The organism is Stenotrophomonas sp. PS02298, assembly GCF_029959445.1.
Lineage (GTDB): Bacteria > Pseudomonadota > Gammaproteobacteria > Xanthomonadales > Xanthomonadaceae > Stenotrophomonas.
The window spans coordinates 1-53,229 of the sequence record NZ_JASCOR010000009.1; the positions used below are offsets into that span (position 1 = coordinate 1).

The 53,229-nt window shown below is 64.2% G+C and carries 48 protein-coding genes, 1 other RNA gene, 1 pseudogene and 1 riboswitch; of the genes and pseudogenes, 40 read left to right on the plus strand and 10 right to left on the minus strand.

What is annotated here, in order from left to right:
- Nucleotides 1-183: 183 nt before the first annotated feature.
- Nucleotides 184-1,356, plus strand: coding sequence for a nicotinate phosphoribosyltransferase (gene pncB / locus QMX78_RS02710; RefSeq protein ID WP_282266291.1), 1,173 nt, complete (start codon nt 184-186; stop codon nt 1,354-1,356).
- A gap of 65 nt (nt 1,357-1,421) precedes the next feature.
- On the opposite strand, the gene QMX78_RS02715 is transcribed toward pncB, so the two are convergent.
- Nucleotides 1,422-1,784 carry a hypothetical protein gene (locus tag QMX78_RS02715; RefSeq protein WP_282266293.1) on the minus strand — a complete coding sequence of 121 codons (363 nt, stop codon included), beginning with the start codon at nt 1,782-1,784 and terminating at the stop codon, nt 1,422-1,424.
- A gap of 423 nt (nt 1,785-2,207) precedes the next feature.
- Between QMX78_RS02715 and QMX78_RS02720 the strand changes: the two genes are divergently transcribed.
- From QMX78_RS02720 to QMX78_RS02740, 5 genes are all read left to right on the plus strand, one after another.
- Nucleotides 2,208-2,747, plus strand: a complete 540-nt coding sequence (locus QMX78_RS02720; RefSeq protein WP_282266295.1) for a fimbrial protein — start codon at nt 2,208-2,210, stop codon at nt 2,745-2,747.
- A gap of 67 nt (nt 2,748-2,814) precedes the next feature.
- Nucleotides 2,815-3,534: a fimbria/pilus periplasmic chaperone gene (locus tag QMX78_RS02725; protein WP_282266297.1), complete on the plus strand. Its 720-nt coding sequence runs from the start codon at nt 2,815-2,817 to the stop codon at nt 3,532-3,534.
- Nucleotides 3,535-3,691: 157 nt separating this feature from the next.
- Nucleotides 3,692-6,220, plus strand: a complete 2,529-nt coding sequence (locus tag QMX78_RS02730; protein ID WP_282266299.1) for a fimbria/pilus outer membrane usher protein — start codon at nt 3,692-3,694, stop codon at nt 6,218-6,220.
- The gene (locus tag QMX78_RS02735) at nt 6,211-7,242 is read left to right on the plus strand and encodes a fimbrial protein (RefSeq protein ID WP_282266301.1); all 1,032 of its coding nucleotides are present in this window, start codon (nt 6,211-6,213) and stop codon (nt 7,240-7,242) included. The genes QMX78_RS02730 and QMX78_RS02735 overlap by 10 nt, the downstream gene beginning before the upstream one ends.
- Before the next feature lie 174 nt (nt 7,243-7,416).
- The gene (locus QMX78_RS02740; RefSeq protein WP_282266303.1) at nt 7,417-8,202 is read left to right on the plus strand and encodes a DUF3667 domain-containing protein; all 786 of its coding nucleotides are present in this window, start codon (nt 7,417-7,419) and stop codon (nt 8,200-8,202) included.
- Between the two features lie 36 nt (nt 8,203-8,238).
- Here QMX78_RS02740 and QMX78_RS02745 read toward each other — a convergent pair whose 3' ends face one another.
- Together QMX78_RS02745 and ettA are read right to left on the minus strand one after the other, a co-directional pair.
- Entirely contained in the window at nt 8,239-9,555 is a 1,317-nt protein-coding gene (locus tag QMX78_RS02745; RefSeq protein ID WP_282266305.1) for an NCS2 family permease, read from the minus strand.
- 352 nt (nt 9,556-9,907) lie between these two features.
- Complete coding sequence (gene ettA, locus QMX78_RS02750; RefSeq protein WP_282266307.1) at nt 9,908-11,572, minus strand: energy-dependent translational throttle protein EttA; 1,665 nt, start codon at nt 11,570-11,572, stop codon at nt 9,908-9,910.
- 219 nt (nt 11,573-11,791) lie between these two features.
- Between ettA and QMX78_RS02755 the strand changes: the two are divergent.
- The 15 genes and pseudogenes from QMX78_RS02755 to QMX78_RS02825 all read left to right on the plus strand — a co-directional run bounded on the left by QMX78_RS02755 (nt 11,792) and on the right by QMX78_RS02825 (nt 24,042).
- A pseudogene (locus QMX78_RS02755) lies at nt 11,792-12,260 on the plus strand (RcnB family protein).
- A 158-nt stretch (nt 12,261-12,418) separates the two neighbouring features.
- Complete coding sequence (glyA, locus tag QMX78_RS02760; RefSeq protein ID WP_282266309.1) at nt 12,419-13,672, plus strand: serine hydroxymethyltransferase; 1,254 nt, start codon at nt 12,419-12,421, stop codon at nt 13,670-13,672.
- A 155-nt stretch (nt 13,673-13,827) separates the two neighbouring features.
- The gene (gene nrdR, locus QMX78_RS02765; protein ID WP_282266315.1) at nt 13,828-14,361 is read left to right on the plus strand and encodes a transcriptional regulator NrdR; all 534 of its coding nucleotides are present in this window, start codon (nt 13,828-13,830) and stop codon (nt 14,359-14,361) included.
- Nucleotides 14,362-14,439: 78 nt separating this feature from the next.
- Entirely contained in the window at nt 14,440-15,321 is an 882-nt protein-coding gene (locus QMX78_RS02770; protein ID WP_282266316.1) for a hypothetical protein, read from the plus strand.
- Between the two features lie 46 nt (nt 15,322-15,367).
- Entirely contained in the window at nt 15,368-15,835 is a 468-nt protein-coding gene (locus QMX78_RS02775) for a GNAT family N-acetyltransferase (protein ID WP_282266317.1), read from the plus strand.
- 99 nt (nt 15,836-15,934) lie between these two features.
- Entirely contained in the window at nt 15,935-17,023 is a 1,089-nt protein-coding gene (gene ribD, locus QMX78_RS02780) for a bifunctional diaminohydroxyphosphoribosylaminopyrimidine deaminase/5-amino-6-(5-phosphoribosylamino)uracil reductase RibD (protein WP_282266319.1), read from the plus strand.
- A 227-nt stretch (nt 17,024-17,250) separates the two neighbouring features.
- A riboswitch (FMN riboswitch) is annotated at nt 17,251-17,436 on the plus strand.
- A gap of 75 nt (nt 17,437-17,511) precedes the next feature.
- On the plus strand, nt 17,512-18,114 hold the full coding sequence (locus QMX78_RS02785) for a riboflavin synthase (protein WP_282266321.1): 603 nt from the start codon (nt 17,512-17,514) through the stop codon (nt 18,112-18,114).
- Nucleotides 18,111-19,211, plus strand: a complete 1,101-nt coding sequence (gene ribB / locus QMX78_RS02790; RefSeq protein WP_282266323.1) for a 3,4-dihydroxy-2-butanone-4-phosphate synthase — start codon at nt 18,111-18,113, stop codon at nt 19,209-19,211. Before QMX78_RS02785 ends, ribB begins: the two co-directional genes overlap by 4 nt.
- Nucleotides 19,212-19,323: 112 nt before the next feature.
- On the plus strand, nt 19,324-19,791 hold the full coding sequence (gene ribH, locus QMX78_RS02795; RefSeq protein WP_282266327.1) for a 6,7-dimethyl-8-ribityllumazine synthase: 468 nt from the start codon (nt 19,324-19,326) through the stop codon (nt 19,789-19,791).
- Nucleotides 19,788-20,267, plus strand: coding sequence for a transcription antitermination factor NusB (gene nusB, locus QMX78_RS02800; RefSeq protein ID WP_282266329.1), 480 nt, complete (start codon nt 19,788-19,790; stop codon nt 20,265-20,267). Before ribH ends, nusB begins: the two co-directional genes overlap by 4 nt.
- A gap of 93 nt (nt 20,268-20,360) precedes the next feature.
- A complete protein-coding gene (thiL, locus tag QMX78_RS02805; protein WP_282266331.1) occupies nt 20,361-21,353 on the plus strand; it encodes a thiamine-phosphate kinase in 993 nt (330 codons plus the stop codon).
- Between the two features lie 179 nt (nt 21,354-21,532).
- Nucleotides 21,533-21,931 (plus strand): roadblock/LC7 domain-containing protein, encoded by a 399-nt coding sequence (locus QMX78_RS02810; protein ID WP_282266335.1) that lies wholly within the window; start codon nt 21,533-21,535, stop codon nt 21,929-21,931.
- Between the two features lie 162 nt (nt 21,932-22,093).
- A complete protein-coding gene (locus QMX78_RS02815; RefSeq protein WP_282266338.1) occupies nt 22,094-22,456 on the plus strand; it encodes a roadblock/LC7 domain-containing protein in 363 nt (120 codons plus the stop codon).
- 78 nt (nt 22,457-22,534) lie between these two features.
- Nucleotides 22,535-23,491, plus strand: coding sequence for a hypothetical protein (locus tag QMX78_RS02820; protein WP_282266340.1), 957 nt, complete (start codon nt 22,535-22,537; stop codon nt 23,489-23,491).
- Entirely contained in the window at nt 23,488-24,042 is a 555-nt protein-coding gene (locus QMX78_RS02825) for a GTPase (RefSeq protein WP_343239158.1), read from the plus strand. The genes QMX78_RS02820 and QMX78_RS02825 overlap by 4 nt, the downstream gene beginning before the upstream one ends.
- Nucleotides 24,043-24,146: 104 nt before the next feature.
- Here QMX78_RS02825 and QMX78_RS02830 read toward each other — a convergent pair whose 3' ends face one another.
- From QMX78_RS02830 to QMX78_RS02850, 5 genes are read right to left on the minus strand one after another with little or no spacing between them, the layout of a single operon-like run.
- Nucleotides 24,147-25,529, minus strand: a complete 1,383-nt coding sequence (locus QMX78_RS02830) for an FAD-linked oxidase C-terminal domain-containing protein (protein WP_282266344.1) — start codon at nt 25,527-25,529, stop codon at nt 24,147-24,149.
- Between the two features lie 19 nt (nt 25,530-25,548).
- Nucleotides 25,549-26,121 (minus strand): TlpA disulfide reductase family protein, encoded by a 573-nt coding sequence (locus QMX78_RS02835; RefSeq protein WP_282266345.1) that lies wholly within the window; start codon nt 26,119-26,121, stop codon nt 25,549-25,551.
- Between the two features lie 16 nt (nt 26,122-26,137).
- On the minus strand, nt 26,138-26,683 hold the full coding sequence (locus QMX78_RS02840) for a metal-dependent hydrolase (protein ID WP_282266346.1): 546 nt from the start codon (nt 26,681-26,683) through the stop codon (nt 26,138-26,140).
- On the minus strand, nt 26,683-27,057 hold the full coding sequence (locus QMX78_RS02845; protein WP_282266347.1) for a YraN family protein: 375 nt from the start codon (nt 27,055-27,057) through the stop codon (nt 26,683-26,685). The genes QMX78_RS02840 and QMX78_RS02845 overlap by 1 nt, the downstream gene beginning before the upstream one ends.
- Complete coding sequence (locus QMX78_RS02850) at nt 27,047-28,771, minus strand: penicillin-binding protein activator (protein WP_282266349.1); 1,725 nt, start codon at nt 28,769-28,771, stop codon at nt 27,047-27,049. Before QMX78_RS02850 ends, QMX78_RS02845 begins: the two co-directional genes overlap by 11 nt.
- A gap of 82 nt (nt 28,772-28,853) precedes the next feature.
- Between QMX78_RS02850 and rsmI the strand changes: the two genes are divergently transcribed.
- The 3 genes from rsmI to rnpB all read left to right on the plus strand — a co-directional run bounded on the left by rsmI (nt 28,854) and on the right by rnpB (nt 30,828).
- Nucleotides 28,854-29,690: a 16S rRNA (cytidine(1402)-2'-O)-methyltransferase gene (rsmI, locus tag QMX78_RS02855; protein WP_282266351.1), complete on the plus strand. Its 837-nt coding sequence runs from the start codon at nt 28,854-28,856 to the stop codon at nt 29,688-29,690.
- Entirely contained in the window at nt 29,668-30,432 is a 765-nt protein-coding gene (locus QMX78_RS02860; RefSeq protein WP_282266353.1) for a hypothetical protein, read from the plus strand. The genes rsmI and QMX78_RS02860 overlap by 23 nt, the downstream gene beginning before the upstream one ends.
- Nucleotides 30,433-30,477: 45 nt before the next feature.
- Nucleotides 30,478-30,828, plus strand: an RNA gene (gene rnpB / locus QMX78_RS02865) — RNase P RNA component class A.
- Nucleotides 30,829-31,385: 557 nt separating this feature from the next.
- On the opposite strand, the gene QMX78_RS02870 is transcribed toward rnpB, so the two are convergent.
- Nucleotides 31,386-32,162, minus strand: a complete 777-nt coding sequence (locus QMX78_RS02870; protein WP_282266354.1) for an NRDE family protein — start codon at nt 32,160-32,162, stop codon at nt 31,386-31,388.
- 328 nt (nt 32,163-32,490) lie between these two features.
- Here QMX78_RS02870 and mraZ point away from each other — a divergent pair, with 328 nt between their 5' ends.
- The 14 genes from mraZ to lpxC all read left to right on the plus strand — a co-directional run bounded on the left by mraZ (nt 32,491) and on the right by lpxC (nt 48,564).
- Entirely contained in the window at nt 32,491-32,937 is a 447-nt protein-coding gene (gene mraZ / locus QMX78_RS02875; protein WP_282266355.1) for a division/cell wall cluster transcriptional repressor MraZ, read from the plus strand.
- A gap of 14 nt (nt 32,938-32,951) precedes the next feature.
- Entirely contained in the window at nt 32,952-33,920 is a 969-nt protein-coding gene (gene rsmH / locus QMX78_RS02880; RefSeq protein ID WP_282266385.1) for a 16S rRNA (cytosine(1402)-N(4))-methyltransferase RsmH, read from the plus strand.
- A complete protein-coding gene (gene ftsL / locus QMX78_RS02885) occupies nt 33,917-34,180 on the plus strand; it encodes a cell division protein FtsL (RefSeq protein ID WP_282266357.1) in 264 nt (87 codons plus the stop codon). Before rsmH ends, ftsL begins: the two co-directional genes overlap by 4 nt.
- The gene (locus QMX78_RS02890) at nt 34,177-36,039 is read left to right on the plus strand and encodes a penicillin-binding protein 2 (RefSeq protein WP_282266359.1); all 1,863 of its coding nucleotides are present in this window, start codon (nt 34,177-34,179) and stop codon (nt 36,037-36,039) included. Before ftsL ends, QMX78_RS02890 begins: the two co-directional genes overlap by 4 nt.
- 8 nt (nt 36,040-36,047) lie before the next feature.
- Nucleotides 36,048-37,523, plus strand: a complete 1,476-nt coding sequence (locus QMX78_RS02895; RefSeq protein ID WP_282266361.1) for a UDP-N-acetylmuramoyl-L-alanyl-D-glutamate--2,6-diaminopimelate ligase — start codon at nt 36,048-36,050, stop codon at nt 37,521-37,523.
- Nucleotides 37,520-38,902 (plus strand): UDP-N-acetylmuramoyl-tripeptide--D-alanyl-D-alanine ligase, encoded by a 1,383-nt coding sequence (murF, locus tag QMX78_RS02900; RefSeq protein ID WP_282266362.1) that lies wholly within the window; start codon nt 37,520-37,522, stop codon nt 38,900-38,902. Before QMX78_RS02895 ends, murF begins: the two co-directional genes overlap by 4 nt.
- Nucleotides 38,892-39,977 carry a phospho-N-acetylmuramoyl-pentapeptide-transferase gene (gene mraY / locus QMX78_RS02905; protein WP_282266363.1) on the plus strand — a complete coding sequence of 362 codons (1,086 nt, stop codon included), beginning with the start codon at nt 38,892-38,894 and terminating at the stop codon, nt 39,975-39,977. Before murF ends, mraY begins: the two co-directional genes overlap by 11 nt.
- Entirely contained in the window at nt 39,977-41,296 is a 1,320-nt protein-coding gene (ftsW, locus tag QMX78_RS02910; protein WP_282266364.1) for a putative lipid II flippase FtsW, read from the plus strand. The genes mraY and ftsW overlap by 1 nt, the downstream gene beginning before the upstream one ends.
- Nucleotides 41,296-42,393, plus strand: coding sequence for an undecaprenyldiphospho-muramoylpentapeptide beta-N-acetylglucosaminyltransferase (gene murG, locus QMX78_RS02915; RefSeq protein WP_282266366.1), 1,098 nt, complete (start codon nt 41,296-41,298; stop codon nt 42,391-42,393). Before ftsW ends, murG begins: the two co-directional genes overlap by 1 nt.
- A gap of 43 nt (nt 42,394-42,436) precedes the next feature.
- Nucleotides 42,437-43,873 (plus strand): UDP-N-acetylmuramate--L-alanine ligase, encoded by a 1,437-nt coding sequence (gene murC / locus QMX78_RS02920; RefSeq protein WP_282266368.1) that lies wholly within the window; start codon nt 42,437-42,439, stop codon nt 43,871-43,873.
- Nucleotides 43,874-43,964: 91 nt separating this feature from the next.
- Nucleotides 43,965-44,693 carry a cell division protein FtsQ/DivIB gene (locus QMX78_RS02925; RefSeq protein WP_282266370.1) on the plus strand — a complete coding sequence of 243 codons (729 nt, stop codon included), beginning with the start codon at nt 43,965-43,967 and terminating at the stop codon, nt 44,691-44,693.
- Nucleotides 44,690-45,925 carry a cell division protein FtsA gene (gene ftsA, locus QMX78_RS02930; RefSeq protein WP_282266374.1) on the plus strand — a complete coding sequence of 412 codons (1,236 nt, stop codon included), beginning with the start codon at nt 44,690-44,692 and terminating at the stop codon, nt 45,923-45,925. Before QMX78_RS02925 ends, ftsA begins: the two co-directional genes overlap by 4 nt.
- Nucleotides 45,926-46,142: 217 nt before the next feature.
- Nucleotides 46,143-47,369 (plus strand): cell division protein FtsZ, encoded by a 1,227-nt coding sequence (ftsZ, locus tag QMX78_RS02935; protein WP_282266376.1) that lies wholly within the window; start codon nt 46,143-46,145, stop codon nt 47,367-47,369.
- Between the two features lie 283 nt (nt 47,370-47,652).
- Nucleotides 47,653-48,564: a UDP-3-O-acyl-N-acetylglucosamine deacetylase gene (gene lpxC / locus QMX78_RS02940; RefSeq protein ID WP_282266378.1), complete on the plus strand. Its 912-nt coding sequence runs from the start codon at nt 47,653-47,655 to the stop codon at nt 48,562-48,564.
- A 226-nt stretch (nt 48,565-48,790) separates the two neighbouring features.
- On the opposite strand, the gene QMX78_RS02945 is transcribed toward lpxC, so the two are convergent.
- Nucleotides 48,791-49,225, minus strand: a complete 435-nt coding sequence (locus QMX78_RS02945) for a DciA family protein (RefSeq protein WP_282266380.1) — start codon at nt 49,223-49,225, stop codon at nt 48,791-48,793.
- Nucleotides 49,226-49,237: 12 nt separating this feature from the next.
- Here QMX78_RS02945 and QMX78_RS02950 point away from each other — a divergent pair, with 12 nt between their 5' ends.
- Nucleotides 49,238-50,188 (plus strand): M23 family metallopeptidase, encoded by a 951-nt coding sequence (locus QMX78_RS02950; protein WP_282266381.1) that lies wholly within the window; start codon nt 49,238-49,240, stop codon nt 50,186-50,188.
- Nucleotides 50,189-50,365: 177 nt separating this feature from the next.
- A complete protein-coding gene (gene secA, locus QMX78_RS02955; RefSeq protein ID WP_282266383.1) occupies nt 50,366-53,077 on the plus strand; it encodes a preprotein translocase subunit SecA in 2,712 nt (903 codons plus the stop codon).
- The last annotated feature ends 152 nt before the right edge of the window (nt 53,078-53,229 follow it).

The window sequence follows — 53,229 nt, forward strand, 5'->3', positions numbered from 1 at the left end:
GCGCCAAAGGGAGGGGGCAGAAGCGTGCATTGCTCCCTCCCTTTGGCGCAGCCAAGGGGAGGGCTGGGGAGGGGTGCTCTTCGAGCAATCACCCTCCGCCCTAACCCCAGTGCCCGCCACAGACCATGAACAAGCCCCAGCGGCTGCTGAACCGGAGCCGCCAGCCGGCGCATAATGCCGGGCATGATCATCCAATCCCTGCTCGACACCGACCTCTACAAATTCACGATGATGCAGGCGGTACTGCACCAGTACCCGGGCGCCATCGTCCAGTACCGGTTCAAATGCCGTACGCCGGGGATTGACCTGGCCGCGTACATGGACGAGATCAGTGCCGAGATCGATCATCTGTGCAGCCTGCGCTTCACCGCCGACGAGTTGGAATACATGCGTCGGCTGCGCTTCGTGAAGCCGGACTTCGCCGATTTCCTCGGTTTGTTCCACCTGGACCGCAAGTACATCAGCCTGCGTGCATCGGAAACCGTGCCGGGTGAGATCGAGCTGGATATCACCGGGCCGTGGCTGCACACCATCATGTTCGAAGTGCCGTTGCTGGCGATCATCAACGAAGTCTGGTTCCGCAACACCACCACCGCTGATTTCGCCGAAGGCGAGCGCCGCCTGCAGGCCAAGACTGCGCTGCTGCGCGATACCGCCGGCTTCGAGAACTGCCGCATCGCCGATTACGGCAGCCGCCGTCGCTACTCGCGGCAATGGCATGGCACGATGCTGCCGATGCTGCGTGACGCGCTTGGCCCGCAGTTCGTCGGCACCAGCAACGTGTACTTCGCGCGCATGTATGGGATGACCCCGCACGGCACCATGGCGCATGAGTATCTGCAGGCCTTCCAGGCGCTGGGCCCGCGCCTGCGTGACTCGCAGGTGGCGGCATTGGAGTCCTGGGCACGCGAGTACCGCGGCGACCTGGGTATCGCCTTGTCGGATGTGGTCGGGCTGGACGCCTTCCTGCGCGACTTCGACATGTACTTCTGCAAGCTGTTTGATGGCGTGCGCCATGACTCCGGCGACCCGGTTGCGTGGGGTGACCGCATGCTGGCCCATTTCAAGGCCAATCGCGTTGACCCGACCAGCAAGGTGCTGGTGTTCAGCGATGGCTTGAACATCGAGAAGGTGATGCAGCTGTACGACCACTTCCGTGGCCGCTGCCAGGTTGCCTTCGGTGTTGGTACGCACCTGACCAACGACCTGGGCCCGACGCCGCTGAACATCGTCATCAAGATGGTCCGCTGCAACGGTCAGCCGGTGGCCAAGCTCAGTGATTCGCCCGGCAAGAGCATGTGTGATGATCCGGGCTACCTGTCGTATCTGCGGCAGGTGTTTGAGCTGGAGCGATGATACCCCCGATCGAGGACATCATCGCTGCTCGCTTTGATCTGGTTTGAGCCAGGGTCGAGCTGGCATCACGGGTAGTTGATGACAACCAGGTAGCTGCTTGCCGATGTTGGCTGCTGCAATGTATCCAGTCGATACTGTTGCGAGAACACCCGTGCGTCGGAATGCGCAGTGGACTTGCTCAGCGCACGCGTGGTCAGGACGCTGTTGCCAGGTGCTGAACTGTCCATTTCCATCGTGGATACACTTACCTCTGCACCCAAGGCTGCCAATGGACAGCCTTCCAGGCGCAGTTGTTGCTGGGCTACTGCAAGGCTGGTGTTGCAGCCGGGATCAACGATGCGACCACTGAAGCGGATGGAGCCGGAACTGGCATGTGCCAAGCTGGTGAGCGTAACCATTGCCACACCCAGTAGAAGATATCGGGTCATGGCGGTTCTCCGCGTTGAGGGACTTCAGTAGGCACCATTCGCGCGTCATCCATAAGTGGCAAATAGTTGTTCTGCCAGCGGTGATCACGCGCTGATCGTGATCAACATCAATCTTGATATTGCCTTTGCATGTCGGTCTGTGAAGTCGCAGCGATGGCATCGCCGAGTAGTACCGCTACTTCGCACTGTACCTCGCGTTTCGCAAAACATATGCGTGCTGAACATGCTTTGTGTTCGCTTCGGTTGGATGCTTCAAATCACAAATTTCGTGAAGCAAGTCACGATCCGTGACGGTAACGTGCGGCCCTGGGTTGATGGATTGCCATTGGCCTTGACACGGATGCAACGCAAGGATGGGCTTGAGTCCGCAGCACACCTTGCTTTCTCCTCCGCCTCTTACTTTCCCAGGGTTGGATACAAGCAATGCGCGCTATCAATATTTTTTCCGTGCTCCTGTTGGCCGCGGCACCGTTCGCCGCCAACGCCGTCGATGGCACCATCACCTTCAACGGTGAGGTAACCGACAAAACCTGTACCATCGTGACGCCGCAAGGCAAGGACTTCACCGTCACGTTGCCTACCGTTTCCAGCAGCACTTTGGCTGCCGCCGGACAGGTGGCAGGCCGCACGCCCTTCTCTATCAATCTCTCCGACTGCAATCCTGGCAACGTGGCTACGTACTTTGAGCCGGGTGCGACGATTGATCTTGGCACTGGTCGTTTGAACAACGTGGCAACCACCACCGGTGCAACACAGGTGCAGTTGCAGCTGCTGGGCAGCAACAATCAGTTCCTGCCGGTGGTGACTGCCGGTGCGGGCAGCACCCAGGCCAACTCGCAGTGGGTGACGGTGAATGCCGGCGGCTCTGCCGACCTGAACTATTTCGTCGAGTACTACGCGACCGGTGCATCCACGCCCGGCGAAGTCACCAGCAGCGTGAAGTACACGATCATCTACAACTGATCCCTGGCTATTGCATCGCCGGCCGGACACTCGGCCGGCGGTGTTTCATTCGGATGCACTTTCTGTGATGAAGTTTTTTTCCATATGGATGCTGCTGGGCGGACTTGGATTGTTGCTTCCATCACAGGTACTGGCAGGCGTGGTTGTCAACGGTACGCGTGTGGTCTATCCCGCACAGGCACGCGAAGTGACGGTGCAGATAGACAACGTTGGTGACTCGCCATCGTTGGTCCAGGCGTGGGTGGATGCTGGCGATCAGGCGCAGACTGCCGAGAACAGCGATGCACCCTTCATGTTGACGCCACCAATCAGCAGGGTGGAGCCCGGGCGCAGCCAGGCATTGCGCCTGGTTTTTACCGGTGCTGACCTGCCTGCTGATCGCGAGTCGGTGTTCTGGCTCAACGTCCTGGATGTGCCGCCCTCACCGCAGGCAGATGGCGAGGAGCAGAACTATCTTCAGGTGGCATTCCGCTCACGGATAAAGCTGTTCTATCGGCCACAAGGCCTTTCCGGTAGCGCCAACCAAGCTCCTGCGGCATTGCATTGGCAGCGCGATGCTGGCGCTCTACGGGTCCGCAACACAACGCCGTATCACGTGACGTTGGCGGAGGTGTACGCCCGCGAAGGTGGAGTTGAACGCAGCCTGGAGCGCCAGGGGAAGATGGTTGGTCCTTTACAGGATCTGCGGTTTGAAATCGTTGGAAACGTCGACCAGGTGCGCTTTGTCAGCATCAATGATTATGGCGGACGCATGGAGTACACGGTCAGCGTCGACGCAGGCGGTTGAGCCGGAATGTGAAAGGCGAGGTGGCCTTGTGTCAGTTGTCGCGCAATCGTCTTGAAGGAATGTCAGTGTGAGTGAAAACAGATTGGCAAACTCCATACGATGCGTGCTTGTTGGCAGCCCAGTGACCTGGCTTGTGCGCATATGCACGACCACAATCGTGGCGAGTCCGGCAGTGCTGTGGGCTGCTCCGGAAGCAACGGCGAACCTTGGCGAACCGGTATCGACTGCCGCTATGGCACCTGCGCCTGTGCAGGCGCAGTTCGACGCTGATTTCCTTTCCGGCACGGGCCAGAAGGTGGATCTTTCCGCCTTCATCAACGGCAACCCAATGGTCGCGGGAACCTATCGTGTGGATATCTATGTCAATGGTAGTTGGCAGGGACGTCGTGATCTGCAGTTCAAGGCCGACCGCGATGGTGCCGTGGGTGCCTGCCTCGGCCTGCCATTGCTTGAGGAACTGGGTGTGGATACCTCGCAGTTGACGGAGCCGGCGCAGCCATCGGCTGATGTCGATGGTTGCGTGCAGATACAGCAGCGCATGGCCAACGCATTCGGAAGCTACGACAGTGCAGACCTCCGTTACGACGTAAGTATTCCGCAGGCCTTCCTGCGCCGCGAGGCCCGTGGCTACGTCAACCCGGCGCTGTGGGATCGTGGCATCAACGCTGCATTTGTGGGCTACAGCTTCAATGCAATGGACAGTGATATCCGGCTGGCAGGCGGGGATCGCAACCGCAATGCCTATCTTGGCTTGAACATGGGCGTGAACCTCGCTGGGTGGCAATTCCGCCAAGACGCCAACCTGACCTGGAATGAAGCTGATCGCGACGGCAGCCATTGGCAGCGCATTGCCACCTATGCGCAACGTGGGATTTCAAAGGTTCGCGGCATGCTGACCGTTGGTGAGTCCTTCAGCAACGGTGAGTTGTTCGATTCGGTGGGCTATCGCGGTATCAGCCTGGCCAGCGATGATCGCATGCTGCCTGACTCGCTGCGTGGCTATGCACCTGTCGTGCGTGGTATCGCCGAAACCAATGCGCGGGTTGAGATCCGCCAGAACCAGCAATTGATCTATTCGGCGACGGTGTCGCCGGGTGCTTTTGTGATCGAGGATCTCTACCCCACGGGGTATGGCGGTGACCTGGAGGTCACCGTTGTCGAGGCCGATGGGCGTCAAAGGGCGTTCAAGGTGCCATTTGGATCGGTGTCGCAGATGCTGCGCCCTGGTGTATCGCGATATGCGTTGACCGCAGGACAGGTCCGCGATGAGCGCTTGCTGGATGAGCCATGGCTGTTGCAAGGCACCTACCAGCGCGGCATCGGCAATCAGCTGACGCTTTACGCCGGTACTGCGCTGAGTGAGGGCTATGGCTCGCTCTTGTACGGAGCAGGTGTATCGACAACGATTGGTGCGTTTGCCGCTGATGTCACCCATGCCCGCACCGAGCTGGAACAGACAGGCAGGCGCCAAGGATCGAGCGTGCGTGTGAGCTACAGCACCTTGTTTGGCGACACCGGCACCAACCTTACACTTGCTGCCTATCGCTACTCCACGCGCGGGTTCTACAGTCTGCAGGATGCGTTGTACGCGCGTGATGCGATCGACCGGGGCTTCAGTACGCTGCCCGCCGGTCGCCAACGCAGCCAATTCCAGTTGACCCTGAACCAGCCGCTTGGGCAACGCTGGGGCGCCCTGTACCTCACCGGCGCGGTACGTGATTTCTACGATCTTCCCGGCAGCAATACGCAGTATCAACTGGGCTACAACAACGCATGGCGTTCGCTCAATTTCGGACTTTCGGCGCTGCGCACCGAGGATGGTCAGTTTGGCAACAAGGATACGCAGTACCTGTTGAGCGTGAGCCTGCCACTGGGGCGAAAGGGGCGGCCGCTGTCGCTCAGTGCCGATCTTGGGCTGCGTGAGCACGGTGGCTATGACAACAGCCGCATCGGCATCACCGGCAGCACCGGGCCGGAGAATAGCCTCAACTATGGCGTCGCCCTGTCCGATGGTCGTGTTGGAGGAACCACCGGAATTGCCAATGCCAACTATCAAGGCCGCCATGCGGCGCTCAATGCCTCGTACGGCTATTCCAAGGATTTCCGCCAGCTATCGGTGGGGGCTGCTGGTAGTTTCGTCGCGCACGCCGGTGGCGTGACATTGAGCCCGCAGCGCGGTGAGACGATGGTCGTGGTCCAGGCCGAGGGGGCGCGTGATGCCCGCCTGACCAGTGCCGCAGGCTTGCGCATCGATGGCAGGGGATATGCGGTGGTTCCTTACGCCGCACCGTACCGGCTTACAACGATCACCCTGGATCCGCAGGACATGTCGCGTGAAGTCGAGTTGGACAGCAGCAGTCAATCGGTGGCGCCGTATGCCGGTGCGATCAGCTTCCTGCGTTTCGAGACGCGCAAAGGGCGGGCGTTGCTGATCCAGGTGCGTGGCGTGGATGGTCAGTTGCTGCCCTTTGGTGCGCAGGCCAAGGATGCGCAGGGGCAGCCGGTGGGCATGGTCGGTCAGGCCGGACGCCTGTACCTGCGCAGTGAGCAGGATCGGGGACACCTGCAGCTTGCCTGGGGCGGGGCGGTCGATCAGCAATGCAGCTTTGACTATCAGTTGCCCGCGGCTGCTGGAGCGGAGACGCAGTCGGTGGGTTTCATCAAGTTGGAGGCAATATGTCGCTGACCAATGTGGCGTGGTGCAAGCCGCATCAGCTTGCTGGTGCACTTGTCGGCTTGCTGCTGGCGTCGGGCGCACAGGCCAGGTGTGCGCTCAATCCGGGGACGTTCGTGCCCCAGGATGTGCAGATGGACATGGGCCAGGTGGTGATTCTGCCAAGCGTGCCGGTGGGAGGGCTGATCAAGGAGTTGGTGGTCGCGATCAACGAGCGTGCCGGTGTTGCGCAATGCAATGGCGGAGGCAGCGCGATTGGCATCTTCAACAACGCCGCGCAGGCCACACGGGTGCCGGGTTTCAGTGACGTATATGCCACCGACGTTGCAGGTGTCGGCATCCGTGTCTACCGTGACTCGGGAACGGTCAAGGCCTTCTATCCGCATACGTTGTTGTTACCGAACTCCAGTAGTGTGCGTCTTGCTGCTGGCACGTTTCGCGTGGAGTTGATCAAGACGGCGGCGGTTACCGGCTCAGGGCTGATTGCTCCACCTGGCAGGTTCACGACGTATTACTTTGATGGTGATGGAGCAGGCCGGCCGGTGCTTGTTTCCACCTTCCGCGGGAGCGGAACGACCGTGGTCAACGCTACCTGCTCCGTGCAGGCGGGCAGTCGCAACATTGTCGTGGATTTCGGATCGGTACCGGCCAGTGCCTTTACCGGCGTGGGTACGCGTGCGAGTGATCGTGATTTCGATATCCGCCTGGATTGCCAAGGCAGTAATGTCCCCCAATTCCAGAGCCGGATCGGTATTCGACTGGACGCTGTCCAGGACAGCTCGAACCTGCCAGGTGTGCTGCCGTTGACTGCTGCCGCGGACGCGGCAGCTGGCATAGCAATTGAGATGGTGCAGCGCACCGGCAGCAGTGAAAGGCAATTGCGGTTTGCCGAGAACATCGATCTCGGAACGAGCGTGTCGGGCCCCAGTACCTTGAGCTTGCCGCTACGCGCGCGCTACATCCAGACCCGTGCCGGTCGGGTGACGCCAGGCCGGGCCAATGGTGCCGCCACGTTCACGATTCAATACAACTAGCGGTTCGGGCTGGTTTCCGCAGTACCCCGCGGTCCGGGCGCTGGTGGGCGTCTGTGGGTCCGCCGTGCCGGGCATTGCCGGTCCTGAGTTGCGGTCGGCCTGATTCCGAATGACCGTGGCGTAGCGTATTGGCCTCGTTCTAGAATGCCAGCTTGCCATCAAAGGGGGCCATGCATGGGGATGCAGGTCGACACCAGCTGTATCAACTGCAATCACGCGGTAGCCGGGCGTGATCAAAAGTATTGCCCCAATTGCGGCCAGCCCACGCCGGCGCACCGCATCGATTGGCATTTCCTTGGCCATGAGCTGGAGCACAGCGTGCTGCACATGGACCGGGGCATCCTGTATTCGCTCAAGCAGCTGATGGGCCGGCCGGGTCCGCTGTTGCGTGATTACATCGAGGGAAGACGCGGCAACCAGGTCAAGCCACTGCTGCTGATCACGATGATGTCGGCGGCGGTGCTGCTGTTGAATCGCCTGCTCGTCGGCACCAGCATCGTCGACGGCGGTGCATCCGAAGCACTGCTTGCTGGCCAGACATTGCCGGCTGAGATGCAGCGGTTCATGGATGCCTCGCGCACCGTCGGTGCCTGGATCGAGTCCCATTTCGCGGCGTTCACGTTGATGTTGCTGCCGATCGAGGCCTTGGTGTTCCGGGTGGTCTTCAACCGCTATAGCAAGCTGAACTATCCGGAGTGGCTGGTGATCACCACGCTGCTGACCGTGCAGACCTTCGTCATCTGGACGGTACTGGTGCTGCTGCACCGCTGGGTGCCGCATACCCAGGCGCTGGCCGGCGCGTTGGGCATGATTTACACCGTGGTTTCGCTGGTGCAGTTCTTCAAGCAGCAGCCGATCTGGTCGACCGTGTGGCGCAGCGTGTTGGCACTGGCGGTGTTCTCGGTGGCCAGTGGCATGCTCGTGTTCGCAGGGACCGTTGCCGTGATGGGGATTGGCTGACCTCTGCCACTGCTGGCGCTGCGCCGGTCCCTGCAATCACTCCAGTGCATACCTCAGCACGAACAGCCCAGCCACCAGCCATACCGCCGGGTGGACTTCGCGCCAGCGGCCGGTACCTGCCTTCAGCGCCGCGTAGGCGATGAAGCCGAAGGCCAGGCCGTTGGCGATGGAGTAGGTGAACGGCATTGCCAATGCGCACAGTGCGGCGGGCACCGACTCGGTCAGGTCATCCCACTTCACTTCCACCAACTCGCGCAGCATCAGGCCGGCGACGAACAGCAGTGCTGGCGCGGTGGCATAGGACGGTACCATCGCCGCCAGCGGCGAGAACAGCAGCGCCGCCAGGAACAGCGCGGCAACCACCAATGCGGTCAGGCCGGTGCGGCCGCCCACCTGCACGCCGGAGGCGCTTTCGGCAAAGGCGGTGGTGGAGCTGGTGCCCAGCAGCGAGCCGGCGACGATCGCGCTGCTGTCTGCAAGCAAGGCGCGGCTGAAGCGCTTCTTGCCGTCTTCCAGCTTCAGCAGGCCAGCGCGGCCGAGTACGCCGTACAGGGTGCCGGTGGCATCGAACACTTCCACCAGCACGAACACCAGCACCACCTGCAACAGTACCGCCAGCGGTGCACCGCCGTCGTGGTGCAGCAGGCCGGGCAGGTCCAGTTGCAGGAAGGTCGGGGCCAGACTCGGCGGCAGCGAGACGATGCCCTGGTACTGCACCGAGCCGATCGCCCAGCCAATGCCGGTGACGGCGAGGATGCCGATCAGGATGGCGCCGCGCACCTTGCGTGCTTCGAGAATGGCGATCAGCAGGAAGCCGGCCAGGGCAAGCAGGGGAGGTGCAGTATTGAGCGGCCCGAGCGTGAGCATGGTGTCTTCATTGGCAACGATCACGTTCGATTTCTGCAACGCGATGATGGCCAGAAACAGGCCGATGCCGGCCACGATTGCCGAGCGCAGCGAGGCAGGAATACCGGCCACCAGCCAGGCGCGGATGCCGGTAAGCGACAGCACCCAGAACACGATGCCGGAAATGAACACCGCCGCCAGCGCCTGCTGCCAGGGTAGCCCTGCAGCACCCACCACGGTGAAGGCGAAGAACGCATTCAAGCCCATGCCCGGTGCCATGCCGACCGGATAGTTGGCCGCCAGTGCCATCACCGCCGAGCCGATTGCTGCTGCCAGGCAGGTCGCCACGAACACCGCGCCCGGGTCCATGCCGGTGGTGCCGAGGATCTCCGGGTTGACGAAGACGATGTAGGACATCGTCAGGAAGGTGGTGATACCGGCCAGTACCTCGGTACGGACGCTGGTGCCGTGCTGTTGCAGTTTGAAGATTCGGTCTAGCAGGGACATGGGGGAATTCCGTGGATTGCAGGCTGTGTCCTCTCGCTGGGTTGGAGAGGGGGCCGGAGGCGGGAGCGGGGCGTGCTGCCATCCGTCGCAGGAACCGAAAACGGAGTCCTGCCTTTTCTTCTCCCGCATGCGGGAGAAGGTGCCCCGAAGGGGCGGATGAGGGGTGCTTCACCCGCTCTTCCGCTCTTCAAGCCTTTTGGGCTGATGCAAGGGCTGCCAGTTTCCTGTGCAGAGCTTGCCCTCACCCCAACCCCTCTCCCGTGAACGGGAGAGGGGCTTTGAAGCGAAGAACGCGCTGTTCGGTGCCGTCGCCAAAAGCAGACGGCCGCACTGGGCGGCCGTCTGTCGGGTATTACTTCAGTGCCTTGAAACGCAGGCGCTTGGGACCGGCATCGTCACCGAGGCGACGCTTCTTGTCCTCTTCGTACTCGCGGTAGTTGCCCTGGAAGAACTCCACGTGCGAGTCACCTTCGAAGGCAATGATGTGCGTGGCGATGCGGTCCAGGAACCAGCGGTCATGCGAAATGACGAAGGTGTTGCCCGGGAACTCCAGCAGCGCATCTTCCAGCGCACGCAGGGTTTCGATGTCCAGGTCGTTGGACGGTTCGTCGAGCAGCAGCACGTTGCCACCCTGCAGCAGGGTCTTGGCCATGTGCAGGCGGCCACGCTCACCACCGGACAGCGAGCCGACCAGCTTCTGCTGGTCCTGGCCCTTGAAGTTGAAGCGGCCGATATAGGCACGCGACTGGATCTCGACACCGTTGATGTTGAGGATGTCCAGGCCGCCAGCGATTTCCTGGAACACGTTGTGGTTGCCGGTCAACGCATCGCGGCTCTGGTCGACGTAGGACAGCTTGACGGTCGGGCCAACCACGATCTCGCCCGAATCGGGCTTTTCCTGGCCGGTGATCATCTTGAACAGGGTCGACTTACCGGCACCGTTCGGACCGATGATGCCGACGATGGCACCCGGCGGGATGATCATCGACAGGTTGTCGAACAGCAGGCGCTCGCCGAACTTCTTGGAGACGTTCTTGAACTCCATCACCGAGTTGCCCAGGCGCTCGCCCGGCGGGATGAAGATTTCATTGGTCTCGTTGCGCTTCTGGTAGTCAACGCTCTGCAGCTCTTCCAGGCGGGCCAGACGGGCCTTGCCCTTGGTGCGGCCACCCTTGGCGTTCTGGCGCGACCACTCCAGTTCCTTCTGGATCGCCTTCTGGCGGGCCTTTTCCTGGTTGTCTTCCTGCTTCAGGCGCTCGTCCTTCTGCATCAACCATTCGGTGTAGTTGCCCTTCCACGGAATGCCGCGACCGCGGTCCAGTTCCAGGATCCACTCGGCGGCGTTGTCCAGGAAGTAGCGATCATGGGTGACGGCCACCACGGTGCCGGTGTAGCGCGCCAGGAACTGCTCCAGCCATTCCACCGACTCGGCGTCGAGGTGGTTGGTCGGTTCGTCGAGCAGCAGCATGTCCGGCTTCTGCAGCAGCAGGCGGCACAGTGCCACGCGGCGCTTTTCGCCGCCGGACAGGTTGCCGATCACCGCGTCCCACGGCGGCAGGCGCAGCGCATCGGCGGCCACGTCCAGCTGGTTCTCCAGCGTGTGGGCATCGCCAGCGGCCAGGATGGCTTCCAGCCGTTCCTGTTCCTTTGCCAGTGCATCAAAGTCGGCGCCTTCCTCGGCATAGGCGTCGTAGATCTTGTCCAGCGCGGCCTGGGCCTGCAGCACTTCGCCCACGCCTTCCTCGACCGCTTCACGCACGGTCTGGGCCGGGTCCAGGCGCGGTTCCTGCTCCAGGTAGCCGACCTTGATGCCAGCCTGCGGGCGGGCCTCGCCCTCGAAATCGGTGTCCACGCCGGCCATGATCTTCAGCACGGTGGACTTGCCGGCGCCGTTCAGGCCCAGCAGGCCGATCTTGGCACCGGGGAAGAACGACAGCGAGATGTCCTTGATGATCTGCCGCTTGGGCGGGACCACCTTGCTGACGCGGTTCATGGTGTAGATGTATTGCGAGGACATGACGTCTCCGTAGCGCACGCCTGCGCCCGGTCCAGCGAGGACAGAGCCAAAGGCAAAAGGGAATCCCCGATTATAACCGGAACCCCGGCATGGCCGGCGGCGGCGGGTGGGGCGCTTGCTGATTTATGAATGGGAAAGACCGTAATCGTTTCCAGCCGGAAACCGTTCAGATCAAGTGAGCATCATGGAAACCGTCCACCAACCCAGTGAGGGCCACCCATGAAGATGAACCGCTTTGTTGTCGCTGCGATGACCACCGTATTGGCGTTAGGTGCCACCGCCCCGGCGTTTGCGGCGGGTGACCGTGACGGACACCCGCCGTGGCCGCCACGGCTGGGACGACCGTGGCAGGGGTCATGATCGCGGCCGCGGCCACGACCGCCATGAGCGTCGGGACGACCGTCGCCACTACGCCAATGGCTACCGTGAGGGTTACCGCGACGCCCGCTACAACGACCGCCGCTACTACGCACCGCCGCCGCGCGTGGTGTACCGCCCGTATGGTTTCGAGCGCGGCCACCGCTACAGCAACTACTACGGCGGCCCGGTCTATGTGGTCAACGACTACAACCGTTACCACGTGCGCCGCCCGCCCTACGGCCACCGCTGGATCCGCGATGACCGCGGCAACATGCTGATGGTGGCCATCGCCACCGGCATCATCGCCGACATCGTGTTCAATCATTGAGCCAGGCTGCGGCCGGCTCCCTGGAAGGCGCCCTGCGGGGCGCCTTCTTCGTTTTCGGGCCGTGATGCTGGTTGCAGATGGCACCGACCGCTGCCGGGCCGGGGGGCGAAGGAAGCGCTACAATCAACAGCTCCCTCGCCCCCGTACCAGGAGCTGTGATGTTCCCGCGTGAAGCCCGTATCGAGTCCTACGATCCCGAGTTGGCCAAGGCCATTGCCGATGAGTGCCAGCGTCAGGAAGACCATGTCGAGCTGATTGCCAGCGAGAACTACGCCAGCCCGATGGTGATGGAAGCGCAGGGCAGCCAGCTGACCAACAAGTACGCCGAGGGTTACCCGGGCAAGCGCTACTACGGTGGCTGCGAGTACGTGGACATCGCCGAGAAGCTGGCCATCGACCGCCTGAAGCAGCTGTTCGGCGCCGATTACGCCAATGTGCAGCCGCACAGCGGCTCGCAGGCCAACCAGGCTGTCTACTTCGCGCTGCTGCAGCCGGGCGACACCATCCTGGGTATGAGCCTGGCCCATGGTGGTCACCTGACCCACGGCGCCAAGGTCAATGCCTCGGGCAAGATCTTCAATGCGATCCAGTACGGCGTGAACGAAGCCGGCCTGATCGACTATGACGAAGTCGAGCGCCTGGCACTGGAGCACAAGCCGAAGATGGTGGTGGCTGGTTTCTCCGCCTACTCGCAGGTCATCGACTGGGCGCGCTTCCGCGCCATCGCCGACAAGGTCGGTGCCTACCTGTTCGTGGACATGGCGCACGTCGCCGGTCTGGTCGCTGCCGGCGTGTACCCGAACCCGATCGAACACGCGCACGTGGTCACCTCGACCACCCACAAGACCCTGCGTGGTCCGCGTGGCGGCATCATCATTGCCAAGGGCGCTGGCGAAGAGATCGAGAAGAAGCTGCAGTCGATCGTGTTCCCGGGCATCCAGGGCGGTCCGCTGATGCACGTCATCGCCGCCAAGGCCGTGGCCTTCAAGGAAGCGCTGGAGCCGGAATTCAAGGCCTACCAGCAGCAGGTGGTGAAGAACGCCCAGGCCATGGCCACCACGCTGATCGCGCGCGGCTACAAGATCGTCTCCGGCGGCACCCAGAACCACCTGATGCTGGTCGACATGATCGGCAAGGACGTGTCCGGCAAGGACGCGGAAGCCGCGCTGGGCAAGGCCCACATCACCGTCAACAAGAACTCGGTGCCGAACGACCCGCGTTCGCCGTTCGTGACCTCGGGCCTGCGCCTGGGTACCCCGGCCATCACCACCCGCGGTTATCAGGAAGCCGACTGCGTCGCGCTGGCCAACTGGATCGCCGACGTGCTGGACGCGCCGGCCGATGAAGCCGTCATCGCCCGCGTGCGTGATGCCGTCAGCGAGCAGTGCCGCAAGTACCCGGTTTATGGCTGATCGGCGTCGGGTGTCAGCAGTTGTTGACGCCCGTTCTGCCCTGAGCTGACCACATCACCCCGGGTTGGGCGCTTGCCCCGGCCCGGGGTTTGTTGTATCTGCGTTACAGGTTTTCCACGTCGCATGCGCGGCGCCTGATGTCCAAGGCTTGAAACATGCATTGCCCGTTCTGCCAGCACACCGACACCCGCGTGATCGACTCGCGCGTCTCCGAAGATGGCGCCACCATCCGCCGCCGCCGTGGCTGCGAAGCCTGTGGCGAACGTTTCAGCACGCTGGAAACCATCGAGCTCAAGCTGCCGGTCATCGTCAAGAGTGACGGCGGCCGCGAAGCCTTTGACGCGCGCAAGCTGCGGGTGGGTTTCGACCGCGCGCTGCAGAAGCGGCCGGTATCGGAAGAGCGCATCGAGGCGGCAGTACGCGCGGTGGTGCACCAGCTGCGCATGTGCGGCGAACGCGAAGTGCCGTCGATCAAGGTCGGCGGTTTCGTGATGGACGAACTGCGCAAGCTTGATCATGTGGGCTATGTGCGCTTCGCCTCGGTCTACCGCAGCTTCGAGGACGTGGCCGATTTCCGCGACGAGATCGAGAAGCTGGAGCGTGATCATTCCAGTGACGAGGATCAGCTGCCGTTGTTGGCGCATGCGCGGGCGGAAGCCGCGCGGGCAGGCAAGAACGGCAAGCGCTGATTGCTGCGTGTGCGGGGAAGGGAGGCCGGAGTGGCAGTGCGATCAGCGGCACGGCGGTTTTCACGCAAGGGACTGGTAATGCTCGCGTTGTCGTTGGCATTGCCCACGCAGGCCCAGGAGCGTTCCAGTCCCGTGGATGTGGCCGGGCGTGCTCGATTGGCTGCGCAGCAGGCCGTCGATGCTGCTGCCGGGCTGGATCAAGCGCAGGGCGGTCCATCTTCCTGCGTGGGGGAGGCCTGTACGCCACAGGCGCTGGCAGGGCGTTATCGCATCGTTGAAGACGGATATGCAGGCTCGGTCCTGGAGCTGGGGGGCGACGGGAACTACGCGTTGACGTTGGTGATGCATCCCATGCCCCGCAGCTCGAAAGGGCAATGGTCGCTCGACGATGGCATGCTTCTGCTGCATCCGCGCGATGATCTCGCCGATACCGTGCAACTCGTCCCGCATGAAGCCAGGTCGGCCGAGCGCGCACAGCTGGCGCAGCTGCTTGCCGACCTGGAGCAGGCGCATCCGGATCCGGCTGATCGCAACGGCCAGGAGGAACGTGGGGAGCTGCAGGCGCAATTGGCGGACACGCACGTAGCTGGCAGGCCACTGTTTGTGAATCTGCTTGATCCAATGAGTGGTGTGGCCAGCGACGGCATACAGGTGGTGCTGGAGCTGGCCCAGGGCGAACTGGCCGCCGAGGGCAGGTTGCCGGAGGGGAACACCTATCGCTTTCCGTCGCCGGCGCCGGGGCAGGTTGTGACAGGCCTGCGCCTGCACTTCCCTGGCATGGATCAATCGCTGCGATTGCCGTTGCAACCGCCGCTGCGGCCCGGTTACCAGGTGCTGTTCGATGGCTGCGCGATTGGCCTGTGCGAATCGGCAACGATGGGCCTGCTGTTGGAGCAGGGCGATGATGGCGCGCGTCTGCATGCCTTGGGCGTGGGCATGTTCCAGCGCGTGAACCACTAATACATTGAGTACGCGGCCCCTGTTGTGGCTGCCAGAGTCGAATCCGATGAAGTTCATCAATCTGCAGGACCGGCGTGAACTGCTGCCGGCAATCGCACAAGCCCATGTACAGGCTTTCGGCACGCTGCTTCCCGATTGGACCGTGGCCCAGGCCGAGGCGGAGCTGGCCATGCAGCAGCGCCACACCATTCCCTGCAGCTGGTTGGCGGAAGATGCCGATGGCTGGTTGGGCTCGGTGAGCCTGCTGCATGATGATCATGAGCAGATCCGCGGCTGGTCGCCATGGCTGGCCTCGTTGTACGTCAGTCCGGCTGCGCGTGGCAAAGGCGTGGGTGCGGCACTGGTCGCGCATTGCGTCGCTCAGGCCGCGGCGCTGGCCGTGCCGGTGCTGTACCTGTATTGCGAAGCGCCGCTGGTGGGCTGGTACCGGAGCCTGGGCTGGCATGTGCATGCCGAGCTGCAGCTGGGGCCGCTGGCGATCACGGTGATGGCAGTGGATACCGGTCAAGCCTGAAGTGTGCCGGAGCGGTGATGCCGGGCTTGCTGCGCATACACTTGCCCACGACCGTTGCCGACATGAGCAGCGTGCCGCATCCGTAATGAGGTTTTGCCGATGAGTCAGTTCACCGCCACCGATCACCTGCTGATGGCCCGCGCGCTGCGCCTTGCCGAACGAGCTGCCTGGACCACGCGGCCCAACCCGATGGTGGGTTGTGTCATCGCACATGGCGTGGAAGTCGTTGGCGAGGGCTGGCATCAGCGTGCCGGCGGCCCGCATGCCGAGGTGTTCGCGCTGCGACAAGCGGGTGAGCGTGCCCGTGGCGCGACCGCCTACGTCACCTTGGAGCCCTGCGCGCATTACGGGCGCACGCCGCCGTGCGCATTGGCCTTGATCGATGCTGGCGTTGGCCGGGTGGTCGCGGCGATGGCCGATCCCTTCCCGGATGTGGATGGTGGCGGATTTGCGCTGTTGCGGCAGGCCGGTATCACCGTTGACGTGGGTTTGATGGCCGCGCAGGCGCGGGAGCTCAATCGTGGCTTCCTGTCGCGCATCGAACGTGGTCGCCCATTCGTGCGGGTGAAGTTGGCCGGCAGCCTGGACGGGCGCACGGCAATGGCCAACGGTGAGTCAAAGTGGATCACCGGTGAAGCCGCGCGTGCCGATGTGCAGCACTGGCGCGCACGCGCTGGTGCGATCCTGACCGGCGCGGCCACCGTGTTGGCGGATGATCCGCTGTTGACCGCGCGACCGGACACCGGTGAGTTTCTGCCGCCATTGCGCGTGGTGCTGGATGCACGGCTGCGGACCCTGGCGTGTGAGCGTGTGCGCGATGGCGATGCTGGCACCTTGTATCTGCACGACCCGACGGTGCTTGCACCAGCAACGGATGGGGCCGAGTTTGCGGGTGTTCCAGTACTGGACGATGGCCGGCTCGAGCTGGCCGCGGTGATGGCGCTGCTGGCCGCGCGCAGTATCAACGAAGTACATGTCGAAGCGGGGCCAACCCTGTGCGGTGCCTTGCTCAGGGCTGGGCTGGTCGATGAGTTGCTGCTGTACATGGCGCCGCTGCTGATGGGCGATGCTGCGCGGCCATTGTTGGCGGGGCTGGGCATCGACTCCATGGCGCAGACGGTGGCACTGGAGGTGCGCGACGCGCGCATGATCGGGCCGGACCTGCGGCTGCTGCTGCGCCCCGCGTAAAGGCGTGGTGCCGAGCTGGCTCGACACCACGCTTGAGCCCCTCTCCCGCGTGCAGGAGAGGGGGTGGGGTGAGGGTGGCGTTTCGAAGGTAAAGCCACTGCCGAGCATGGCTCGGCACTACACAGGCATCCAGCCCGTTCCACGGATGGGAAGCACTTGTTCAGCTCTGCCAAGGCCTTCCCGGGGTGGCGCTGGTACAATTGCCGCGCCGGTTCACCGGCACATACAAACGTCTTCAGGGCGGGGTGCAACTCCCCACCGGCGGTAGGTGCAATGCCCCCCAAAGGGGTGCTGTGCGAGCCCGCGAGCGCTCCGGCAAGGCCCGTACAGCAGTGCGGTTGCCCGGTTGGAGGTCAGCAGATCCGGTCAGATGCCGGAGCCGACGGTCATAGTCCGGATGAAAGAAGACGGTGTTTCGGGCCCTTTGCGGGGTCCGTGCGCCTGTTTGCCTTGCGGCGTTTTTCGCTCATCTACTGCGGAGAACGTTAGTGTTCACTGGAATCATCGAAGGCGTCGGCCGTCTGGCCGCACGCGAATCCATCGGCGGCGATGTCCGCTTCACCTTTGCCGTCGGCAGCCTGCCGTTCGAGCAGGTGCAGATGGGCGAGAGCATCGCCGTCAACGGCGTCTGCCTGACCGTCATCGATTTCGACGACAGCAGCTTCAAGGCCGATGCCTCAACGGAAACCCTGGACCTGACCACGCTTGGTGGCCTGGCCGAAGGTGCCGTGATCAACCTTGAGCGCGCCATGCGCCCGACCGACCGCCTTGGCGGCCATCTGGTCAGCGGCCATGTCGATGGCTTTGGCAAGGTGCTGTCCATCCATGAGGACGCGCGCGCCCTGCGCTGGCGCTTCGCCGCGCCCAAGGCGCTGCTCAAGTACATCGCCAAGAAAGGCTCGATCTGCGTGGATGGCGTCAGCCTGACCGTCAATGAAGCCGATGACGAAGGCTTTGAAGTGGCCCTGATCCCGCACACCGTCGCCAATACCGCGTTCTCCGCCACCGGCGTCGGCAGCGCGGTGAACCTGGAAATCGATCTGGTTGCCCGCTATGTCGAGCGCCTGCTGGGCCAAGGAGCCGCACAATGAATTTCGCCCCCGTTCCCGAACTGCTGGAAGAGATCCGCGCCGGTCGCATGGTGGTCATCGTCGATGACGAGGACCGCGAGAACGAAGGCGACCTGATCATGGCCGCCGAGCTGGTCAAGCCGTCGGACATCAATTTCATGGTTACCCATGGCCGCGGCCTGGTCTGCCTGCCGCTGACCCGCACGCGCGCAGCCGACCTCGGCCTGGCGCCGATGGTGCAGGCCAATACCGCGCAGTTCCAGACCAATTTCACTGTCAGCATCGAAGCCGCCGAAGGCGTGACCACCGGCATCTCCGCGCATGACCGGGCCCACACGATCCGCACCGCGGTGAAGGCCAATGCCAAGCCGTCCGACCTGCACCAGCCGGGCCACATCTTCCCGCTGATCGCCCAGCCGGGTGGCGTGCTGACCCGCGCCGGCCACACCGAAGCCGGCGTCGACCTGGCCATGCTGGCCGGGCTGGAACCGGCGGGCGTGCTGGTGGAGATCCTCAACCCCGACGGCAGCATGGCGCGCCGGCCGGAGCTGGAGGTGTTCGCCCGCGAGCATGGCCTGAAGATGGGCTCGATCGCCGACCTGATCGCCTACCGCCTGGCCACCGAGCACACCGTCGAGCGCGTGGACGAGCGCGATATCGACACCGAATTCGGCGCTTTCAGGCTTGTCACCTACCGTGACCGCATCGCCAATGACCTGCATTTCGCGCTGGTCCGCGGTACCCCGGACAAGGACACCCCGACGCTGGTCCGCGTGCAGGTGGAAAACCCGCTGGCCGACCTGCTGCATTGGCGCCGGGATGACTTCGGCGTGGCCAATACCGATGCGCTGCGCGCCATCGACGCCGCAGGCAGCGGCGTGATGGTGGTGCTATCGGCGCCGCGCGACACCAATTCACTGTTGGCGCGCCTGCGCCAGCAGCCGGCGCCGGTCATCCCGGGCAAGGACAAGGACGTGGGCCAATGGCGCCGCAATGGTGCTGGCGCGCAGATCCTGTCGGACCTGGGCCTGGGCAAGTTGCGCGTGCTCGGCACCCCGCGCCGGCAGATCGGCCTGGCCGGTTATGGGCTGGAAATCGTCGAAACCGTGCAGCCCTGAGCCGCCGGCACCACCTGCGAGCCCGGCTGGACCGGGCTTGCAGCTGTTTTCTGCGTCGCGGGTTAAGCCCCCGCACGTTAGACTTACCCACCTTTTGGATCCCCATACCCCCATGAGCCACTACGAAGGCGACCTCCGCCCGGCCGGATCGGCCCGTTTTGCCATCATTGCCAGCCGCTGGAACGCCCGCATCACCGATGCATTGGTGACCGGCGCACGCCAGAGCCTGGCCGGCAACGGTATCGGCGAGGACGCAATCGACGTGGTGCGTGTACCCGGTGCCTGGGAAATCCCGCTGGTTGCAGCGCGCCTGGCTGCGGCCGGGCAGCACGCTGCAATCATCACCCTGGGCTGCGTGATCCGTGGTGATACCCGCCACTACGAGCACGTTGCCGACCGTTGTGCCGAAGGCCTGATGCGCGCCCAGCTGGATTTCGGCGTGCCGGTGCTCAATGGCGTGCTGGCGGTGGAGCGGGTGGAAGATGCCGAGGCCCGCGCAGGCGGCAGCCACGGCAACAAGGGTGAGGAAGCCGCCTTGGCGGCAATTGAAATGGTCAATCTTCTGGAACAGCTGCCATGAACAACAAGAACAACGGCAAGCCTGCCGGAAAGCCGGTCCGCCGCGACGGCATTGACCCGGTGCTGCGCTCGCGCGCGCGCCGCCGTGCCCTGCAGGCCATCTACGCGTGGCAGATCTCCGGTGGCAACGCCGAGTCGCTGCTGGCCCAGTTCGCCCATGAGCAGGCGCACGAAATCGCCGACCTGGCGTATTTCGAAAGCCTGCTGCGCGGTGTGCTCGACAACCGCCGTGACCTGGACGAGGCGCTGGCGCCGTTCGTCGACCGTGCGGTCGAGGAAGTGGACGCCATCGAACGTGCGGTGCTGCGCGTGGCCGCCTACGAGCTGCGTTACCGCCAGGACGTGCCGTACCGCGTGGTGATCAACGAAGCCATCGAAACCGCCAAGCGTTTTGGTTCCGAACACGGCCATACCTACGTCAACGGCGTGCTCGACCGCGCCGCCGTGGAGTGGCGCAAGACCGAGTCCAGCCAATAAGCGCTGGCGGCGTGATCGCCGCGCTTGGGGTTTGCCACAACGCCGGGCCGGCATCATCGGTGCCGGCGTTGTTGTTTTTGAGGGAACGCAGTGATGAGCCTTGACGAGTTTGGCCTGATCGAACGCATCCGCCGCCGCACTGCTGCGCGCGCGGACATCGTGTTGGGGATAGGCGACGATGCCGCCCTGCTGCAGCCGCAAGCTGACCAGCAACTGGTGGTGACCACCGATACGCTCAACGTGGGCGTGCACTTTCCGGCGGAAACGCCGCCGGCCGATATCGGTTGGAAGGCCTTGGCGGTGAACCTGTCCGATCTGGCCGCCATGGGCGCGCAACCGGCGTGGTGCAGTCTGTCGCTGTCACTGCCCGATGCCGACCCGGACTGGGTCGATCAGTTCGCTCAAGGTTTCTTCCAGCTGGCCGATCTGCATGGCATCGCCTTGATCGGTGGCGACACCACGCGTGGCCCGCTGTCGATCTCCATCACCGCGATGGGCCAGATAGCCGCGGGGCAGGCGCTGCGCCGCGATGCCGCCCAGCCCGGCGATGACATCTGGGTCAGTGGCGTGCCGGGTGAAGCCGGTTTGGCCCTGGCGCTGTGGCAGCAGCGCGCCCTGGATGTCAGCCGGAAGGCTGGCGATGCAGCGTTGGAGCACCTGCGTCAGCGTCTGGCGCGGCCAACGCCGAGGGTTGAGCTGGGCCGCGCGTTGTGGGGTTTGGCGACGGCTGCGGTGGATGTGTCCGACGGTCTGCTCGCGGATCTGGGGCACATCTGCGCACGCAGCGGGGTTGCCGCCGATGTGCTCGAACATGCATTGCCGGCCTCGTCGGCGGCGGCGCAGGCGGGCCTGTCCGAGGCGTTCAACACCTTGCGTGGCAGTGCCGGTGACGACTATGAGTTGTGCTTCACCGCGCCACCGGGACAACGGCAGGCCCTGCACGAAACCATGGCATCCGTAGCAGTTCCGCTTACCCGTATTGGCTATATTCGAGCCGGGACAGGGGTACAGGTGATCAACCAGGAGGGTGTTGTGCAGGGGGCATCGAAGCAGGGCTACAACCACTTTTCAGGGGCAGGGGACTAAGGGAACCCCGTAATCAGTAAGGCTGATTTCTGTGTTCACGCGGCATCCACGTATTCATATTTAACATCTCGTTCGTGATGGAAGTCGCGGTTTGGTGCAATCGAGAGTCTGCATCCGGCGACAGCAGACAGGGGGAAGTAGTGGTGGAAACAGCAACGTTGGAAAAAGTGAGGGCGAAGATGAGTGATGTAGGTACGCCCTCGGTCACGGTGGACAGCCGTGCCTTGGAAACAGCACTCGATACCGTCATTGAACGCAACGTTGGCATTTCCATGCTGCTGGTCTCCACGGCCGATGGCCGTGCGATCGCTCACCGTTCGTTGAACAAGCTCGATCCACGGCGCTTGTCGGCGATGAGCAATTCCTTCTTGACGCTTGGGGAAACCTTGTCGCGCGAGCTCGGCCTGACGGCGGCCGACTACGTGACCATGTCCACCTCACAGGGCAGCATGGTGTTGGTACGCGTTGCCGCGGACCGGCCCTATACGCTGGCCGCGCTCGGCCATGCCGATACCTCCCTTGCCATCCTGCTGTATGCCGCTCGCGATGCTGCGGCGCGGATCAAGGTGTTGCTGTAACTCTCTTGTTGTAAATCATCAGTGCTGCAGCTTGCCTGGCATGCCAGGGAGGCCGTGCGGGTGAACGGCTTCGAGTACGACAACCGATGCGATGCCGGTGCCGCACAGCGGCCCGGTCGCATTCAACACTTAGACAATAATCGATCAGGAACGGAGAAAAACATGGCTGGGAACGTCAAGCTGGACAAGTTGAGTGAAATCGCCGGTTTCGTCGGTGCAGCGCTGGTCGACAGCGACAGCGGCATGGCCCTGGGCATGCTCGGCGGTGGCCCGATCAACCTGGAAGTTGCTGCTGCCGGCAACACCGAAGTGGTGCGTGCCAAGCGCCGCGTTGCTGCCTCGCTCGGCATCACCGATGCGATCGAAGACATCCTGATCACCCTGACCAAGCAGTACCACCTGATCCGTCCGCTGGAAAGCAATGCGGACCTGTTCCTGTACGTGGTGCTGGACCGTTCGCGCGCCAACCTGGCGCTGGCACGCCACGAGCTGAAGTCGTTCGAACAGACGCTCGATTTCAAGTGATGCAATGGCGTGCTGTTGCTCCGTGACGGAGCCGCAGCACGCCGATAGAGCTTCGACTCACAGAACTTGATCGACACCATGAGTGCACCCGCCCGCAAGATCTCTGCGGCCGTTATCGGCTGCCAGGGTTTGGATGTCCTGCATATGATGCGGCTGAAGGTTGCCAGTTCGTTGCTGATGGCCGAGTACATCCAGGCCGACGTGCAGGAGTGGAACCACCAACAGGTGGATCTGCTGGTGGCCTGCATCGATGACAGCAATGGCCAACAATTGCTGCGGGAGGCCAGTCAGCAGGGTTTGCCGGTGCTGGCGGTCACACGCAAGGTGTTGTCGGGCCTGAGCATTCCGGGCGTGGCCTACGGCGCCAGCGTCCGCGATATTTTCCAGCAGCTGCGACAGCTGCTGGTGGCGTCTGACAACAGTGACGAGCGCTACAAGCCGCGCACGCTGTTCCGCAGTTTGAGTGGCAGCAAAGGCAAGCCCTGCCTGCTGCACATGGGCCTGGTCAAGCTGCTGATCGATGCCACGCATACGCGGGCTACCCTGCTGCGTGATCTGCCCTATGAGAACTTCCTGAAGGCCGCCGCCGAGCCGGGTTGGACCCTGTCGCAGCTGGGCAGCGCCGAGGCCGTGGATGAATGCATGGCCGATGCGGTCAGCACCCATGCCTTCGAGGACTTCTGCTGGCAGGCGGCGGCACGCTCGCCGGAGCCGCTGGTGCAACGGGAGACCACAAACCCATGCCAGCTGCGCGGCTGGCCGGAGGTCGAGACCGGCAAGTTGCCGGTGCAATGGCTGTTGCCGATGGCGGCGATGATGCGGCGGCCGTGGCAGCCGGGCGAACTGGCGCAGGCTACCGGGACGTCATTGGATGATATTGCCCGTATCATGGCCGCGGCGGCCTGTACCGGGCTGCTTGATGGCAGCGGCACCGGGGCTGCACCCACGCAGGGTTCCGGCAACAAGGTGTCCGGTTTCTTCACACGTATCGCCAAGCGATTCGGGCTCAATTTTTCCAAGGGGCTTCAGGTCTGACGGCTATGGCAACCAAGTTGGTTTTTGTCGGTGAAATGGGTGCGGGTAAAACGACTGCGATCCGGTCGATCTCGGACATGGAACCGATCAGCACGGAAATGCCGATCAGCGACGAAGCTGCGCTGGACGCATTCGAGGATAAATCGCATACGACGGTGGCGCTGGATTACAGCTCCATTGAACTGGGTGATGGTGAGTTGCTGCACGTCTACGGCGTGCCCGGCCAGGCCTACCTGGATTTCATGTGGCCGATCGTGGCGGAAGGTGCAATTGGCGTGATCGTACTTGTGAGCGCACTCAACCCGCGCGCGCTGCCAAGTACGTTGACACTGCTGGAGCGTTTCCGTGCGTTGGCACCGGATGCCTGCTTTGCCGTGGGCGTGACCTGCCAGGACCGCGAGCCTGACTTCAGCTTCGGCGACTTCCGCAATGCCCTGGCCGGCGAAGGCCACCGCTTGCCGGTGATGTGGGTGGACGCCCGAGAAACCAGCCAGGTCGATTTCCTGATCAAGGCCTTGCTGTCCTGCCGCTACGCCGAAGCGATTGCCTGAGCAGTCTGTTGTAGGAGCGGCGTAAGCCGCGAAGCCACTGGATTGTCAGACGCGCGCTTGTAAAGCCCCTGCCGAGCATGGCTCGGCACTACAGCCAGCCGTGCCTACGCCTCCGGCAACACCTTGCCCGGATTGAGGATGCCGCCCGGGTCCAGTGCCTGCTTGATCGCGCGCATCGTCGCCAGGGTGCCTGCTGAAAATGCCTGCGCCATGAAATCGCGCTTGGCCAGGCCAATCCCGTGCTCACCCGACAAAGTGCCGCCCAGCTGCAGCGCCAATGCAAATACCTTGGGCAGGGCCGCATGTGCGCGCGCATTCTCGTCCGCATCATCCGGGTGATAGAGGATGTTGACGTGCAGGTTGCCGTTGCCGGCATGGCCGAAGGTGACGATCGGCAGCTGGGCCTGTTCGGAGAGCCGCTGCACGCCTTCCACCAGCGCCGGGATCTGCGACACCGGCACCACCACATCTTCGTTGATCTTGCCTGGCGCAATGGTTTTCAGTGCCGGCGACAGGGCGCGGCGTGCCGCCCACAGCTTGTCGCGCGCGCTGCCATCGGTGGCAACATCCAGCGCCAGCATGCCGTCGCCTTCAGCCGCCTCGGCCAAGGCATTCAACAGGTAGGGCAGGGTGTCTTCATCACCGTCTGCATCGATCAGCAGCATCGCGCCGGCTTCGGGCACCTGCGCACCGTTGTGACGCAGCAGCTGCAGGCTGCGGGCGTCCATGAATTCCAGCGTGGTCGGCGTCACCGGTTGTGCCATCACCCGCGATACGGCAGCGGCAGCCGCTTCAGCATCGCGGTACAGCACGCGCAGGCCAGCCTGGCTGCGCGGGCGAGGGGTCAGCTTGAGTGTGGCTTCGACGATCAGCGCCAGCGTACCTTCGCTGCCAACCAGCAGATGGGTGAGGTCGTAGCCGGTGGAATCCTTGGTGTAGGGGCCACCGCACTGGATCAACTCACCGGTGCCGGTGACCGCGACCAGGCCAAGTACGTTGTCGCGGCTGGTGCCGTACTTCACCGCGCGCGGGCCGCCAGCATTGCAGGCCAGGTTGCCGCCGATGCTGCATATATCCGCACTGGAAGGATCCGGCGGCCAGAACAGGCCGTGCGGCATCAGTGCCTGTTGCAGATCGCCGTTGAGTACGCCGGGTTCGACCACCGCGCAGCGATCGCCGGGTTGTATCGCAACGATGCGGTTCATGCGCGCGAACGACAGCACGATGCTGCCAGCCGTGGGTACCGCAGCGCCGGTGGTGCCGGTGCCGGTGCCGCGACCGACCAGGGGCACGCCGTGTTCACGGCAGGCGCGGACGATGGCTTGAACCTGTTCGCGTGTGCTTGGCAGGGCCACGCCTTGTGGCAAGGCATGGCGCCAGGAGTTGTCCTGCGCATGGGCTGCGAGCGAGGTGGCGTCGGTGCGCCAGCCGTCGCCCAGCAGCTGTGCCAGGGTGTACTTGAATGCGTCGGAAAGGGCGATGTTCACCCGCCCATTCTAGGCCGTGTCATCCGCCGCTGCCGGTCTTGGTGTTCTGCGCTGGCCGCGTGCGTACATGTTCGGGCAGCAGGGCCAGCACCTGCTCCAGGATCCCCGGCAACGACGCTTCCGAATAGCCGCGATGGACGGCGCTGATGCGGCCATCCTGGTCCAGCACGAACATCAGGGGGATGGCCTTCACCCCATAGGCCTCGGCGGCCTTGCCCTTGCTGTCGAGTACGTATTCCAGATCCAGCTTCCTGTTGCGGCGTGCAAAGTTCACCACCTGCGCGCGCGGTTCGTCCCAGTTCACTGCGATGACCTCCAGCGCGTCCTTGCCAACCACGCTCTGCAGGTGCGCCAGCACGGGTAGTTCGCGCATGCAGGGGCCACACCAGCTCGCCCAGAAGGTCATGATGACCACCTTGCCGCGACGTTGCTGCAAGTCGACCAGTTCGCCAGGCAGGTTCTTGCCAAGTGCGATCGAGGGCGGGAACTCGCCGGCGGCAGGAACTCCAGCGGCGGCGAATGATGGGATGGACAGCAGCAACAGGCAGCAGGACAACAGCAGTCTTGAAGACCGCAGCAGGCGGTAGCGCATGGTTTCCCCGGGTGGCTCAGTCGTCGGCGCGGCGGCGCCAACCCTGCGGCGATTGAACCATCTTCCAGCCGATCACCGCCACCAGCAACGGCAGCCATACCCAGCGCAGCTCCGACAGCACCGTCTGCAAGCCGCGCGCGCTGAAGAAGTTGTTGGCGAACGGCGATACGCGGATGGGCCGCCACGGGGCGAACAGGCGCTGGTCACTCCATGGCCACCACAGCGCGACACCGAGGCCGCCGGAGGTCAGGGCGTCCAACAACGGATGCGACAACGCGCAGATGAAGACGAATGCAAACGCCTGCAGGCGGCTCGCACGCAGTGCCTTGGCAAAGGCAATGGCCAGGGCCGCCAATAGCGTGGCGAACAACAGCGAGTGGCTGGCACCGCGATGACCAAAGCTGTCGGCGTAGGGGATATGCAGGGCGAAGGCCAGTACATCGGCATCGGGCAGCATCGCCGCGGCAACGCCCGCGCCAAGCAGGCGCGTGGAAACACGTCCGCGCTCGCTGGCGCACCACAGTGCAAGCGGGATCGCGGCGTGGGTGAATATGCTTGGCATCAGCAGTCGTCGGCGCGGAAGGCGTCGCGTATCCAGTTCAGGCGCGGCGGCTCGCCACTGGCTTCAACCACGTCGAAGCGGCAGGGGCTGTTGGCCAGCGCGGGGTATTGGTTGAGGTAGAGCTGGGCGGCGCGGACCAGCTTGCGACGCTTGCTGGCATCGATGGAGGCAGCGCCGCCACCAAACTGGGCGGAGCGGCGGTAACGTACTTCGACAAAGACCAGGCTGGCTGCTTCGCGGTCGTACATCACCAGATCCAGCTCACCGCCGCGAAACCGCACATTGCTGGCCCGCCACTGCAAGCCAGCGTTCTGCAGCAGTGCACGGGCAGCGGTTTCCACCGCTGCGCCGCGTTCGTTCTGCTCAGCGGCCATCACCGATGGCGACCGGGCGGCCCGTGCTGAAGGTGGACCAGGCCGGGGTGCGCAGCACGTTGCCGAAACCGTCCAGGTGCAGGGTGCCGGTGGCACCGCTGAGGCCGCCGCTGGTACTGTTCGCCAGCTTCTCCATGTAGGCGGTGATCTTCCATGCGTCGTAGCCGAAGGCGAACAGGCGGCTGGCACCACCGCGTGCGGTCGGCAACGTGGCGGCAACTGCCGCCGCGGCCGGCAGGCCGGCAACGCCGCGGCTGCTCCAGGCTTCGGTCGGGAAGGCGATGCCATCCAGGGCAACGTCGTCTTCGGCCTTGCCGGTGCCTGCGGTCAACTGCGAGGTGCCGACACGGCTGACGCCGCCCAATCCGGCCAAGGCCAGCTGCGGCGCCAGCACGCGCGCCTGGTTGCCCTTGACCGCGAGCAGGATCGCGTCGACGCCGGTTGCCTGGCGCAGCTGCGCGGTGATGTCTGCCGGTACGTCGCCGACAGTGATGGTCGCGGCGATCTTGCCGCCGCGCTCACTGAAACGTTCCTTGAAGGCACCGCTGGAACGACGCCCGGCGTCGTCACTGCTGGCGATCACCAGCACATTGCGGCGCTCGCGGCCGAGCAGGTACTCGGCGGCCATCAGGCCGTCGTCTTCCGGGGCCAACGAAAAAGCGGCGTTGCCCGGCGGCGGTGCGTCCTTGCCGCGATTCAGGGCCAGCAGCGGCACCGGCAGCTCGCTGCGGTGGAACAGCGCGTCCACTTCGTCGCGGCCGAGCGGGCCGACAATGAAATCGACGCCGTTGCCGACCGCCTTGTCATAGGCTGCGCCGGCACCGCTGGCGGTGCCCTTGGTGTCGATGAAGTCGATCGACGGGCGGCGACGGCTCTCGCCGTAGTAAGCGGCCAGCAGCCCGTCACGGACCGATGCACCGGCGGCAGCGAGGTTGCCGCTGAGCGGCAACAGCACCGCCATCTTCACCGGCGGCCGGTAGCCGTCGGCATCGGCGGCCGGGCGCTTGCTGGTATCCAGTTGCGAGGCGGTATCGCGGTCGAACGGACGCGGCAGCGGCAGGCCGCGGCCGATCAGGGCGCGCCCTGCGTGGTTGTAAAGCGGATCACCGACCGGCAGCGCGGCGGCGCGGCTGCTCAGGGTGGCGTCGTTCAGGCCGGCCAACAGGCGGGTGATGGCACGCTGGTTGTCGTTGCGTGCCGTGCCGCTGAGCTGGGTGCCGGCGCGGGCGCGTTCGGCAGCTGCGGCGAAGGCGTCGCCGGTGGCTTCCAGCGCCTGCGCGCGGGCCAGGTACCAACGTGCCTGCAGTGGCGCCGACAGTGCTGCCGGATTCTCGGTCAGTACCTGCAGCACGGTGGCCGGCTGCTTGTCGCCCAACGCCAGCTCGGCCTGCAGCAGGTTGAAGCGCTGGCGGGTGGCACCGGACAGCTGGCGCTGCTGCACCTGTGCCATCAGCATGCGCGCACGCGCGCTGTCACCGGCTTCCTGCCAGGCAAAGGCGGCATCGGCCAGCAAGGGGCTCTTGGCGCCGCCGCGTACCAGTGCGGCCTGCGCTTCCAGTTGCTGTGCGGCGTCGCGCGGTTTGCCTTGTTCAAGCAGGGCAATGGCGGCCTGCTGGGCGGGGGAGCTGGTCGGCGCTACGCTGGTGGTGGCGCAGCCGACGAACAGCAGCATCGACAATGACAGGGCGGAAATCCGTGCGGCTGGCTTGTTCATTTGAGGTCCGTTCGACAGGGCGCGGCAGTGCCGGGCGGGGGAAACGGTACGATTCTACCCTTGGCCCACGGAAATACCGATGATGAGTACTGCTGCTGCCACCTTGTATGTCGTTGCCACGCCGATCGGCAACCTTGGCGATCTGAGCCCGCGTGCACAGGAGGTGCTGCGTTCAGTGGCCGCCATCTGCGCGGAAGACACCCGTCATACCGGTCAGTTGCTCTCGCATTTCGGCATCAGCAAACCCTTGGTGGCGCTGCATGATCACAACGAAGAGGCGATGGCCGAGCGCGTTGTGGCGCGCCTGCTGGGCGGTGAGTCGTTGGCGGTGGTCAGTGATGCCGGCACGCCGCTGGTCAGCGACCCGGGCTTCCGTCTGGTGCGCGCGGCGCGAGCAGCCGGGGTCAAGGTCAGCCCAGTCCCAGGCGCCTGCGCGGCAATTGCCGCCCTGAGTGTGGCCGGATTGCCCAGTGATCGCTTTGTGTTTGAAGGCTTCCTGCCGGCCAAGGGCGCGGCCCGACGCGAGCGCCTGAACAAGCTGGCGGCCGAGACCGGTACTTTGGTGTTCTATGAGTCCTCGCACCGCATCGCCGAATCGCTGACTGACATGGCGGCGGCCTTTGGTGGTGAACGTCAGGCGGTGGTGGCGCGCGAATTGACCAAGCTGTTCGAAACCGTGCTCGATGGCAGCCTGGAGCAACTGCTGGCCAAGGTGCTGGCCGACGACAACCAGCGCAAGGGCGAGTTCGTGGTGATGGTGCAGGGCGCCGGCGACGATGAAGAAGCCAAGATCGCCGAAGGCCGCCGTCTATACGCCAAATTGAACGAGCACCTGCCACCTTCCACTGCCGCCAAGCTGGCGGCCGAACTGAGCGGCGCGCCGCGCAAGGCTTTGTATGGACAGGGCAGCAACGACTGAGGCGATGTGGGCGGCGGCCGATGCTGCCAGCCTGCGCCAGCAACTGGACCTGCGCGAGCACCCGCTAGCGGGCGGCACTGGCGGCGAGATCAAGACCCAGCGCGAGCGCTGGATGATGGTGCGCTGGTTGACCGCCTGGGCGTCGGAGCTGGTCTATCCGCTGCGGGTGAGCAAGCGCGAAAGCCCGGATTTCATGTTGGACACCGGTAATGACCGGGTCGGCGTGGAATGCATGGAAGTGGTGCCTGAGGCCTTCAAGCAGGTGCAGGCCAAGTTGAACGGCATCAATTCCGGCTGGGTGCGGCCGGTGCCGCAGCATCGCGCCGAAGAGGCACGTGCCGAATGGGATAGCCCGCTGCTGCGGCAGTTGTTGGCTGACACCTATGAAGGTAGTCCATGGGCGGGCGATGAGCCTGAGCGGCTGTGGGTGGAAGTGATGCGCTGGGCGGTGGAGAAGAAGCGCCAGGTCCTGCACAAACCGGGCTATGCGCGGCAATCGCGCAATGTGTTGTTGCTGTACGACAACTGGCCGTTGCCGGCGGTGGCTTTCGTCGAAGATGCCGATCCTGCAGTGCTGCGCGGCTGGGCTCTGGCGGCCCTGGATGAATTGTCTCGGCAGTTGCTGGGCAGCGGCGCGCATGCGGACTTCCAGCAGATCGACATCCTGCATGAAGGCTGGCTGCTGTCATTCACGGATGTAGGCGTGCGACCGCTGCGTTACCAACTGCTTGCAGCTGAATGAAATGATCGGCCGGTGGTGCACCGGACGTGCGATAATGCGCACGGCGGAGTCGGCCAGACAGTCGCGTCATTCTTTCGAGAATGCCGAGGAAAGTCCGGGCTCCACAGGGCAAGGTGCCAGGTAACGCCTGGGCGGCGCAAGCCGACGGAAAGTGCAACAGGAAGATACCGCCGAACGGCCTTCGGGCGCGTGGTAAGGGTGAAATGGTGCGGTAAGAGCGCACCGCGAGTCTGGTAACAGACCGGCACGGCAAACCCCACCTGGAGCAAGACCAAATAGGGACCTAATGGCGTGGCCCGCGTCGGGTCCGGGTAGGTTGCTTGAGCGTTACGGTGACGTAGCGCCTAGAGGAATGACTGTCCACGACAAAACCCGGCTTATCGGCCGGCTCCGCCGCTTTTTCTGCCCGCCGGGCAGAAAAAGCCCCAAAGTTTTGCGTGGCAAAACTTTGGGCCCCAGGCCTTTAGCCTTCCAATTCCCCGCGCCTGTCGGCGCGCCCCCTTTACTAAAGGGGGCTGTTGCTCTTCGGATTTTTTGTTTGGCTCGCTGCGGATCGTGGTGGGGGAAGTGCGGCTGTAGCTTTTGTGGCTGTGGCTGTGGCTGTGGCTGTGGCTGTGGCTCTTTCTCTTGCTCTGCTTTCGGTTCCAGCTCTGGCCCTGATTGTGGTTGTGGCTCTTGGCTCTGGCTTTGGCTTTGGCTGTTGCTGTTGCCGTGGCTTTGGCTTTGGCCGTTGCTCCTGCCTTGCTGTTTTCTTTCCCTTCTCCCGCTTGCGGGGGAAGGTGCCCGGAGGGCGGATGGGGGAGTTTTTGATCTTGCTTTCGCTGTGGGCCAAAGCCAAAGCCAAGGCCAAAGCCAAAGCCAAAGCCAAAGCCAAAGCCAAAGCACCCCTCCCTAGCCCTCCCCTTCGCCTGCGGCGAAAGGGAGGGGATCAAACTGCGGCGAAAGGGAGGGAACTAGGAGCCAAAATCTTCTTCTCCAATCTCCATGCGTGTCTCCCCCAGATACACACCATCCGGGCCGAAACGGCGTTCGTGGATGAAACCGCTGCCATCCTGGCCGATCGCCACGATGGTGCTGGCGCGGGTGCCGTAGTCGGTTCCGCGTATGAAGGCGCTCGATAGCAATCGCTCCAACTCCAGTGGAACGCCGGTAGATGGCAACTGGGCGTCCTGCGCCTGCTGCTCATCGGCCAGCGCCGCCCAGAGCGGCTCCAGACCGTCACTACCGGCGGCCAACCAATCCTCAAGTACGCCCATCAAGCGCCGGGTCTTGGGCCAGGGGGCATCCAATGCGCCGTTCGACATGCCGTGCACGCCTGGCGCCAGATCCTGCCGGGCCTGCGGGTGGTTGCCGAGATAGCTGCAGCTTTCAGCGTCGGCGACCAATAGATTGAACGGTGCGAACTCCTGCGCCCGGCTGGCCAGTGTGTCGGCATAGTCCGTGGCCGCCTGTCCGCCAGCCAGGTAGCTGGCGATCAGTTCGCCACGCGAAGGCCCACCTGTCGCTGCGCTCGGGTCACGCACATTGGTGACCACGGCGGCTTGCCCGTACACATTCACCCCCACCCAGCTGCCGCCGGAACGCAGGTCGCGTCCGGCGATCACGTTGTCATGGGGCGATGGCCAGCGCTGCAACGGCGCGGTGGGGCGGACGTGGAACTCGTCACGGTTGCCGGCCATGAGCAGACGCCAATGCGGGTGGGTTTTCCAGGCGAGGGCGACAAGGCACATGCACGGAGTGTGCCGTTTTGCGCGGGTGTCGGCCACGTGCGGCTGAATGGCGGCTGGGCTGCGGCCCCGTTTTCACGCAGCCTCTACACCACTGAATTTCATACAAATCTCAAAATTTGAGGTAAACCAGTAACTTGTGGATAAACCTTGAACAACTCTCTAAAGATTGGTGCAAGCCATTGATGCGGCACGTGATTTTGTGTGGTGAAAGTTGTTGACAACCCTAGGCTCGCTGCTAAGGTGGGCATCAGAGGGAAAACCGGGTTTTTTGTGGTTTTTCGTGGTTCAATGACTTCCCAAGCAAAACGAACGAACGGGTGCCGCAGGCGTGTTCCAGGGTGAGACTGCCATCACGGTTGACGACAAAGGACGCATGGCGGTTCCAACCGCTTATCGCGACCTGGTTGCGCGCGCCAGTGGTAATCGCCTTGTGCTGACCTACAACCCGTTCGAAGCCGGTTGCCTGTGGTTGTACTCAGAGCAGGAGTGGGAGCGGGTGCGGGACGACGTAATGGCAAAGCCCAATACCCAGCGCGTAGTGCGCACCCTGCAGCAGAAGCTTGTCGGCTCGGCCGCCCATCTGGAACTGGATGGCAATGGCCGTATCAGCCTGCCGTCCAGTCACCGCAGCGCGGTGGGCATCGAGAAGAAAGCAGTGCTGATGGGCATGGGGGACAAGTTCGAATTGTGGAGCGAGCAAGCGCATCGCGCACTGATCCAGCAGACGTTGTCTGACGAGGATCTGGGCGATGGGCTTCTCGATCTGAAGTTGTGAGCCGGGGTGCCCGGGTGCGCGGTGAAGCGCAGGCCGGTCACCCTCCGGTGTCGCAGCTGCCGGCGGCTCACCTGCCGGTGCTGTACACCCAGGTCCTTGATGGCCTGAGGGTGATCGAAAACGGTACTTATCTGGATGGCACGTTCGGTCGTGGCGGTCACGCTGGTGGCGTGCTGCGCCAACTCGGCGCGGACGGACGCCTGCTGGTGATGGACAAGGACCCCGAGGCCATTGCCGTGGCCGAGCGCGATTTCGCGCCGGACGGCCGTGTGGCCATCTATCGCGGCAGCTTTGCCGATCTGCTGGACTGGAGCGAAACCGCTGCCGGTCTGGATGGCGTTCTGTTCGACCTGGGCGTGTCCTCGCCGCAACTGGACGTGGCGGAGCGTGGTTTCAGCTTCGGCAAGGACGGCCCGCTGGACATGCGCATGGACCCGGACTCTGGTGAAAGCGCTGCGCAGTGGTTGAACCGCGCCGAAGATCGCGAAATCGCCGACGTGCTGTTCACTTACGGTGACGAGCGCCAGAGCCGCCGTATTGCCCGCGCCATCGTTGCCCGGCGCGAGAAGCAGCCGTTCACGCGTACCGCTGAGCTGGCCGAGCTGATCGCCTCGGTGATGCCGCGTGGCAAGGACAAGATCCATCCGGCCACGCGCAGCTTCCAGGCCATCCGCATCCACATCAACCGCGAGCTGGCCGATCTTGAAGCCGGTCTGGACGCAGCGATGGCGCGGCTCAAGCCCGGTGGCCGGCTGGCGGTGATCAGCTTCCACTCGCTGGAAGACCGCATCGTCAAGCAGTTCATGAACCGCCATGCCAAGGCGCCGCCGACCAATCGCCGGCTGCCGGAACTGCAGGCCTTCGTGCCGACGCTGGAACTGATCGGCGGCGCCATCAAGGCCGACGACGACGAGCTGGCGATGAATCCGCGCTCGCGCAGCGCCGTGCTGCGCGTGGCCCAGAAGTGCGAGGTGGCCGGATGAGCCGCCTGCTGTTGATCGTCCTGCTGGCGTGCACGATTGCCTCGGCAATCGGCGTGGTGTTCATGCGCCATCGCCACCGCCAGTTGTTCGTGGAGCTGTCCAAGCTGGAACACGCGCGCGACGAGATCAACATCGAGTTCGGCCGTCTGCAGCTGGAACAGGCAACCCTGGCCCAGGCCACGCGCGTGGACCAGGAGGCCCGTGGCCGCCTCGGCATGAAGTTCCCCGAGGCCGCTGACATCGTGGTGATCCGGCCATGAACAAGCCCAGCCGCAACCGTACCCGCACGCAGTTCAACCTGCGTAACCGCATGCTGATGGTTGGCGTGGGGCTGGGTCTGTGTGCGGTGACGCTGGTCGGCCGTGCCGCGTATGTGCAGTTGATCAACAACGATTTCTACCAGCGCGAAGGCGAAGCCCGCTTCCTGCGCGATGTGCCGATCCCGACCTCGCGCGGCATGATCACCGACCGCAACGGTGAGCCGGTGGCGGTGTCCACACCGGTGGCATCGATCTGGGTCAATCCGCAGGAACTGCTGCGCACGCCCGAGCGTATTCCCGAGCTGGCGCGCGCGCTGTCGCTGCCGGTGGACGAGCTGACCACCAAGCTGACCCAGAAGGCCGACAAGGAATTCATGTACCTGCGCCGCCGGATCAATCCGGACGTGGCCGAGCAGGTGGTCGCGCTGAAGATTCCGGGCGTGTTCTCGCAGCGCGAGTTCCGTCGCTATTACCCGCAGGGTGAGGCGATGGCGCATGTGCTGGGCTTCACCAATATCGATGATCTTGGCCAGGAAGGGCTGGAGCTGGCCTTCGACGAATGGCTGCGCGGCAAGCCGGGCGCCAAGCGCGTCATCCGCGACCGCAAAGGCGCGATCGTCGAGAGCATTGATCTGGTGCGTCCTGCTGAACCCGGCAAGGACCTGACCCTGAGCATCGACCGCCGCATCCAGTTCCTGGCGATGCGCGAGCTGCGCAATGCGGTCACCACCAACAAGGCGGCTGGTGGTTCCATCGTGATCATGGACGTGGCCACCGGCGAAGTGATGGCCATGGCCAACCTGCCGACCTACAACCCGAATTCGATCAGTGGTGCGACCCCGGACACGCGCCGCAACCGCGCCGTCACCGATCTGGTCGAACCCGGTTCGACGATGAAGCCGCTGACCATCGCCACTGCGTTGCAGAACCACGTGGTGACGCCGGACACGATCATCGACACCAATCCGGGTTACATGTCGCTGGGCCGTTACACCATCCGCGACGTGCCGCGTAACAACGGTGTGCTGAATGTCACCGGCGTGATTACCCGCAGCTCGAACATCGGCGCGGCCAAGATCGTGGCGCGTATCCCGGACCAGACCTTCTATGACTCGGTGCGTGGCTTCGGCTACGGCGTTGCCCCGAACAGTGGCTTCCCCGGCGAATCTGCCGGCGTTGTCGCGCGCCCGGGCAGCCCGAGCTGGTATGGCACCACCAAGACCACCATGTCCTACGGCTACGGCCTGTCGGTGACGCCGCTGCAGATCGCGCAGGCGTACTCGGCGCTGGCCAATGGCGGGCAGGTGATCCAGCCGACCTTCATCAAGGGCCAGCGCAACGAAGCGCGCCAGGTAATCGATCCGGAAGTGGCGCGCGAAGTCGTGCGCATGATGGAGACCGTGGTCACCAACGGTGGTGCCAAGCAGGCAGCCATCCTCGGTTACCACGTCGCCGGCAAGACCGGTACCGCGCGCAAGAACGGCCCCAATGGTTACGAGCGCGGCCACTACAACCTGCTGTTCGCGGGTGTGGTGCCGGCAACCAACCCGCGCTACGCCGCGGTGATCGTGGTCAACGATCCGCAGGGCTCGCTGCAGTACGGTGGCCTGGTCTCCGCCCCGGTCTTCCATCACGTGATGGAAGGCACGCTGCGCTTGATGGACGTGCCGCCGGACGACATCCAGTCGTGGCTGGCCGCGCAGGCCGCAGGCAAGGTGGGTGGCAAGCCGGGTAGCAGTGCTGCGCCGCTGCCGATTCCGCAGGACCCGGACGAGGCGCCGAACGCCACGGCCGAATTTGATGCCGCACTGCCGACGGCCGTCGCTCCGACGCCTGCCGCCACGGAGGTGCGCCAGTGAGCCACACAATGAAGTTGTCACAGCTGCTGCCGGATCTGGTCCTGTCACAGGACCCGCAGATCGGCGGTCTGGTTCTGGATTCACGGCATGTACGGGCCGGTGATGCGTTCGTCGCAATCGCCGGTTTTGGTGCGCATGGGCTGGGCTTTGTCGAGCAGGCCAAGGCCGCCGGCGCTGCCGCAATCCTGTTCGACCCGCCGGCTCCGGCCGAATTGCCGGCACCGGCCGATGCCATCGCCGTACCTGGTCTGCGTACGCGCATGGGCGCGATGGCCGACCAGTTCCACGGCCAGCCGTCGCGGGCGATGACCATGGTCGGCGTCACCGGTACCAACGGCAAGACTTCGACCGTGCAGCTGCTCGGCCAGGCCTGGCATCTGCTGGGCACGCCCAGCGGCTCGATCGGTACCTTGGGTGTTGGCCTGTACGGCGATGTGGTGCCGACCGGCTTCACCACGCCGCTGGTGCTGCAGATGCATGAAGTGCTGGCACAGCTGCGCGATGGCGGTGCCAAGGCGGTGGCGATGGAAGTCAGCTCGCACGCGCTGGACCAGGGCCGCGTCGATGCCGTGCATTACGACGTGGCGGTGTTCACCAACCTCACCCGTGACCATCTCGATTACCACGGCGACATGGAAGCGTACGGCGCGGCCAAGGCCAAGCTGTTCCACCGTCCGGGCTTGAAGGCTGCGGCGATCAATCTGGACGACGCCTTCGGCCGTGAACTGATCACCACGCTGGCAGCCGATGTGCAGGCCATCGGCCTGAGCTCGACCGGCCAGGCTGGCGCCACCATCCGCGCCGAGAAGCTGGTGCTGGACGGGCAGGGCCTGGGTTTCGATCTGGTCATCGGCGATGAACGCCACCCACTGCGCTCGCCGCTGCTGGGCCGCTTCAACGTCGACAACCAGCTGGCCGTGGCCGGTGCGCTGCATGGTCTGGGCGAAACCAGCGCCAGTATCGCCAAGGTGCTGGGCCAGCTGCAGCCGATCCGCGGCCGCATGAACCGTCTTGGCGGTCAGGGCGAGCCGACCGTGGTCATCGATTACGCACACACCCCCGATGCACTTGAACAGGCGCTGCGCAGCCTGCACGGCCATCTGGATGGTCGTCTGCTGTGCGTGTTTGGTTGCGGTGGCGAGCGCGACACCGGCAAGCGCCCGCAGATGGCGGCGATTGCCGAGGAATTGGCCGACGCGGTGTTCGTCACTGACGACAATCCACGCGGCGAGAATGGTGACGTGATCGTCGCCGACATCATGGCCGGCTTTGTGACGCCTGCGCAGGTGAACGTGGTGCGCGATCGCGCCCGCGCCATCGACGCCGCGGTCGCACAGGCAGGGGCCGGCGACATCGTGTTGATTGCCGGCAAGGGCCATGAGCCCTACCAGGAGATTGCAGGTATCAAACATCCTTTCGATGACACCGACGTGGCATCGCGCGCGCTGCAGGCACGCAGGACCAATGGCGAGGTGCACGCATGAAGCGCACGCCACTGTCGCTGATCGCGCATTGGGCCGGCGGTGAAATCCACGGCGACGACGCCAGCATCGATGCGGTCAGCAATGACACGCGCACGCTGGCGGCGGGCAGCCTGTACGTCGCCCTGCGCGGTGAGCGCTTCGATGGCCACGACTTTGCCGCCAACGCGGTCGAGCAGGGCGCCAGCGCCTTGCTGGTGGAGCGCCTGCTACCGCTGGAAGTACCGCAGATCGTGGTTGCCAACACCGAGCTGGCGCTGGCGAAGATTGCCGCAGCGATGCAGCAGCAGCGCGCTACCCGCGTGTTCGCCATCACCGGCAGCAACGGCAAGACCAGCGTGAAGAACCTGCTACTGGCCGTCATGCAGCACGCCGCTGCGGTGCTGGGCCAGCATGTGTATGCCACGCCGGGCAACCGCAACAATGAGATCGGCCTGCCGCTGGCGGTGATCGACGCGCCGGAAGATGCCGACTTCGCCATCTACGAGATGGGTACCGGCAAGCCGGGCGATATCGCCTACCTGACTGCCATCGCCGCGCCGGACGTGTCCATCGTCAACAACGTCGCCCCGGCACATCTGGAGCGCATGGGCAGCCTGCTGGAGATCGCCAACACCAAGGCAGCCGTCTATGACGACCTGCGCGATGGCGGTGTTGCGGTGGTCAACGCCGACGATGCGTTCTCGCCGTACTTCGCTGCCCGCGCTGGCAGCCACCGGGTGATCCGCTTCGGCCTGGATGTCAGCGCCGACGTCACTGCGACCGGCATCGCGCTGGACGAGGCTGGTTCCCGTTTCCAGCTGCGTACGCCGCAAGGCGATGCCGAGGTGGTGCTGCAGCTGCCGGGCCGGCACAACGTACTCAATGCATTGGCTGCCGCCTCGATGGCGTTGGCCGCTGGTATTGCGCTGCCGCTGGTGGTCGCTGGCTTGGCGCAGGCGCGCCCGGTTGCTGGTCGCCAGGTGGCGCACGTGCTGGACAACGGCGCAGTGTTGATCGATGACAGCTACAACGCCAACCCGGGCTCACTGGCAGCGGCGATCACCGCGCTGGCCGCGGGCAAGGGCGAAGGCTGGCTGGTGCTGGGCGATATGCGTGAGCTGGGCCCGGACGCACAGGCGCTGCATGCGCAGTCCGGCCAGCGCGCCCGCGAAGCCGGGCTGAAGCGCCTGTACACGCTGGGCCCGCTGAGCGCAGCGGCATCGGCGGCATTCGGCGACGGCGGGCGTCATTTCGACTCCCACGCCGCGTTGGCCGCCGCACTGGAAACCGAACTTCATGCTGGTGTGCGTTGCCTGGTCAAGGGCTCGCGCGGCAGCGCCATGGACAAGATCGTGACCGCGCTGTTGAAGCGCGGCGAGGACACTACACATGTTGCTTGAATTGGCCCGTTGGCTGCAGCAGTTGGACGGCCTGTTCCGGTTGTTCAACTACATCACCTTCCGCGGCATCCTCGCCGCGCTGACGGCATTGTCGCTGTCATTGTGGTTGGGCCCGATGGCGATCCGTCGCCTGGCCCAGCTCAAGGGCGGCCAGCCGATCCGCAAGGACGGCCCGCAGTCGCACTTCTCCAAGGCCGGCACGCCGACCATGGGCGGTGGCTTGATCCTGACCACGGTGCTGGTCTCGGTGCTGCTGTGGGGTGACCTGCGCAACCGTTATGTGTGGCTGGTGCTGGTGGTGATGCTGTGCTTCGGTGCGATCGGCTGGTACGACGACTGGTTGAAGATCGCCAAGCGCGACCCGAACGGCCTGAAGTCGCGCTGGAAGTACCTGCTGCAGTCGATCTTCGGCCTGGCGGCTGGTCTGTTCCTGTACAAGACCGCGGTGGTGCCGGCTGAGCTCACCTTCTACATCCCGATGTTCAAGTCGATTGCGCTGCCGCTGGCAGGCATCAGCTTCGTCGCGATTGCCTACTTCTGGATTGTCGGCTTCTCCAATGCGGTCAACCTGACCGATGGTCTGGACGGTCTGGCGATCATGCCGACAGTGCTGGTGGCATGTGCACTGGGCGTGTTCGCTTATGCCTCGGGCAACGCGGTGTTCTCCAGCTACCTGCAGATCCCGCAGATTCCCGGTGCCGGTGAACTGGTCATCATCTGCGCGGCGATTGCCGGCGCGGGCCTAGGCTTCCTCTGGTTCAACACCTACCCGGCCATGGTGTTCATGGGCGACGTCGGCGCGCTGGCGCTGGGCGCGGTGCTCGGCACCATCGCGGTGATCGTGCGCCAGGAACTGGTGCTGGTGATCATGGGCGGTGTGTTCGTGATCGAAACCCTGTCGGTGATGATCCAGGTGGCGTCGTTCAAGCTCACCGGCAAGCGCGTGTTCCGCATGGCGCCGATCCATCACCACTTCGAGCTGAAGGGCTGGCCGGAGCCGCGCGTGATCGTGCGCTTCTGGATCATCTCGGTGGTGCTGGTGCTGATCGGCCTGGCAACGCTAAAGGTGCGCTGATGGACGACTACTCGCGTCAGGCAACCCGACTTGAAGCCATTGGTGGCAGCTACGACAAGTGGCTGCTTGGCGCCGCCGTGGCGCTGGCTTCGATCGGGGTCGTGATGGTGGCTTCCAGCTCCATCGCGCTGACGCAGAGTCCGTTCTATTACCTCACCCGCCACCTGATCTTCATCGCCATCGGCGTGGTCCTGGCTGGCGTGACGATGCGGGTGGAACTGAAGGAAATCGAGAAGTACAACCAGCTGCTGTTGCTGGGCTGCTTCGCCCTGCTGATCGTGGTGTTCGTGCCGGGCCTGGGCAGCAGCGTCAACGGCGCGCAGCGCTGGATCAACCTTGGTATCTCCAAATTCCAGACCGTGGAAGCGGTCAAGGTGCTGTACATCGTCTGGCTGTCCAGCTACCTGGTGCGCTTCCGCGATGAGGTCAATGCCACCTGGCAGGCCATGCTCAAGCCGGTCGGTGTGGTCGGCGTGCTGGTCGTGCTGCTGCTGATGCAGCCCGACTTTGGTTCGTCGATGCTGTTGTTGGGCATCACCACCTGCATGCTGGTGCTGGGCGGCGCGCAGATCAAGCGCATCATCCTGCCGGTGCTGCTGCTGTTGCCGGGCCTGATCGCGCTGGTGATCTTCGAACCCTACCGCATGCGCCGCGTTACCTCGTTCATGGATCCGTGGCAGGACCAGCTGGGTTCGGGTTACCAGCTGTCCAATGCGCTGATGGCGATCGGCCGTGGCGAGTGGACCGGCGTGGGCCTGGGTGCATCGATCCAGAAGCTCAACTATCTGCCCGAGTCACATACCGACTTCATTTTCTCGGTGATCGCCGAGGAGTTGGGCTTCCTTGGCGTGTGCGGCATCATCAGCCTGTACGTGCTGCTGGTCGGCCGCGCGTTCTGGCTGGGCATGCGCTGCATTGAAATGCGTCGCCACTTTGCCGGTTACATCGCCTTCGGCATCGCCCTTTGGATCAGCCTGCAGACCTTCGTCTCGATCGGCGTGAACCTGGGCATGCTGCCGACCAAAGGCCTGACCCTGCCGCTGATTTCCTCCGGCGGCTCCAGTGTGATGATGACCTGCGTTGCGATGGGCCTGCTGCTGCGCGTGTCCTACGAATACAACCGTGCAGTGCGTCGCCAGGAAGTCCGCGAGGACCTCGAAGGTGCCGAGCCGGATGTTGCCGAGGCGCACGACGGCGCACCGGCTGAGCCGCGTACGGAAGCCGCCAGTGCGGTTGCTGCGGCAATGCAGAGCAGTGCTGCACGCGGCACCAGTCGCATGCAGCAGCGCGTCGAGCCTACCTTCGGGAGGATCGCGTAATGGCCTCCTCGAACACCAACAAGGACCAGCGTCCGGTGATGATCATGGCCGGTGGTACCGGTGGCCATATTTTCCCCGGCCTGGCCGTGGCCAAGGTGCTGCGCGAGCGCGGCATCCCGGTCACCTGGCTGGGTGCCGATGGCGCGATGGAAACCCGTCTGGTACCGCAGCACGACATCCATGTCGACACGCTGGCCATCTCCGGCCTGCGCGGCAAGGGCAAGCTGGCCTTGCTGGGTGCGCCGATCCGGGTGATGCGTGCGATCCGTGGCGCAGGTTACGTGCTGCGTGATCGCAAGCCGCGTGCAGTCGTCGCCTTTGGTGGCTTTGCGTCGGGTCCCGGTGGCATTGCCGCGCGCCTGCATGGCCTGCCGCTGCTGGTACACGAACAGAACCGTGCGCCGGGCATGACCAACCGCATCCTGTCGCGCTTCGCGCGCCGCGTGCTGTCGGGCTTCCCGGGCAGCTTTGCCGGCGGCAAGGAAGAAGTGGTCGGCAATCCGGTGCGTGCCGAGATCGCTGCGTTGCCGGCGCCCGAGCAGCGTCTGGCCGGTCGCAGTGGCCCGATGCGGGTGCTGGTCCTGGGCGGCAGCCAGGGCGCACGCGCCCTGAACAACGCCATGCCCAAAGCCGTGGCCGCGCTGGGCGACAGCGTCGCCATCGAGGTCTGGCACCAGTGCGGTGAGAAGCTGCACGAAGAAGCGCTGCAGGCCTACCGCGCTGCCGGTGTGGAAGGCCGCGTCGACATGTTCATCAAGGACATGGCGGCCGCCTACAGCTGGGCTGATCTGGTGGTGTGCCGTTCCGGTGCGTCGACCCTGGCAGAGTTGTGCGCGGTCGGCATCGGCAGCGTGCTGGTGCCGTTCGCCGCTGCGGTCGACGACCACCAGACCCGCAATGCCGAGTATCTGGTCGAACGTGGTGCCGCCGAACTGCTCAAGCAGGACGACGCATTGGCAACCAACCTGGAAGGCGTGCTGCGCACGCTGGCAAACACTCCCGGCCACCGCATGCAGATGGCGCAAGCCGCGCGTGGGTTGGCCAAGGTCGATGCGGCCGAACGCATCGCAGACATCATTCTTGAGGAAGCAGCATGAACACGGCACCGCGCACCCGCGCCAGCCACACCGGAGGCCTGGCATGATCCGCCGCCTCAACGACACCACCGACCTGGTCCGCGCGTTTCCGCGCGTGCATTTCGTCGGCATCGGCGGCACCGGCATGAGCGGCATCGCCGAAGTGATGCTGACCCTGGGCTATGAAGTCTCCGGTTCCGACAATGCCGACAACGCAGCCACACGCCGACTGGCGCGGCTGGGCGCGCGCGTGATGCGCGGTCACTCCGCTGCCAACGTGCTGGGCACTGACTGCATCGTGGTTTCCAGTGCCATCCGCGAAGACAACCCCGAGCTGATGGAAGCGCGCAGCCAGCGCATTCCTATCATGCCGCGCGCGGCGATGTTGGCCGAGTTGATGCGTTTCCGTCGCGGCATCGCCGTCGCCGGTACCCACGGCAAGACCACCACCACCTCGTTGACCGCAGCGATCCTGAGCGAAGGCAAGCTGGACCCGACCTTCGTTATTGGTGGCCAGCTGCTGGCGGCCGGTGCCAACGCCAAGCTCGGCGGTGGCCAGTGGCTGGTGGCCGAGGCCGATGAAAGCGACGGCAGCTTCCTGCGCCTGAACCCGCTGGTCGCGGTGATCACCAACATCGACGCCGACCATCTTGAGAACTACGGCAACGACTTCGCCCGTGTGCAGGCAGCGTTCGCCGAGTTCCTGCAGCGCCTGCCGTTCTACGGTCTGGCGGTGCTGTGCATCGATGATCCGGAAGTGGCTGCTTTGGCTGCCAAGACCCCGCGTCACGTGATGAGCTATGGCCTGAGCAGCAATGCCGACGTGCGCGCCGAGGACGTGGTGCAGGATGGCCCGCGCATGCGCTTCACCCTGCGCCTGCCGGAAGGCACCAGCGTGCCGGTCACCCTGGCACTGCCGGGCAAGCACAACGTGCTCAATGCACTGGCCGCCGCCGCGGTGGCCTGGCAGTTGGGCGTGGCACCGGAAGATATCGCCTCGGCGCTGGAGAAGTTCGAAGGCGTTGGCCGTCGCTTCAACGACCTGGGCGAAGTCACCACACACAAGGGTGCCAAGGTGCGCGTGATCGATGACTACGGTCATCACCCGCGTGAGCTGGAAGCAGTGTTTGCCGCTGCCCGTGGCGGTTGGCCGGACAAGCGTCTGGTGGTGGCCTTCCAGCCACACCGTTACAGCCGCACCCGCGATCAGTTCGATGCTTTTGCAGCGGTGCTGTCGGAAGTGGACGCGCTGGTGCTGAGCGAGGTCTATCCAGCCGGCGAAGCACCGATTCCCGGTGCCGATTCCAAGTCGTTGGCGCGCGCTATCCGTGCCCGCGGCCGCAGCGAGCCGGTGGTGGTCGGTCATGCCGCTGACCTGGGCTCGGTGCTGCCGGACGTACTGCAGGACGGCGATCTGCTGCTGATGATGGGTGCCGGCGACATCGGCGGCGTTGCCCAGCAGGTGATCACCGAAGGTTTCAAGGAGACCAAGGGCGAATGATGTCTGTCGCGCTGCCGCCGAGCCATACCCACGCAACCGCACTGCGGGCTGCGACGGTGGCCTGCGGCCGCGCTGCAGGGGAGGGCGCACGATGAATGCCATCCTGCGCATGCTCGCCTGGCTGCTGGCCATCGCCCTGGTGGTGCTGCCGGTGGTCGCGGTGGTCAACGGTTGGGTCGGCGCCGAGCGCTGGCCGCTGGCCAAGCTGCGCGTGCACGGTGAGTTCAAGCGGGTGCCGGCGGAAGATCTGCAGAAAACCCTGCTTCCGTATGCGCGCTCGGGCTTCTTCGCGGTGAAGTTGCAGGACGCGCAGGCGGCGGTTGAGAAGCTGCCTTGGGTGGAAAGCGCGCAGGTCCGCAAGAAGTGGCCGGATGTGCTGGAAGTGAGCATCGTCGAGCACCGTCCGTTTGCACGCTGGGGCAAGGATCGCCTGCTGTCCGAACAGGGGCGCCTGTTCGCGGTGCCGCACGGCCTGGAGAACGCGCCGCTGCCCGAACTCGATGGCCCCGATGGCATGACCACCGAAGTCGTCGAGCTGTACAACGATTCGCGCGCACTGTTCGCACCGGCCGGTGTGGACGTACGCAAAGTCGCGATGGACGCGCGCGGCAGCTGGTCACTGGGGCTGGACAACGGCACCGAGGTGATCATCGGACGCAATGATGCACGCTCGCGACTGAGCCGTTTCGTGCGCGTGCTGCCGCAGTTGACCCGCACCCAGGTGCCGATCGTGCGCGCCGACCTCCGCTATACCAATGGATTCACGCTGAGCTGGGGAACCCCGCCGCCGGCAACAAAGCAGACGCAGGACAGGACATGAACCGCAAGGGTGACAAATCACTGATCGTTGGCCTGGATATCGGCACCTCCAAGGTGGTGGCGTTGGTCGGCGAGTACTCGCCGGGCAGCCCGATCGAGGTCATCGGCATCGGCTCGCACGAATCGCGCGGCCTCAAGCGCGGCGTGGTGGTGGATATTGAATCCACCGTGCAGTCGATCCAGCGCGCCATCGAGGAAGCCGAGCTGATGGCCGGCTGCGAGATCCGTTCGGTGTATGCCTCGATCTCCGGCAATCACGTGCAGTGCCGCAATTCGCAGGGCATCACCCCGATCCGCGAAGGCGAAGTGAGCTGGGGCGATCTGGATCGCGTGCTGGAAGCGGCCAAGGCCGTGGCCATCCCCGCCGACCAGAAGATCCTGCATGCGATCCCGCGCGAGTACGTGCTGGACGATTCGCAGGAAGGCATCCGCAATCCGGTCGGCATGACCGGCGTGCGCCTGGAGGTGCACGCGCACCTGGTGGTGTGCGCACAGTCTGCCGCCGCAAACGTCAGCAAGTGCGTGCAGCGCTGCGGCCTGCAGGTGGACGATCTGGTGTTGTCCTCGCTGGCCTCCAGCGTTGCGGTGCTGACCGCCGACGAGCGCGAGCTCGGCGTGGTGATGGTCGACATCGGCGCCGGCACCACCGACATCGCGGTGTTCGTGCAGGGCGCGATCTGCCATACCGCATCGCTGCCGATTGCCGGTGACCACGTCACCAACGACATTGCCCACATGCTGCGCACGCCGACCCCGGAAGCGGAGCAGATCAAGGTGCGCTACGCCTGTGCGCTGGCGCAGATGGCAACCGCCGAGGAAAGCATCCAGGTGCCGTCGGTCGGCGATCGTCCGCCACGTCGGATGCCGCGTCATTCGCTGGCGCAGGCAGTGCAGGGCCGTTACGAGGAAATCTTCGAGATGGTGCAGGCCGAACTGCGCCGCTCCGGCTTCGAGGAAATGGTGCGCGCGGGCCTGGTGCTCAGCGGCGGCGCTTCGAAGATGGAAGGCGTGGTCGAGTTGGCCGAGGAAATGCTGCAGATGCCGGTACGCGTTGGCATTCCGCAGCACGTCACCGGCCTTGGTGAAGTAGTCGGCAACCCGGTGCATGCCACCGGCGTGGGCCTGCTGCTGATGGGCAGCCAGATCGAACACCCACGGCGTCCGTCGCTGCCCACCGGGCGCGCCGGCAGCATGTTCAACAAATTGAAGAATTGGTTCCGCGGCGAGTTCTGAGCGCGGGACCGGTGGTAGGGCAGTGAGGCAGTCAGAAGGGCAAGCAGTAAGGCAAGACGAAGTGCAGTAACGCAGTCATTGAAGCAAGCAACAACCACCGTGCAGGGGCAACCCGAAGCGGTACACCTAAAACAACTCGCCGGTGCGGGCGGGCGCAGAAGGAGAAGGATTCTTCCCGGATGCCCGAACCAATCACGGCAATAGAGAGGACATGGACATGGCGCATTTCGAACTGATTGAAAAGATGGCACCGAACGCGGTGATCAAGGTCGTTGGCGTGGGCGGCGGCGGCGGCAACGCCGTGGCGCACATGGTCAACAGCAGCGTGGATGGCGTGGAATTCATCACTGCCAACACCGACTCGCAGGCCATCAAGAATTGTGGTGCCAAGCTGCAGCTGCAGCTGGGCACCAACGTAACCAAGGGTCTGGGCGCAGGCGCAAACCCGGAAGTCGGCCGCCAGGCCGCACTGGAAGACCGTGAGCGCATCATGGACGCCCTGCAGGGTGCGGACATGGTGTTCATCACCGCCGGCATGGGCGGCGGCACCGGTACCGGTGCTGCACCGGTGGTGGCACAGCTGGCCAAGGAGATGGGCATCCTGACCGTGGCCGTGGTCACCAAGCCGTTCCCGTTCGAAGGCCGTCGCCGCATGCAGGTGGCGCTGAAGGGCATCGAGGAGCTGAGCCAGCACGTCGATTCGCTGATCACCATCCCGAATGAAAAGCTGATCACCGTACTCGGCCGCAACGCCACCATGGTGCAGGCGTTCCGCGCTGCCAATGACGTGCTGCAGGGCGCCGTGCAGGGCATCGCCGACCTGATCGTGCGTCCGGGCCTGATCAACGTCGACTTCGCCGACGTGCGCACCGTGATGTCGGAAATGGGCCTGGCGATGATGGGCACCGGCACCGCACGTGGTGATGACCGCGCCCAGGCCGCTGCCGAAGCCGCGATCCAGAACCCGTTGCTGGACGACGTGAACCTGGCCGGCGCCAATGGCGTGCTGGTCAACATCAGCGCCGGCACCGACATCACCATGAGCGAGTTCGACGAAATCGGCCGCACCGTGCATGCCTTCGCTTCGGAAGACGCAACCGTGGTGATCGGAACCGTGATCGATCCGGATCTGGGTGACGAGATCAAGGTGACCGTGGTTGCCACCGGCCTGAACCGTGCCGTTGCCAAAAACGCACAGCGTCCGGGCGAGCGCGGCCCGATCAAGCTGGTGCGTAACGCAACCACCGGCCAGGCCGAGTTCGACGAGTACGAAAGCCCGGCCGATGCCGTGGCCAAGGCCGTGGGTCACACCATGGGCATGGGCCTGCGTCGTCCGAGTTCGGACACCGTGTCTGCTTCCACCTCGTCGGCGTCGCCGGCTGCTGCAGAGCTGCCGAATGACTACCTGGACATCCCGGCGTTCCTGCGCCGCCAGGCTGACTGATGCGGTAGCGGGGGCCATCCAGGCCCGATCATCGCGTGCGCCGGCAACGGCGCCGTGGGTCGGACTGGTCGGCGCCTGGAAACAGAGCTGATACGTCGGGGCTGTCCACCCCGGCGGGAATACCATGTCCTTTATCGCCGGGCCAAGGCCGGCCCGGCGATATTTCGGTACTGGACGGCAGCTGACGGCCGAATCTGACGCTGTAAAGGGCGCGTGTTAACGCGTGTTATTCTTGTTTGTCCCCCTGGCTGCGCCTGCGCGGCCCCTCCGGCCTTACATACACATGATCCAGCAACGCACTCTCAAGAACACGATCCGCGCCACCGGCGTCGGCCTGCACAGCGGTGACAAGGTCTACATGACCCTGCGCCCGGCACCGGTTGACCATGGCATCGTGTTCCGACGGGTGGACCTGGATCCAGTGGTGGAAGTCCCGGCGCGTGCCGATCTGGTCACCGAGGTCACCCTGTGCACCGGCCTGACCTGTGAAGGTGCCAAGATCCAGACCGTCGAACACCTGATGTCGGCCCTGGCCGGTCTCGGCGTGGACAACGTCATCGTCGAACTGTCCTCGGCCGAGTTGCCGATCATGGACGGTTCTTCCGGCCCGTTCGTGTTCCTGCTGCAGTCGGCGGGTATCGTCGAGCAGGGCGCGGCCAAGCGCTTCCTGCGCATCCTCAAGACGGTGGAAGTGCGCGACGGCGACAAGATCGCCAGCTTTTCGCCGTATGAAGGCTACAAACTGGGTTTCACCATCCAGTTCGATCACCCGATGATCCCGGCCAAGCAGTCGCGGGTGGAGATCGAGTTCTCCACGGCCGGCTACATCAAGGAAATCTCGCGCGCCCGCACCTTCGGCTTCATGCGTGACCTTGAGTACATGCGTGAGCGCAACCTGGGCCTGGGCGGCTCGATGGACAATGCCATCGTGCTCGACGAGTTCCGCGTGCTGAATGACGACGGCCTGCGTTACACCGACGAATTCGTCCGCCACAAGATCCTGGACGCCATCGGCGACCTGTATCTGGCCGGCGGACAGGTATTGGGCGCCTACGAGGGCTTCAAGTCCGGGCATGCGCTCAACAACAAGCTGGTGCGCGCCCTTCTGGCCGACCAGAGCGCCTGGGAATGGGTCAGCTACGACTCGTCGGTGGCCGCCGAGCCGGTGCAATACGGCATCCCGGCTTACGCCTGAGTTAAATAGCGGTGAGGCCGTAAGAGACGCGGCCTTCACAGAGCACGACTACTCCCATTTGTAGTCGTTGTGTGAACCCGATCAGGCTTTCAGTCTGAATTTAACTTTTAATTAACAAAAGACTAACTCCTTCGCTGCATTCCGCGGCTAGGATTCCTGCTGGCTCCAATCCGGTCCTTTGAACGGCTGGTTGGAGGCCGGGGCCGATCAGGCACCCGGTGGCCCTTCAGGACTTTGTTGATTCGACATCCTGCAGGGCAGCCAAGGCGTCACGCAGTCCTTTGTGCGTGGCTTCGCTTACTGCTGTGCTGCGTTGATCGTTACGCACTGGGGAGTGCGCGGACGCGGTCGCAGTCTTGACGGTCACCCGGGTGGCCTTCAGCCCGATGGATCGGGCCGCGTCGAGCAGCTGGTCTTCGGCAAGCCTTACTTTGGCGTGCCACACCGGCGATTCGACGAGAAAAACGAGGTGTTCGCCGTCCACATTGGCCAACCGGCAACGGTTAGCCAGCGCCGGCGGCAAATGGGGGCGCAATTGCCGGTCCATCGCATCGAGCCACAGGGCCCGGCGCAGCGGATTTCCTGCTTTGTCCGCCATCGCCGCTTCCAGCGCCTGTTTGGGCGCGGAACGGGAACGAACACTGGATTTCGGCTCTGACATAAGAATTTTTCAATGACATTTAAAAAGATCGTAATCAAAACGCGTGAACAAAAGGCCAAGACGCCGTTTTCACGTGTTCAGATGTTCTTTGAGGATCGTCCTCAAGCCCTGTTGGGTAGCGTACTTGGCCTTGGTTGCCTGATGGGCGTGGCCCTGAGCTTCGCCATCGGCATGGCCGGCGATGCGGCGCTGCAGTCCAAGGTGGACCATCAGCAGCAGGAGCTGGCCAAGGTCCGCGCCGATGCGCAGACCCAGGTCAACGCACTGGCCGCCCGCCTCGGCGAGCTGCAGGCGCAGGCCACCCGGCTCAACGCCCTGGGTGAGCGCCTGACCCAGATGGGCAAGCTGGAAGACGGCGAGTTCGACTTCCAGGAAACCCCGGGTATGGGTGAAGGCGAACCCGGCCCGACCCAGGACATCCCGGTCAGCGCGGTAAACACCGACTTACAGGTGCTGGAGCAGCGTTTCGCTGCTTCAGGCAAACAGTTGTCGGTGATGGAATCGCTGCTGTTCGACCACCAGCTTGAACAGAACGCCGTGCCTTCGCGCATGCCGATCCGCAACACCTACGTCACCTCCAGCTTCGGTGGCCGTGCCGACCCGTTCGGCCGCGGTGTTGGCAACCACAAGGGCATGGACTTCCACGCCCGCGTTGGCGACCCGGTGCTGGCCGTGGCTGACGGTGTGGTCAGCTTCTCCGGCGTGAAGGGTGGGTACGGCAATGTGGTCGAGATCGACCACGGCAACGGCTACAAGACCCTGTATGCGCACAATTCGCGCCTGACCGTGCGTGAAGGCGGGCTGGTGCGGGCCGGTCAGGAAGTGGCCAAGGCCGGCTCCACCGGTCGCTCCACCGGCGCCCACGTGCATTTCGAGGTCTGGCAGAACGGCGTGGTGATGAATCCGCGCAAATTCCTCGGCGAGGGCGGCAATACGCCGGTCGGCCGGCTCAGCCGTGGCTGATGGGTGGCAAGTCAGCTTCGGCTGACTTGTTTTGGGGAGCTTGAATCCCAAGCGTTCGCCCCAAGCTACAATAGGCGTTGCCATCGACAGGGCGCATTGCGCCCTGTTTCGTTTGTGACCGGTGAACCCAGGGGGTGAGCCAGGTCGCACGGCATTTCATTCAAACCGGTTCCTTCAATGATCAACAGCCTGCTTACCCGCGTTTTTGGCAGCCGTAACGAGCGCCAGCTTCGCCAGCTCAACCGTATCGTCGCCAAGATCAATGCCTTGGAGCCGGAGATCCAGAAGCTCTCCGATGACCAGCTGAAGGCCAAGACCCCCGAGTTCCGTGAGCGCATCGCCGCTGGCGAAGCCCTGGACAAGGTGCTGCCGGAAGCGTTTGCGGTCTGCCGCGAAGCTTCCAAGCGTGTGCTGGGCATGCGCCACTACGACGTGCAGCTGATCGGCGGCATGGTCCTGCACCTGGGCAAGATCGCCGAAATGCGTACCGGTGAAGGCAAGACCCTGGTGGCAACGCTGCCGGTCTACCTCAACGCGCTGGAAGGCAAGGGCGTGCACGTGGTCACGGTCAATGACTACCTGGCCCGCCGCGACTCGGCACAGATGGGCAAGCTGTACAACTGGCTGGGCATGAGCGTCGGCGTGGTCTACCCGGGCATGCCGCACAGCGACAAGCGCGAGGCCTATGGCAGTGACATCACCTACGGCACCAACAACGAATTCGGCTTCGACTACCTGCGCGACAACATGGCGCTGACCCGCGCCGACCGTTACCAGCGCGGCCTGCATTACGCCATCGTCGACGAAGTCGACTCCATCCTGATCGATGAGGCGCGTACCCCGCTGATCATCTCCGGTCCGGCCGACGATTCCCCCGAGCTGTACATCCGCGTCAACCGCGTGGTGCCGGGCCTGATCAAACAGGAAACCGAGGAAGGCGAGGGCGACTACTGGGTCGACGAGAAGGGCAAGCAGGTGTTCCTGTCCGAAGCCGGCATGGAACACGCCGAAGAGCTGCTGCGCGAAGCCGGCATCATCGGTGCGGACAACGACAACGGCCTGTACGCCGCGCAGAACCTGACCGTGGTCCACCACCTCAATGCCGCCCTGCGCGCGCACGCCATCTACCAGCGTGACGTGGACTACATCGTGCGTGATGGCGAAGTCGTCATCGTCGATGAATTCACCGGCCGTACCCTGGCCGGCCGTCGCTGGTCCGACGGCCTGCACCAGGCGGTGGAAGCGAAGGAAGGCGTGCCGGTACAGCGTGAGAACCAGACGCTGGCCAGCATCACCTTCCAGAACCTGTTCCGCATGTACAAGAAGCTGTCCGGCATGACCGGTACGGCCGATACCGAAGCGTTCGAGTTCCAGAGCATCTACGGCCTGGAAGTGCTGGTCATCCCGACCAATAAGCCGACCGTGCGCAAGGACTACCCGGACCAGGTGTTCCTCAACCGCAAGGGCAAGTTCAATGCGGTGCTGGCCGACATCGAAGAATGCGCCAAGCGCGGCCAGCCGGTGCTGGTGGGTACCACCTCGATCGAAACCTCGGAAATGCTGTCCGAGCACCTGCGCAAGGCTGGCGTGAAGCACGAAGTGCTCAACGCCAAGCAGCATGACCGCGAAGCGACCATCGTCGCCAACGCTGGTCGTCCGGGCTCGGTCACCATCGCCACCAACATGGCCGGCCGTGGTACCGACATCGTGCTCGGCGGCTCGCTGGAAACCGAACTGCACGAGCTGGGTGAAGACATCAGCGACGAGCAGAAGGCCGCATTGAAGGCGGCGTGGCAGGAACGTCACGAAGCAGTCAAGGCGGCTGGCGGCCTGCACATCGTCGGCACCGAGCGCCACGAATCGCGCCGTATCGACAACCAGCTGCGCGGCCGTTCCGGTCGTCAGGGTGACCCGGGTTCGTCCCGTTTCTACCTGTCGCTGGAAGACAACCTGATGCGCATCTTCGCCTCTGACTGGGTGCAGAAGGCGATGCGCATGATGGGGATGAAGGAAGACGACGTCATCGAAGACCGCATGGTCAGCCGCCAGATCGAGAAGGCACAGCGCAAGGTTGAAGCGCACAACTTCGACATCCGCAAGAACCTGCTCGACTTCGACGACGTCAACAACGACCAGCGCAAGGTGATCTACGGCCAGCGTGATGAGTTGCTGGACGCCGAGTCGGTCAAGGAAAACATCGACGGCATCCGCGGCGACGTGATCTATGACCTGGTCTCCCGTTTCGTGCCGCCGAACTCGGTGGACGAGCAGTGGGACCTGCAGGGCCTGCAGGCCACGCTGGAAGGCGAGTTCGGCGTGGAGATGGACGTGGTTGGCCTGGTCAAGGCGCACGAAGAACTGGATGCCGAGGCGATCGTGCAGAAGGTCATCGACCGCGTGGACGAGCACTTCGCGCAGAAGGAAGCGGCGGTTGGCGCCGAGACCATGCGCGCACTGGAAAAGCACGTGATGCTGACCGTGCTCGACCAGAGCTGGAAGGAGCATCTGGCCCGCATGGATTACCTGCGCCAGGGCATCTACCTGCGTGGTTACGCGCAGAAGCAGCCCAAGCAGGAGTACAAGAAGGAGGCCTTCGAGCTGTTCTCGCAGATGCTGGAGGACGTCAAGCGCGAAGTGATCACCATGCTGTCGCGCGTGCGCGTGCGCAGCGAGGAAGAAGTAGCGGCAATGGAGCAGTTGGAGCGCCAGCAGGCCGAAGCACGCCTGCAGATGTCGCAGTTCCAGCACCAGGACAACGGCGGCTACAGCGCCGACGAGGAAGCAGCGGAGGTGATCGACGAGGCCAATGCGCCCAAGGTCGGCCGCAACGACCCGTGTCCGTGCGGAAGTGGCAAGAAGTACAAGCACTGCCACGGTCAACTGAACTGATAGAAAAGCCCCGCCAAGTGCGGGGCTTTTTTTGGGCATCTGCCCCTGTAGTGCCGAGCCATGCTCGGCATGGGCTTCACCGGTAATGCCCCTGCCGAGCATGGTTTCCATGTCCGGCGGATCCAGCGTCTCGTAGCCCGGGTAGTCGACGA

Coding starts and splice junctions, on each gene's coding strand:
- QMX78_RS02820 (WP_282266340.1), top strand. CDS start 22,535: ATGAGTGCACCCGCCCGCAAGATCTCTGCGGCCGTTATCGGCTGCCAG.
- ribD (WP_282266319.1), top strand. CDS start 15,935: ATGAGTCAGTTCACCGCCACCGATCACCTGCTGATGGCCCGCGCGCTG.
- secA (WP_282266383.1), top strand. CDS start 50,366: ATGATCAACAGCCTGCTTACCCGCGTTTTTGGCAGCCGTAACGAGCGC.
- QMX78_RS02895 (WP_282266361.1), top strand. CDS start 36,048: ATGAAGTTGTCACAGCTGCTGCCGGATCTGGTCCTGTCACAGGACCCG.
- QMX78_RS02745 (WP_282266305.1), bottom strand. CDS start 9,555: ATGTCCCTGCTAGACCGAATCTTCAAACTGCAACAGCACGGCACCAGC.
- QMX78_RS02735 (WP_282266301.1), top strand. CDS start 6,211: ATGTCGCTGACCAATGTGGCGTGGTGCAAGCCGCATCAGCTTGCTGGT.
- QMX78_RS02810 (WP_282266335.1), top strand. CDS start 21,533: ATGAGTGATGTAGGTACGCCCTCGGTCACGGTGGACAGCCGTGCCTTG.
- murC (WP_282266368.1), top strand. CDS start 42,437: ATGATCCGCCGCCTCAACGACACCACCGACCTGGTCCGCGCGTTTCCG.
- ftsL (WP_282266357.1), top strand. CDS start 33,917: ATGAGCCGCCTGCTGTTGATCGTCCTGCTGGCGTGCACGATTGCCTCG.
- murF (WP_282266362.1), top strand. CDS start 37,520: ATGAAGCGCACGCCACTGTCGCTGATCGCGCATTGGGCCGGCGGTGAA.
- ftsW (WP_282266364.1), top strand. CDS start 39,977: ATGGACGACTACTCGCGTCAGGCAACCCGACTTGAAGCCATTGGTGGC.
- thiL (WP_282266331.1), top strand. CDS start 20,361: ATGAGCCTTGACGAGTTTGGCCTGATCGAACGCATCCGCCGCCGCACT.
- QMX78_RS02725 (WP_282266297.1), top strand. CDS start 2,815: ATGAAGTTTTTTTCCATATGGATGCTGCTGGGCGGACTTGGATTGTTG.
- QMX78_RS02870 (WP_282266354.1), bottom strand. CDS start 32,162: ATGTGCCTTGTCGCCCTCGCCTGGAAAACCCACCCGCATTGGCGTCTG.
- ettA (WP_282266307.1), bottom strand. CDS start 11,572: ATGTCCTCGCAATACATCTACACCATGAACCGCGTCAGCAAGGTGGTC.
- QMX78_RS02835 (WP_282266345.1), bottom strand. CDS start 26,121: ATGCGCTACCGCCTGCTGCGGTCTTCAAGACTGCTGTTGTCCTGCTGC.
- QMX78_RS02845 (WP_282266347.1), bottom strand. CDS start 27,057: ATGGCCGCTGAGCAGAACGAACGCGGCGCAGCGGTGGAAACCGCTGCC.
- nrdR (WP_282266315.1), top strand. CDS start 13,828: ATGCATTGCCCGTTCTGCCAGCACACCGACACCCGCGTGATCGACTCG.
- QMX78_RS02770 (WP_282266316.1), top strand. CDS start 14,440: ATGCTCGCGTTGTCGTTGGCATTGCCCACGCAGGCCCAGGAGCGTTCC.
- rsmI (WP_282266351.1), top strand. CDS start 28,854: ATGAGTACTGCTGCTGCCACCTTGTATGTCGTTGCCACGCCGATCGGC.
- nusB (WP_282266329.1), top strand. CDS start 19,788: ATGAACAACAAGAACAACGGCAAGCCTGCCGGAAAGCCGGTCCGCCGC.
- QMX78_RS02840 (WP_282266346.1), bottom strand. CDS start 26,683: ATGCCAAGCATATTCACCCACGCCGCGATCCCGCTTGCACTGTGGTGC.
- ftsA (WP_282266374.1), top strand. CDS start 44,690: ATGAACCGCAAGGGTGACAAATCACTGATCGTTGGCCTGGATATCGGC.
- QMX78_RS02890 (WP_282266359.1), top strand. CDS start 34,177: ATGAACAAGCCCAGCCGCAACCGTACCCGCACGCAGTTCAACCTGCGT.
- QMX78_RS02715 (WP_282266293.1), bottom strand. CDS start 1,784: ATGACCCGATATCTTCTACTGGGTGTGGCAATGGTTACGCTCACCAGC.
- QMX78_RS02850 (WP_282266349.1), bottom strand. CDS start 28,771: ATGAACAAGCCAGCCGCACGGATTTCCGCCCTGTCATTGTCGATGCTG.
- mraY (WP_282266363.1), top strand. CDS start 38,892: ATGTTGCTTGAATTGGCCCGTTGGCTGCAGCAGTTGGACGGCCTGTTC.
- pncB (WP_282266291.1), top strand. CDS start 184: ATGATCATCCAATCCCTGCTCGACACCGACCTCTACAAATTCACGATG.
- glyA (WP_282266309.1), top strand. CDS start 12,419: ATGTTCCCGCGTGAAGCCCGTATCGAGTCCTACGATCCCGAGTTGGCC.
- QMX78_RS02815 (WP_282266338.1), top strand. CDS start 22,094: ATGGCTGGGAACGTCAAGCTGGACAAGTTGAGTGAAATCGCCGGTTTC.
- murG (WP_282266366.1), top strand. CDS start 41,296: ATGGCCTCCTCGAACACCAACAAGGACCAGCGTCCGGTGATGATCATG.
- QMX78_RS02720 (WP_282266295.1), top strand. CDS start 2,208: ATGCGCGCTATCAATATTTTTTCCGTGCTCCTGTTGGCCGCGGCACCG.
- ribB (WP_282266323.1), top strand. CDS start 18,111: ATGAATTTCGCCCCCGTTCCCGAACTGCTGGAAGAGATCCGCGCCGGT.
- QMX78_RS02945 (WP_282266380.1), bottom strand. CDS start 49,225: ATGTCAGAGCCGAAATCCAGTGTTCGTTCCCGTTCCGCGCCCAAACAG.
- QMX78_RS02775 (WP_282266317.1), top strand. CDS start 15,368: ATGAAGTTCATCAATCTGCAGGACCGGCGTGAACTGCTGCCGGCAATC.
- QMX78_RS02925 (WP_282266370.1), top strand. CDS start 43,965: ATGAATGCCATCCTGCGCATGCTCGCCTGGCTGCTGGCCATCGCCCTG.
- QMX78_RS02860 (WP_282266353.1), top strand. CDS start 29,668: ATGGACAGGGCAGCAACGACTGAGGCGATGTGGGCGGCGGCCGATGCT.
- ftsZ (WP_282266376.1), top strand. CDS start 46,143: ATGGCGCATTTCGAACTGATTGAAAAGATGGCACCGAACGCGGTGATC.
- QMX78_RS02740 (WP_282266303.1), top strand. CDS start 7,417: ATGGGGATGCAGGTCGACACCAGCTGTATCAACTGCAATCACGCGGTA.
- ribH (WP_282266327.1), top strand. CDS start 19,324: ATGAGCCACTACGAAGGCGACCTCCGCCCGGCCGGATCGGCCCGTTTT.
- lpxC (WP_282266378.1), top strand. CDS start 47,653: ATGATCCAGCAACGCACTCTCAAGAACACGATCCGCGCCACCGGCGTC.
- QMX78_RS02950 (WP_282266381.1), top strand. CDS start 49,238: ATGACATTTAAAAAGATCGTAATCAAAACGCGTGAACAAAAGGCCAAG.